The 55558-nt window shown below is 63.9% G+C and carries 58 protein-coding genes (2 of these 58 only partly in view); 34 read left to right on the top strand and 24 right to left on the bottom strand.

What is annotated here, in order from left to right:
• Nucleotides 1-159 carry the 5' portion of a GNAT family N-acetyltransferase gene (locus tag AC1D05_RS14830; RefSeq protein WP_477441559.1) on the bottom strand. The gene continues 363 nt to the left of window position 1, outside the view, so the window shows 159 of its 522 coding nt (coding positions 1-159); its start codon is at nucleotides 157-159; the stop codon falls past the left edge of the window.
• Complete coding sequence (gene hslV, locus AC1D05_RS14825; protein ID WP_477441558.1) at nucleotides 149-700, bottom strand: ATP-dependent protease subunit HslV; 552 nt, start codon at nucleotides 698-700, stop codon at nucleotides 149-151. Before hslV ends, AC1D05_RS14830 begins: the two co-directional genes overlap by 11 nt.
• 225 nt (nucleotides 701-925) lie before the next feature.
• Between hslV and hisB the strand changes: the two genes are divergently transcribed.
• The 10 genes from hisB (at nucleotide 926) to AC1D05_RS14775 (ending at nucleotide 8371) form a co-directional block, all read left to right on the top strand.
• Nucleotides 926-1525: an imidazoleglycerol-phosphate dehydratase HisB gene (gene hisB / locus AC1D05_RS14820; protein ID WP_477441556.1), complete on the top strand. Its 600-nt coding sequence runs from the start codon at nucleotides 926-928 to the stop codon at nucleotides 1523-1525.
• 4 nt (nucleotides 1526-1529) lie between these two features.
• Nucleotides 1530-2006, top strand: coding sequence for a DUF2628 domain-containing protein (locus AC1D05_RS14815; protein ID WP_477441554.1), 477 nt, complete (start codon nucleotides 1530-1532; stop codon nucleotides 2004-2006).
• Between the two features lies 1 nt (nucleotide 2007).
• Nucleotides 2008-2658, top strand: coding sequence for an imidazole glycerol phosphate synthase subunit HisH (hisH, locus tag AC1D05_RS14810; protein ID WP_477441552.1), 651 nt, complete (start codon nucleotides 2008-2010; stop codon nucleotides 2656-2658).
• 3 nt (nucleotides 2659-2661) lie between these two features.
• Complete coding sequence (locus AC1D05_RS14805; RefSeq protein WP_477441550.1) at nucleotides 2662-2952, top strand: DUF1330 domain-containing protein; 291 nt, start codon at nucleotides 2662-2664, stop codon at nucleotides 2950-2952.
• A 3-nt stretch (nucleotides 2953-2955) separates the two neighbouring features.
• Complete coding sequence (gene hisA / locus AC1D05_RS14800) at nucleotides 2956-3705, top strand: 1-(5-phosphoribosyl)-5-[(5-phosphoribosylamino)methylideneamino]imidazole-4-carboxamide isomerase (RefSeq protein ID WP_477441549.1); 750 nt, start codon at nucleotides 2956-2958, stop codon at nucleotides 3703-3705.
• Nucleotides 3702-4538, top strand: a complete 837-nt coding sequence (locus AC1D05_RS14795) for an arginase family protein (RefSeq protein ID WP_477441547.1) — start codon at nucleotides 3702-3704, stop codon at nucleotides 4536-4538. The genes hisA and AC1D05_RS14795 overlap by 4 nt, the downstream gene beginning before the upstream one ends.
• Complete coding sequence (gene hisF, locus AC1D05_RS14790; RefSeq protein ID WP_477441638.1) at nucleotides 4535-5329, top strand: imidazole glycerol phosphate synthase subunit HisF; 795 nt, start codon at nucleotides 4535-4537, stop codon at nucleotides 5327-5329. Before AC1D05_RS14795 ends, hisF begins: the two co-directional genes overlap by 4 nt.
• Before the next feature lie 35 nt (nucleotides 5330-5364).
• Nucleotides 5365-5688, top strand: coding sequence for a phosphoribosyl-ATP diphosphatase (locus tag AC1D05_RS14785; RefSeq protein WP_477441545.1), 324 nt, complete (start codon nucleotides 5365-5367; stop codon nucleotides 5686-5688).
• A 24-nt stretch (nucleotides 5689-5712) separates the two neighbouring features.
• Nucleotides 5713-6672, top strand: a complete 960-nt coding sequence (gene coaA / locus AC1D05_RS14780; protein ID WP_477441543.1) for a type I pantothenate kinase — start codon at nucleotides 5713-5715, stop codon at nucleotides 6670-6672.
• A gap of 97 nt (nucleotides 6673-6769) precedes the next feature.
• Nucleotides 6770-8371 carry a hypothetical protein gene (locus tag AC1D05_RS14775; protein WP_477441541.1) on the top strand — a complete coding sequence of 534 codons (1602 nt, stop codon included), beginning with the start codon at nucleotides 6770-6772 and terminating at the stop codon, nucleotides 8369-8371.
• A 77-nt stretch (nucleotides 8372-8448) separates the two neighbouring features.
• Here AC1D05_RS14775 and AC1D05_RS14770 read toward each other — a convergent pair whose 3' ends face one another.
• From AC1D05_RS14770 to AC1D05_RS14755, 4 genes are all read right to left on the bottom strand, one after another.
• Nucleotides 8449-9990 carry a DegQ family serine endoprotease gene (locus AC1D05_RS14770; protein ID WP_477441539.1) on the bottom strand — a complete coding sequence of 514 codons (1542 nt, stop codon included), beginning with the start codon at nucleotides 9988-9990 and terminating at the stop codon, nucleotides 8449-8451.
• Between the two features lie 255 nt (nucleotides 9991-10245).
• On the bottom strand, nucleotides 10246-10965 hold the full coding sequence (locus AC1D05_RS14765) for an MBL fold metallo-hydrolase (protein WP_477441537.1): 720 nt from the start codon (nucleotides 10963-10965) through the stop codon (nucleotides 10246-10248).
• Nucleotides 10966-10981: 16 nt separating this feature from the next.
• A complete protein-coding gene (locus AC1D05_RS14760; RefSeq protein WP_477441536.1) occupies nucleotides 10982-12148 on the bottom strand; it encodes a diphosphate--fructose-6-phosphate 1-phosphotransferase in 1167 nt (388 codons plus the stop codon).
• Between the two features lie 87 nt (nucleotides 12149-12235).
• The gene (locus AC1D05_RS14755; RefSeq protein WP_477441534.1) at nucleotides 12236-13006 is read right to left on the bottom strand and encodes a L,D-transpeptidase; all 771 of its coding nucleotides are present in this window, start codon (nucleotides 13004-13006) and stop codon (nucleotides 12236-12238) included.
• Between the two features lie 238 nt (nucleotides 13007-13244).
• On the opposite strand from AC1D05_RS14755, the gene AC1D05_RS14750 reads away from it, so the two are divergent.
• Both AC1D05_RS14750 and AC1D05_RS14745 read left to right on the top strand, forming a co-directional pair.
• A complete protein-coding gene (locus tag AC1D05_RS14750; RefSeq protein WP_477441532.1) occupies nucleotides 13245-13367 on the top strand; it encodes a hypothetical protein in 123 nt (40 codons plus the stop codon).
• A 157-nt stretch (nucleotides 13368-13524) separates the two neighbouring features.
• Nucleotides 13525-14148 carry a LysE family translocator gene (locus AC1D05_RS14745; protein WP_477441531.1) on the top strand — a complete coding sequence of 208 codons (624 nt, stop codon included), beginning with the start codon at nucleotides 13525-13527 and terminating at the stop codon, nucleotides 14146-14148.
• Between the two features lie 57 nt (nucleotides 14149-14205).
• Here the strand turns inward: AC1D05_RS14745 and AC1D05_RS14740 are convergent, their stop codons facing one another.
• Nucleotides 14206-17052 carry an autotransporter family protein gene (locus AC1D05_RS14740; RefSeq protein WP_477441529.1) on the bottom strand — a complete coding sequence of 949 codons (2847 nt, stop codon included), beginning with the start codon at nucleotides 17050-17052 and terminating at the stop codon, nucleotides 14206-14208.
• 227 nt (nucleotides 17053-17279) lie between these two features.
• Between AC1D05_RS14740 and AC1D05_RS14735 the strand changes: the two genes are divergently transcribed.
• Both AC1D05_RS14735 and xylB read left to right on the top strand, forming a co-directional pair.
• Nucleotides 17280-18602 (top strand): tetratricopeptide repeat protein, encoded by a 1323-nt coding sequence (locus AC1D05_RS14735; RefSeq protein WP_477441527.1) that lies wholly within the window; start codon nucleotides 17280-17282, stop codon nucleotides 18600-18602.
• Between the two features lie 81 nt (nucleotides 18603-18683).
• Nucleotides 18684-20138, top strand: coding sequence for a xylulokinase (gene xylB / locus AC1D05_RS14730; RefSeq protein WP_477441525.1), 1455 nt, complete (start codon nucleotides 18684-18686; stop codon nucleotides 20136-20138).
• A gap of 32 nt (nucleotides 20139-20170) precedes the next feature.
• On the opposite strand, the gene AC1D05_RS14725 is transcribed toward xylB, so the two are convergent.
• Complete coding sequence (locus AC1D05_RS14725; protein ID WP_477441523.1) at nucleotides 20171-20533, bottom strand: nuclear transport factor 2 family protein; 363 nt, start codon at nucleotides 20531-20533, stop codon at nucleotides 20171-20173.
• 113 nt (nucleotides 20534-20646) lie between these two features.
• Here AC1D05_RS14725 and xylA point away from each other — a divergent pair, with 113 nt between their 5' ends.
• Both xylA and AC1D05_RS14715 read left to right on the top strand, forming a co-directional pair.
• Nucleotides 20647-21972: a xylose isomerase gene (gene xylA, locus AC1D05_RS14720; RefSeq protein WP_095203127.1), complete on the top strand. Its 1326-nt coding sequence runs from the start codon at nucleotides 20647-20649 to the stop codon at nucleotides 21970-21972.
• 203 nt (nucleotides 21973-22175) lie between these two features.
• A complete protein-coding gene (locus tag AC1D05_RS14715; protein ID WP_477441521.1) occupies nucleotides 22176-22379 on the top strand; it encodes a hypothetical protein in 204 nt (67 codons plus the stop codon).
• 14 nt (nucleotides 22380-22393) lie between these two features.
• Here AC1D05_RS14715 and AC1D05_RS14710 read toward each other — a convergent pair whose 3' ends face one another.
• A complete protein-coding gene (locus AC1D05_RS14710; protein ID WP_477441519.1) occupies nucleotides 22394-23374 on the bottom strand; it encodes a GlxA family transcriptional regulator in 981 nt (326 codons plus the stop codon).
• A 79-nt stretch (nucleotides 23375-23453) separates the two neighbouring features.
• Between AC1D05_RS14710 and bcoG the strand changes: the two genes are divergently transcribed.
• From bcoG to AC1D05_RS14675, 7 genes are all read left to right on the top strand, one after another.
• The gene (gene bcoG / locus AC1D05_RS14705; RefSeq protein ID WP_477441518.1) at nucleotides 23454-24377 is read left to right on the top strand and encodes a 3-dehydrocarnitine:acetyl-CoA trimethylamine transferase BcoG; all 924 of its coding nucleotides are present in this window, start codon (nucleotides 23454-23456) and stop codon (nucleotides 24375-24377) included.
• Between the two features lie 14 nt (nucleotides 24378-24391).
• Nucleotides 24392-25021 carry an HD domain-containing protein gene (locus tag AC1D05_RS14700; protein WP_477441516.1) on the top strand — a complete coding sequence of 210 codons (630 nt, stop codon included), beginning with the start codon at nucleotides 24392-24394 and terminating at the stop codon, nucleotides 25019-25021.
• Nucleotides 25018-26112 carry a carnitine 3-dehydrogenase gene (locus tag AC1D05_RS14695; RefSeq protein ID WP_477441514.1) on the top strand — a complete coding sequence of 365 codons (1095 nt, stop codon included), beginning with the start codon at nucleotides 25018-25020 and terminating at the stop codon, nucleotides 26110-26112. The genes AC1D05_RS14700 and AC1D05_RS14695 overlap by 4 nt, the downstream gene beginning before the upstream one ends.
• A 4-nt stretch (nucleotides 26113-26116) precedes the next feature.
• Nucleotides 26117-27280, top strand: a complete 1164-nt coding sequence (locus AC1D05_RS14690) for an acyl-CoA dehydrogenase family protein (RefSeq protein ID WP_477441513.1) — start codon at nucleotides 26117-26119, stop codon at nucleotides 27278-27280.
• A gap of 86 nt (nucleotides 27281-27366) precedes the next feature.
• On the top strand, nucleotides 27367-29445 hold the full coding sequence (locus AC1D05_RS14685; RefSeq protein ID WP_477441511.1) for an acetate--CoA ligase family protein: 2079 nt from the start codon (nucleotides 27367-27369) through the stop codon (nucleotides 29443-29445).
• Complete coding sequence (locus AC1D05_RS14680) at nucleotides 29438-30220, top strand: carnitinyl-CoA dehydratase (protein WP_477441509.1); 783 nt, start codon at nucleotides 29438-29440, stop codon at nucleotides 30218-30220. The genes AC1D05_RS14685 and AC1D05_RS14680 overlap by 8 nt, the downstream gene beginning before the upstream one ends.
• A 124-nt stretch (nucleotides 30221-30344) precedes the next feature.
• Nucleotides 30345-31283, top strand: coding sequence for an alpha/beta hydrolase (locus AC1D05_RS14675; RefSeq protein WP_477441507.1), 939 nt, complete (start codon nucleotides 30345-30347; stop codon nucleotides 31281-31283).
• 149 nt (nucleotides 31284-31432) lie between these two features.
• Here AC1D05_RS14675 and AC1D05_RS14670 read toward each other — a convergent pair whose 3' ends face one another.
• The 3 genes from AC1D05_RS14670 to AC1D05_RS14660 all read right to left on the bottom strand — a co-directional run bounded on the left by AC1D05_RS14670 (nucleotide 31433) and on the right by AC1D05_RS14660 (nucleotide 35122).
• Nucleotides 31433-33091 (bottom strand): FAD-binding dehydrogenase, encoded by a 1659-nt coding sequence (locus AC1D05_RS14670; protein ID WP_477441505.1) that lies wholly within the window; start codon nucleotides 33089-33091, stop codon nucleotides 31433-31435.
• 41 nt (nucleotides 33092-33132) lie between these two features.
• Entirely contained in the window at nucleotides 33133-34119 is a 987-nt protein-coding gene (locus AC1D05_RS14665) for a Gfo/Idh/MocA family protein (RefSeq protein WP_477441503.1), read from the bottom strand.
• Nucleotides 34120-34231: 112 nt separating this feature from the next.
• Entirely contained in the window at nucleotides 34232-35122 is an 891-nt protein-coding gene (locus AC1D05_RS14660; RefSeq protein ID WP_477441502.1) for a LysR family transcriptional regulator, read from the bottom strand.
• A gap of 96 nt (nucleotides 35123-35218) precedes the next feature.
• On the opposite strand from AC1D05_RS14660, the gene AC1D05_RS14655 reads away from it, so the two are divergent.
• Entirely contained in the window at nucleotides 35219-36214 is a 996-nt protein-coding gene (locus AC1D05_RS14655; RefSeq protein ID WP_477441500.1) for an aldo/keto reductase, read from the top strand.
• Between the two features lie 266 nt (nucleotides 36215-36480).
• Here AC1D05_RS14655 and AC1D05_RS14650 read toward each other — a convergent pair whose 3' ends face one another.
• The 8 genes from AC1D05_RS14650 to infC all read right to left on the bottom strand — a co-directional run bounded on the left by AC1D05_RS14650 (nucleotide 36481) and on the right by infC (nucleotide 43340).
• Entirely contained in the window at nucleotides 36481-37083 is a 603-nt protein-coding gene (locus AC1D05_RS14650; RefSeq protein ID WP_477441498.1) for a nucleotidyltransferase family protein, read from the bottom strand.
• A 38-nt stretch (nucleotides 37084-37121) separates the two neighbouring features.
• On the bottom strand, nucleotides 37122-39530 hold the full coding sequence (pheT, locus tag AC1D05_RS14645) for a phenylalanine--tRNA ligase subunit beta (RefSeq protein WP_477441496.1): 2409 nt from the start codon (nucleotides 39528-39530) through the stop codon (nucleotides 37122-37124).
• Nucleotides 39527-39949 carry a GFA family protein gene (locus tag AC1D05_RS14640; protein WP_477441494.1) on the bottom strand — a complete coding sequence of 141 codons (423 nt, stop codon included), beginning with the start codon at nucleotides 39947-39949 and terminating at the stop codon, nucleotides 39527-39529. Before AC1D05_RS14640 ends, pheT begins: the two co-directional genes overlap by 4 nt.
• A complete protein-coding gene (gene pheS / locus AC1D05_RS14635; RefSeq protein WP_477441493.1) occupies nucleotides 39946-41043 on the bottom strand; it encodes a phenylalanine--tRNA ligase subunit alpha in 1098 nt (365 codons plus the stop codon). The genes AC1D05_RS14640 and pheS overlap by 4 nt, the downstream gene beginning before the upstream one ends.
• A 142-nt stretch (nucleotides 41044-41185) precedes the next feature.
• A complete protein-coding gene (gene rplT, locus AC1D05_RS14630; protein WP_023672281.1) occupies nucleotides 41186-41587 on the bottom strand; it encodes a 50S ribosomal protein L20 in 402 nt (133 codons plus the stop codon).
• 38 nt (nucleotides 41588-41625) lie between these two features.
• Nucleotides 41626-41829 (bottom strand): 50S ribosomal protein L35, encoded by a 204-nt coding sequence (gene rpmI, locus AC1D05_RS14625; protein ID WP_006201248.1) that lies wholly within the window; start codon nucleotides 41827-41829, stop codon nucleotides 41626-41628.
• Nucleotides 41830-42011: 182 nt separating this feature from the next.
• Entirely contained in the window at nucleotides 42012-42638 is a 627-nt protein-coding gene (locus AC1D05_RS14620; RefSeq protein ID WP_477441492.1) for a methyltransferase family protein, read from the bottom strand.
• A 165-nt stretch (nucleotides 42639-42803) separates the two neighbouring features.
• Nucleotides 42804-43340, bottom strand: coding sequence for a translation initiation factor IF-3 (gene infC, locus AC1D05_RS14615; RefSeq protein WP_010912915.1), 537 nt, complete (start codon nucleotides 43338-43340; stop codon nucleotides 42804-42806).
• Between the two features lie 220 nt (nucleotides 43341-43560).
• Between infC and AC1D05_RS14610 the strand changes: the two genes are divergently transcribed.
• The 4 genes from AC1D05_RS14610 to AC1D05_RS14595 all read left to right on the top strand — a co-directional run bounded on the left by AC1D05_RS14610 (nucleotide 43561) and on the right by AC1D05_RS14595 (nucleotide 46933).
• On the top strand, nucleotides 43561-44331 hold the full coding sequence (locus AC1D05_RS14610; RefSeq protein ID WP_477441490.1) for an alpha/beta hydrolase: 771 nt from the start codon (nucleotides 43561-43563) through the stop codon (nucleotides 44329-44331).
• A 2-nt stretch (nucleotides 44332-44333) separates the two neighbouring features.
• Entirely contained in the window at nucleotides 44334-45476 is a 1143-nt protein-coding gene (locus tag AC1D05_RS14605) for a benzoate/H(+) symporter BenE family transporter (protein ID WP_477441488.1), read from the top strand.
• 117 nt (nucleotides 45477-45593) lie between these two features.
• The gene (locus AC1D05_RS14600; RefSeq protein ID WP_477441486.1) at nucleotides 45594-46076 is read left to right on the top strand and encodes a DUF2852 domain-containing protein; all 483 of its coding nucleotides are present in this window, start codon (nucleotides 45594-45596) and stop codon (nucleotides 46074-46076) included.
• 98 nt (nucleotides 46077-46174) lie between these two features.
• Nucleotides 46175-46933 (top strand): M48 family metallopeptidase, encoded by a 759-nt coding sequence (locus AC1D05_RS14595; RefSeq protein ID WP_477441484.1) that lies wholly within the window; start codon nucleotides 46175-46177, stop codon nucleotides 46931-46933.
• Here AC1D05_RS14595 and AC1D05_RS14590 read toward each other — a convergent pair whose 3' ends face one another.
• Nucleotides 46934-47152, bottom strand: a complete 219-nt coding sequence (locus tag AC1D05_RS14590) for a hypothetical protein (protein WP_477441482.1) — start codon at nucleotides 47150-47152, stop codon at nucleotides 46934-46936.
• 112 nt (nucleotides 47153-47264) lie between these two features.
• Here AC1D05_RS14590 and AC1D05_RS14585 point away from each other — a divergent pair, with 112 nt between their 5' ends.
• The 6 genes from AC1D05_RS14585 to AC1D05_RS14560 all read left to right on the top strand — a co-directional run bounded on the left by AC1D05_RS14585 (nucleotide 47265) and on the right by AC1D05_RS14560 (nucleotide 52973).
• Nucleotides 47265-47924, top strand: coding sequence for a phosphoribosylanthranilate isomerase (locus tag AC1D05_RS14585; protein ID WP_477441481.1), 660 nt, complete (start codon nucleotides 47265-47267; stop codon nucleotides 47922-47924).
• A gap of 28 nt (nucleotides 47925-47952) precedes the next feature.
• A complete protein-coding gene (gene trpB / locus AC1D05_RS14580) occupies nucleotides 47953-49203 on the top strand; it encodes a tryptophan synthase subunit beta (protein WP_477441479.1) in 1251 nt (416 codons plus the stop codon).
• Nucleotides 49204-49265: 62 nt separating this feature from the next.
• The gene (gene trpA, locus AC1D05_RS14575) at nucleotides 49266-50105 is read left to right on the top strand and encodes a tryptophan synthase subunit alpha (protein ID WP_477441477.1); all 840 of its coding nucleotides are present in this window, start codon (nucleotides 49266-49268) and stop codon (nucleotides 50103-50105) included.
• Nucleotides 50106-50153: 48 nt separating this feature from the next.
• The gene (accD, locus tag AC1D05_RS14570; protein ID WP_477441475.1) at nucleotides 50154-51080 is read left to right on the top strand and encodes an acetyl-CoA carboxylase, carboxyltransferase subunit beta; all 927 of its coding nucleotides are present in this window, start codon (nucleotides 50154-50156) and stop codon (nucleotides 51078-51080) included.
• 119 nt (nucleotides 51081-51199) lie between these two features.
• Entirely contained in the window at nucleotides 51200-52525 is a 1326-nt protein-coding gene (locus AC1D05_RS14565; protein WP_477441474.1) for a bifunctional folylpolyglutamate synthase/dihydrofolate synthase, read from the top strand.
• A gap of 28 nt (nucleotides 52526-52553) precedes the next feature.
• A complete protein-coding gene (locus tag AC1D05_RS14560) occupies nucleotides 52554-52973 on the top strand; it encodes a VOC family protein (protein ID WP_477441472.1) in 420 nt (139 codons plus the stop codon).
• A gap of 21 nt (nucleotides 52974-52994) precedes the next feature.
• Here the strand turns inward: AC1D05_RS14560 and AC1D05_RS14555 are convergent, their stop codons facing one another.
• The 3 genes from AC1D05_RS14555 to addA all read right to left on the bottom strand — a co-directional run.
• A complete protein-coding gene (locus tag AC1D05_RS14555) occupies nucleotides 52995-53276 on the bottom strand; it encodes a cupin domain-containing protein (protein WP_477441470.1) in 282 nt (93 codons plus the stop codon).
• Between the two features lie 134 nt (nucleotides 53277-53410).
• Nucleotides 53411-53737: a thioredoxin gene (trxA, locus tag AC1D05_RS14550; protein ID WP_172220777.1), complete on the bottom strand. Its 327-nt coding sequence runs from the start codon at nucleotides 53735-53737 to the stop codon at nucleotides 53411-53413.
• A gap of 75 nt (nucleotides 53738-53812) precedes the next feature.
• Nucleotides 53813-55558, bottom strand: partial view of a double-strand break repair helicase AddA gene (gene addA / locus AC1D05_RS14545; protein WP_477441468.1) — the end only. Its footprint extends 1767 nt past the window's final position; 1746 of the gene's 3513 nt are visible here — the last part of the coding sequence; its start codon lies beyond the right edge, outside the window; it ends in the stop codon at nucleotides 53813-53815.

The following is a 55558-nucleotide window of genomic DNA, read 5'->3' as shown; positions in this document are numbered from 1 at the left end:
CGAAATCGAGTCGATATGATCGCGAATCTCGGCGATTTCCGTCTCCGGATCGTCCCACCACTCGGCGACATGCGGCTGGGCGAGCCAGCCGGCGATCATAGGCAGGTCTTTTTCAGTGACCGGCCGAAAATCGTAGAGCGCCACTTTCTCAAGCGGCATCGAGCGTTTCGATGACGAAATTGTTGTTGGTGTAGACACAGATATCGGACGCGATCTGCATCGCCTTGCGGGCGATCTCCTCGGCATCCTTGTCGGTGTCCATGAGCGCGCGGGCGGCCGCCAGCGCGTAATTGCCGCCCGAACCGATAGCCATGACGCCAAATTCGGGCTCGAGCACGTCGCCCGTGCCAGTCAGCGCCAGCGAGACCGACTTGTCGGCGACCAGCATCATCGCCTCCAGCCGGCGCAGATAGCGGTCGGTGCGCCAGTCCTTGGCGAGTTCGACGCAGGCGCGCGTCAGCTGGTCGGGATATTGTTCGAGCTTGGCTTCCAGCCGCTCCAGCAGCGTGAAAGCGTCGGCGGTGGCGCCGGCGAAACCGGCAATCACATTGCCGCCCTTGCCGATGCGGCGGACCTTGCGGGCATTGCCCTTCATGATGGTCTGGCCAAGGCTGACCTGACCGTCGCCGGCGATCACCACCTTGTTGCCCTTGCGCACCGTCACGATGGTCGTGGCGTGCATGGTCAGTTCATTTGACATTCCTGGCTCCGATTCGCGCGATCCCAAGGAGGCGATTGGCGCGGTACGAGTAACTTCGATCGGCCATATGTATGCACGGGACCAATGATTGCAAACCGCTCGATAGCGGCCGGGATGGCAACTGGCAATCGCCGGATCATGCTGCTAGAAGGCTTTCGTTTTCAAGCCGGTGAATGCTCGAAGCTCGTCGCTCGAGCTTTGAAACCCTGAGACAAGGACAAGGTCATGGCGCCCCGTTCCGCCGAAGCCAGCCGCAAGACCAAGGAAACCGACATCTCGGTGTCGGTCCATGTCGACGGTTCGGGCAAATCCGATATCGCCACGGGCGTCGGCTTCTTCGACCACATGCTGGACCAGTTGTCGCGCCATTCCCTGATCGACATGACGGTCAGGGCCAAGGGCGACCTGCACATAGACGCCCATCACACGGTCGAGGACACCGGCATCGCGCTCGGCCAGGCCTTGACCAAGGCGCTGGGTGAGCGGCGCGGCATCATGCGCTATGCCTCGATCGACCTTGCCATGGACGAGACGCTGACGCGCGCGGCGATCGATGTGTCCGGCCGGCCATTCCTGGTCTGGAACGTGTCCTTCTCGTCGCCCAAGATCGGCACCTTCGACACCGAACTGGTGCGGGAATTCTTCCAGGCGCTGGCGCAGAACGCCGGCATCACGCTGCATGTCACCAACCATTATGGCGCCAACAACCACCATATCGCCGAGACCTGCTTCAAGGCGGTGGCGCGCGCGCTGCGAGCGGCACTCGAGCACGACCCGCGCCAGCCGGACGCGGTTCCTTCCACCAAGGGATCGTTGAAGGGATAGCGCCATGGCCGCCTATGTCGTGATGGAACCACCCGGCCGCAGCGAAAAGGTCGACACAACAACTTTTGTCCGCGATGGCTTCACCTGGATCGGTCTGCTGGTGCCGCCGCTATGGCTCGCCTGGCAGCGGTTGTGGATCGAAGCCGGGATTGCCTTCGTCGTCATGAGTCTGCTTTCGATGCTTGGCGAAACGCTTGGTCTGGGGCTGGCCAGTTCGCTGCTGTCGTTGCTCGTCTCGCTCTATGTTGGCCTGGAAGGGCAGGGATTGCGCATCGCGGCGCTTCGCCGGCGCGGCTGGCACGAATGGGGCGTGGTTCAGGCCGGCACGCTTGACGACGCCGACATTCGGTATGCCCACGAGGTCGAGGGGCAGGCCGAGGAAGCGCCGCCCGCGCCCCGCATCGTCCCCGATGCAGCCCTGGCCCGTCCGGCGCAGCCTGGCATGGCGCTGGGCCTGACCCACATCCCGGGACGGACCTGACATGCGGGTAGCAATTATCGACTACGGCTCGGGCAATCTGCGCTCGGCCACCAAGGCCTTCGAGCGCGCCGCGCGCGAAGCCGGCATCGAGGCGCAGATCGACCTGACGGCCGATGCCGACCGGGTGCACACGGCCGACCGCATCGTCCTGCCCGGCGTCGGCGCCTATGCCGACTGCGTTGCCGGCTTGCGTGCCGTCGACGGCATGTGGGACGCGGTCGAGGATGTGGCCATTGCCAAGGGTCGGCCGTTCCTCGGCATTTGCGTCGGCATGCAGCTGATGTCGCAGCGCGGCCTGGAAAAGACCATCACCAACGGCTTTGGCTGGATATCGGGCGACGTCAAGGAGATCACGCCCACCGATCCGGCGCTGAAAATCCCGCAGATCGGCTGGAACACGATCGAGCTTCGGCGCCAGCACCCGCTGTTTGCCGGCATCCCGACCGGCGCAGCGGGGCTGCACGCCTATTTCGTCCATTCCTATCATCTCGACGCGAGGGAGCCGGACGAGGTTCTGGCGGTCGCTGACTATGGCGGTCCGGTGACGGCCACCGTCGCCCGCGACAATCTCGTCGGCACGCAGTTCCATCCGGAGAAGAGCCAGGCTCTAGGCCTGGCGCTGATCACTAATTTCCTGAAGTGGAGGCCCTAGACCATGAGCAAGAAGGGCTACTGGATGGCGATGATCGATGTCCGCGATCCCGAAGTGTACAAGCACTATATCGAGGCCAATGCTGTTGCCTTTGCCAAATACGGCGCCAATTTCATCGTGCGGGCCGGCCGCTACGAGAATCCGGAACAGCCGACGGGCAATCGCCATGTCGTGGTTGAGTTCGAATCCTACGACAAGGCGGTGGAATGCTATCATTCGTCAGAATATCAGCATGCCTCGAAATTCAGGCTGGCCGGATCGACGGGCCATTTCGTCATCGTTGAGGGCGCCTGAATCGTGATCCTGTTTCCTGCCATCGACCTCAAGGACGGCAAATGCGTGCGCCTGAAGCACGGCGACATGGCGACCGCGACCATCTACAACGATGACCCTGCCGCGCAGGCTAAAGCCTTCGAGGACCAGGGCTTCGAATGGCTGCACGTCGTCGACCTCAACGGCGCTTTCAAGGGCCAGAGCGTCAACAGCGCGGCGGTCGGCGCCATCCTCAAGGCGACGAAGAACCCGGTGCAGCTCGGCGGCGGCATCCGCACGCTGGAGCAGATCGAGGACTGGCTCGACCGCGGCCTCGCCCGCGTCATCCTCGGCACGGTGGCGGTGCGCGATCCCGATCTGGTCAGGCAGGCCTGCAAGGCTTTCCCAGGCAAGGTGGCCGTCGGCATCGACGCCAAGGGCGGCAAGGTCGCCGTCGAGGGCTGGGCCGAGGCGTCGAGCCTCGGCGTCATCGAACTGGCGAAGAAATTCGAGGGCGCCGGCGTTGCGGCCATCATCTACACCGACATCGATCGCGACGGCGTGCTGACCGGCATCAACTGGGATGCCACCATCGACCTCGCCGACGCCGTATCGATCCCGGTCGTCGCTTCGGGCGGCCTCGCCTCGATCGCCGACATCGTGCGCATGACCATGCCCGACGCACAAAAGCTCGAAGGCGCCATCTCGGGCCGCGCGCTCTATGACGGCCGCATCGATCCGGCCGAGGCGCTGGCGATCCTGCAGGGCCGGCCGGTGGCGGAGGCGAAATCGTGAAAATCACCATCATCCTCGCCTCTTATGACAGCGGCCACTATCACGGCGGCATGGGCCAGGGCCCGGATGCGCTGATTGCGGGCGGTCTCGTCGATGCCCTGACCATGGCTGGCCACGACGTCGCCGTCGAGGATATCGGCAGGGTCGGCCCCGACCAGGAGCGCGAGATCGCCACCGGCTTTGCTGTCTGCAACGCCGTCTCGGGCGAAGTCCGCATTGCCATCGACAGAGGGCGGTTCCCCATCGTGCTGGCCGGAAACTGCCTGACATCAGCCGGTGCGGTCGCCGGCGAGGGCGCCGATGCGATCATCTGGGCCGACCAGCATGGCGACCTCAATACGCCCGAGACATCGGTATATGGCTTTCTCGACGGCATGGCGCTGGCGACCGTGCTCGGCCAGTGCTGGCGCCCGATGGCAGGGACCATTCCAGGCTTCAAGCCGATCGATCCGTCACGCTGCGTGCTCATCAATGCCCGCGATCTCGATCCGGCGGAGGAACAGCTTCTCAAGACCTTGCCGATCATCCGCACGGAATGTCCTGGTGTGGGATCAGCAACCGAGAAGCTGAAAGCCGTAGGCGCCAAAAGCGTGCACATGCATCTCGATCTCGACGTGCACGACCCCAAGGAGTTGCAGGCCAACCGCTATGTCACGTCAGGCGGGCCGAGCCCCGAACAATTGCGCGACGCGGCCTGTGCCATGGCGCTAGCGGTGCCGGTCGTCGGCATCACCGTCTCCGCCTACGATCCGGCTTTCGACGCCCAGTCCGATGTTCCACCGCTGGTCGGCCAGCTGCTCAACGATCTCATCGCCACGATAGAGGGCCGCTGATGCTGAAAGCCCGCGTCATCCCCTGTCTCGACGTCAAGGACGGCCGTGTCGTCAAGGGCGTCAACTTCGTCGACCTCATCGACGCCGGCGATCCGGTCGAGGCAGCCAAGGCCTATGACGCCGCCGGCGCCGACGAGCTTTGCTTCCTCGACATCACGGCTTCGTCCGACAACCGTGAAACCATCTTCGATGTCATTGCTCGCACCGCCGAACAATGTTTCATGCCGCTGACCGTCGGCGGCGGCGTGCGTCAGGTCGCCGACATCAGGAAGCTGCTTCTGGCCGGCGCCGACAAGGTGTCGATCAACACGGCGGCGGTGAAGAACCCGGATTTCGTCGCCGAGGCCGCCGACAAGTTCGGCAACCAGTGCATCGTCGTCGCCATCGACGCCAAGAAGGTCTCCGGCACCGGCGAGGCCGACCGCTGGGAGATCTTCACCCATGGCGGGCGCGAGAAGACCGGCATCGACGCGGTCGAATTCGCGCGTCAAATGGTCGATCGCGGCGCCGGCGAGATCCTGTTGACCTCGATGGACCGCGACGGCACCAAGGCCGGCTACGACATCGCGCTCACCCGCGCGATCGCAGACGCGGTGCGCGCGCCGGTCATCGCTTCCGGCGGCGTCGGCACGCTCGATCACCTGGTCGAAGGCATTCGCGATGGCCATGCCGGCGCGGTGCTGGCCGCCTCGATCTTCCATTTCGGCACCTACACCATAGCGCAGGCCAAGGCGCATATGGCTGAGGCCGGCCTGCCGATGCGGCTGGACTCCCCAGGTGATCGGCCCTAGAGGCTGTCCGGCTAAGAAAAAGGCTCTCAGGCGCCATGGCTGAATTTTCGCTGTCCGATCTGGAAAAAATCGTCCACGAGCGCGCCCATTCCGGTGATCCCGACTCTTGGACAGCGAAACTGTTCGCGCGCGGCATCGACAAGGCGGCGCAAAAACTTGGCGAAGAAGCCGTCGAGACGGTGATTGCCGCCGTCAAGGGCGACACACAGGGCCTCGTTTCCGAAAGTGCCGATCTTATATATCATTGGCTCGTCGTTCTCGGCCTCTCGGGTGTGCCGTTGAGCGACGTGCTCAAGGAGCTCGAAAGCCGCACCGGGCGTTCGGGCATTGCCGAGAAGGCGTCACGGCCCAAGGGCTGACCGCGAGGGAGGGCAGGTATCTCGATGGATCAGCTCGCGACAACCGAGAAATATTCCCCCTTTCGTTTCTTTTCGGCCGAGCAATGGTCGCGATTCCGCGCCGACACGCCGCTGACGTTGAGCGATGACGAATTCCGCCGCCTGCGGTCCCTCAATGACCCGGTCGACCTCGCAGAGGTCTCGCGCATCTACCTGTCGCTGTCGCGGCTTCTGTCCGCTCATGTCGAGGCGAGCCAGCTTCTGTTCCGGCAGCGCCAGGCCTTCTTCAACGCCGTCGATATCGTCAAGACGCCGTTCATCATCGGCATCGCCGGTTCCGTAGCGGTCGGCAAATCGACCACGGCGCGCGTGCTGAAGGAACTTCTGGCGCGCTGGCCGTCGAGCCCCAAGGTCGATCTCATCACCACCGACGGTTTCCTGCTGCCCAACGAGGTGCTGCGCCGTGAAAACCTGATGGAACGCAAGGGCTTTCCCGACAGCTACGATGTCGGCGCGCTGCTGCGTTTCCTGTCAGGCATCAAGTCGGCACTGCCCGATGTCCGCGCGCCGGTCTACTCGCATCTCACCTATGACGTCATTCCCGGCGAGTTCGTCACCATCGACCGGCCCGATATCCTGATCTTCGAAGGCATCAATGTCCTGCAGCCGGGCAAGCTGCCGCAGGACGGCAAGATCGTGCCTTTCCTGTCCGACTTCTTCGACTTCGCCATCTATATCGATGCCGACGAGAAGCTGATCCACGAATGGTATATCTCGCGCTTCATGCGGCTGCGCGAGACCGCCTTCCGCAATCCGGACTCCTTCTTCCACCGCTATTCGCAGCTGTCGGAGGATTCGGCGCGCGCCATAGCCGAAGGCCTGTGGACCAACATCAACCTGAAGAATTTGCGCGAGAACATCCTGCCGACGCGCGCCCGCGCCGACTTGATCCTGCGCAAGGGCGCCGACCACCTGATCGAGGAAGTAGCACTGCGCAAGCTCTGAGGCTCAGGCCACGCTCAACGGTCAGTTAGAACGCCCTTAACTGCCTGTTTGCTAGATATCCTGCTCGACTGCTGCTTTGGTGGTGAGGTTAGCTGGCATGGGCGCGCCATTGGTTGCTTCCGACGAACCGGCCGGGTTGCGTTCCGTCACGGCCGCAAATGCCGTTCGGCTCGGCTGGCCTGTGGCCGCGACACTGCTGATCGCCGCCTATGCCATCATTGTCTCGTTGCTGGTCATGCCCGGCAATGTCGACGTGTCCTGGCTGCTGACGATCGGCGAACGCGTGCTCGACGGCGAGCGCCTCTCGGTCGACATCATCGAGGTCAATCCGGCCTTTTCCGCCTGGCTCTATTTGCCTTTCGTGCTGCTCGAGCGGCTGACCGGGCTTTCGGCGGAATTCTGGGTGAGCATCGGCGTGACCGCGTTGGCGATTGCGTCGGTCTGGTTTTCAGCCCGCATTGCCGCGCGGGCGGACGAAACGCTGAGACGGCATCTCTGGATGGCGCCGGCCGCGGTATTCTTCGTGCTTTTCCTGTTTCCGATCGATTTCGGCCAGCGTGAACAGATAGCCGTCATCGTCCTGCTGCCGTGGCTGGCCCTGTTTACCGCACGCGACAGGACCATCGATTTTCGCGCCGGCAGCGTCACCGAGCGGATCATCGCCGGCGTCGGCGCCGGTATCTTCGTCATGATCAAACCGCCCTACAGCGTGCTCGCCCTGGCGGTGCCGGCCCTGGTCATCGCGCTGCAACGGCGCTCGCTGCATCCGCTTTTGACGACGGAGAATATGATCGGCGCCACGCTCACCGTCGTCTATTTGATTGCGCTCGCCATCTTCATGCAGCCTTTCTTCACCGACATCATGCCCTTGCTGCGCCAGGTCTATCTGCCGATGCGCATGCCCGTGATTGACGTGCTGATGCTGTGGCAGGTCACGATGTTCGTGGCCATGGCGGTCGCCACGCTGGCGATGTCCTCTCCCGCCCGGCCCGATCGCGACGCGAGCACGATGCTTTTGGCCGGGGCCGCCTATGTTCCGGCTTTCGTCATCATGGGCAAGGGCTGGACCTATCAGGCACTACCCTTCCTGACGCTCGGCGTCCTGGCATTGATGCTGCAATATGTCAGGCTGAAACCGTTGCGAAGCCAGCCGCTGCCGGTCAAGGCCGGTGCGGCGCTCGGCCTGTTTTCGATCGTGCTTTTGACGGCGTTGCAGCAAGGCATGGCTTTCGCCCAGTCGCGCCGCGACCTGGATGCCGCGACAGCTGCCGTCGTGCGCGCCGTCGATCATCCGACCATGATGTCGATCGCCTCGCAATTGCAGTTCAGCAACCCGCTCGCCCGCATGACCGGCGCCCGCTTCGTGGCACGCCAGCAATCGGGCTGGATGGTCAATGACGCGGGCATATTGATGGGGCTGGAACAGGATCCCGCAAGACGCCAGGATTTGGCCGCCCTCAGGGAAAGATACACGGCGTCGATCGCGGGCGAGCTTGCCTCGAAACGACCTGACATCATCGTCGATGATGGCACATCAGGATCGCGCGCGCCGGTGTTGCTGAACATAGAGAACCAGCACCCCATGCCGCCGCTACACGATGCGCCTGCCATTGCCGAGGCGCTGCGCAGCTACCGCGTTTTGCATCAGGACGCTTCGGTGACGATACTCATCCGCGCCGATATCGCCGCCCGCGAATAGATCGGTTCCGGACCGGCCGGTCCGTCACCCCCTGGCAACAGACCGACCGCATCCGCATGTCATGTCCGCGCGGCGTCTCAGCCGTTGGCGAACGGCACCGCGACATAGATCTGGCTGCCGTCGCGTTCAACCAGCAGCAGCACCGATTTGCGGCCCGACTTGCTGGCCTGGGCGATCGCTTGCGTGACCTGCTTGGCGCTCTTCACCGGAACCTGGTTGACGGCGGCGATGATATCGCCCGGCTGGATGCCGGCAGCGGCCGCCGCCTTGTCGGGATTGACGCGCGCAACCACCGCGCCATGCTCATCGTCGGCGAGGTTCATCTGCTGGCGAATGTCTGATGTGATATCCATCAGGCCGAGACCGATCGCCGGTGCGCGCGAGCCCTGTTCGGCGCTCGGCGCGCTGGAGTCATCCGTCGATGCGGTCTTCACATCGTCGCTGTTTTGCCCGACATCGACGGAAATCTGCATGGCCTTGCCCTTGCGCCAGACATCAAGCGGCTCCTTGGCGCCGGGCGCCACATCGGCGACAGCCCGCGACAGGTCCTTGGGGTCCTTCACGTCCTGTCCGGCGAAGCCGGTGATGACGTCACCGGTCTCGACGCCGGCGCTGGCCGCGGGCGAGCTGTCATTGACCTTCGAAACCAGCGCGCCGCCGGCATGATCGAGCCCAATGGCGCTCGCCACATCCGGCGTCACCGGCTGGATCTCGACACCGAGATAGCCGTATTGGATCGAGCCGTCCTTCTCGAGCTTGGCGACGACCTTCTGGGCCTGGTCGGACGGGATGGCGAAGCCGACACCGACACTGCCGCCATTGGGCGAATAGATCGCCGCGTTGATGCCGACGACATTGCCATTCACGTCGACCAGCGGGCCGCCCGAATTGCCGTGGTTGATCGGCGCATCGATCTGGATGAAATCGTCGAACGGTCCGCTATGCAGGTCGCGGCCGCGTGCCGAAACGATGCCGGCGGTGACGGTGGTGCCGATGCCGAACGGATTGCCGATCGCCAGCACCTGGTCGCCGGTCATCAACTTGTCGGAGTCGCCCCATTTGACCGTCGGCAAGGGCTTGTCGGCTTTGATCTTGAGCACGGCAAGGTCGTTCTTGGCGTCGCGGCCGACGAGTTTGGCGGGAAGTTCGGTGCCGTCATCGAGCGTCACCTTGATCGAGGAAGCGCCGTCGACAACGTGGTTGTTGGTGACGATGGTGCCGTCGGCATCGACGATGAAGCCGGAACCGAGTGCCTCGGCGCGTTGCGCCTGTTGCGGTGGTGTCTGCGGAGCGGGCATGCCCTGGTCACCGAAGAACTGACGGAAATATTGGTCGAACGGCGAGTTGCCGAGAGGCATCCCGTCATCGGCGTTTGCCGACTGTGCTTTCATGACGGTGGTAATCGTCACCACAGCAGGCTTGTCGGCGGCTACGATCGGCGCAAAGGAGCCGTTGGGGGCGGTGATACCGGCGACAGGGGTCTGGGTCGTCGCGACAACGTTGCTCACGCCTGTGTTGCCGGCACTTTGAGCAAATGAAACGACGAAGGGGCTGACGATGAGGGCGGCGCCCAGCAATGCGGCGACGCGATGTCTGCGAAGAATGTTTTGGGGTGACATGGTCGTTTTCCGTGCGAGACATTGGGTTCGGCGCCGTGGCCTTGGGAGGGGAGCGGCCATTCGGCGTACCGGCCGTCGCGGCTGCCTGTCTCGCTTCATGCGGCGGCCGTTCAGGTCGATGAAACCGGAATCTAGGGTGCGGATGCGGGCGAATTAGGTTTTTTCGGTTATATTACAAAGATTTAATTCTTTGTGAGCCGGTGAGCATCCAACCGTCTTGCGATCATTCTTGCCAGTGCACGGTCTTCGCGAAGCTTAGATATCGCCGGTCTGTCTGATGTAAGCCGTTGCAATCTCACGCATACGCTTGCCGTCGAAGCTTGGTCCGTGGCCGCCATGGCCGACGCGGATCGGCAGGTCGAGCAGGCGCTGCATGGTATTGATATAGGCGGCGCGGTCGGAATCCGGCAGGCTGTCGATCAGCGTGTCGTCGTAAATGGCATCGCCGCTGAAAAACAGGCCGTCGGCCTCGTCGAACAGCGCGATCGAATCCGGTGAATGCCCGGGCAGATGCAGGACGCGGAATTGCCGGTCGCCGAGATCGACCACGTCGCCCTCATCGAGGGTCCGTGTCAGCGGTGCCGGCGGGATCTTGTAATCCGCCGACTTCCACCCCGGCATTGGCAATTTCGACACGGCGCCTTCGAGATCATGGAACATGGAGGCGTAGGTCGCCGCCTCATCCATGCTCTCGAACTGTGCCGCACTCATCCTCGGCCCGGCCCGCCAGGGAAATTCATGCAGCGAGCCGACATGGTCGAGATGGATATGGGTGGCGACGACCAGCAGCGGCTTGCCATGAGGGGTCGCGATATGCGGCGCCAGCGGACAGATGCCCATGCCGGTGTCGACCAACAGGTCGGCGTCGCGGCCGCGCAGATGCCAGATGTTGGCGCGCACATACTCATGCACGAACGGCTCGGTCAGCATCGTCGTCTTGTCGTCGACGATGCTCTTGCTGAACCAGCCCCGCATTATGGCCGAGCCCGCATCAGACGAACGGCTTCCCGACCTTGTACTTTTCCGGCACCAGCCGCTTGAGATAGGCCATGCCGGCCTCGGACAGCTGGTTGACGTCGGGCTTCATGAAATCGTCAGGCATGTGGCGGGTCTTGCCGGCGACATTCTTCAGCGGCACCTTCTTCAGCACGGTCTTTGAGCCATCATATTGCAGCGCCACCGAGCCGCCGCCCTGTTCGGCGACAGAGACGGCGAAGGCGCCGGCATCGAAGGCCTCCTGTGCGTCGACCGCGCTGATGGCGCCGATATAGCCGCGCGGCATGTAGCCCAGCGCATCGACACGCGCCCGCTTGCCCGGCAGGCCCTCGGCCAATGCGCGCTCGAGCGCGGCCGGCAGGTCGCTGCCCGACAATTTGACGTTGCCATGCGCGTCGCGCTCGAGCTTGTCCGGCGGCACCAGGCTTTCGACCAGCGCCTTGCCGTCGGCGGTGCTCACCCCTTCCGATACGGCGACAATGCAGCGCTTGTGACGGTCGAGCGTGGCGCGGACGTCGTCGATGAAGCCGGCGGCCGAGAATGGCCGCTCCGGCACATAGACAAGGTGCGGGCCGCTGTCGGGATCGAGCTGCCAGGCTGCTGCCGCCGCGGTCAGGAAGCCGGCATGCCGGCCCATGACAATGCCGACATAGATGCCGGGCAAAGCGCGAAAATCGAGATCGACCGAGAGAAAGGCACCGGCGACGAACTCAGCCGCCGAAATGAAGCCCGGCGTATGGTCGTTCTCCTCCAGATCATTGTCGATGGTTTTTGGCGCATGAACGAAAGCGATGCTGCCGCCGGCGGCATCGGTCAGGATCTGCTGCGTGCCCGACGTGTCGTTGCCACCGATATAGATGAAAGCATCGGCGCCGGCCTTCTTCAGGCCGTTGAGGATGACATCGCAATAGGCGGCATCCGGCTTGTCGCGCGTCGAGCCGAGTGCTGCACTGGGCGTTCCGGCAATGAGCCGCAGCCGCTCCTCGGGTATGGCGGAAAGGTCGACATAATTGCCGTCACGGATGCCGCGCACGCCATGGATGGAGCCCAGCACCTTGGCGCCGGGATGCCGCTTGCGGATTTCAAGCGTGGCCCCGACCACGGTCTGGTTGATGACGGCGGTCGGGCCGCCGCCCTGCGCGATGACAAAAGTTCCAGCCATTCCTGACGTCTCCCGAGGCGATGGTTTTCAAGGCACCTTGGCCTGTCTTGCCGCATCGCGCAACGGGAGAAACGGGAGGATAAACGATCACATGACGACGACCGGGTTTTTCTTCGAGACGCGGCTGTAGAGGTCGATGATATCCTGGTTGATCAGGCGCACGCAGCCCGACGACATCGCCTGGCCAATGCTCCACCATTCGGGCGAGCCATGGATGCGGTAGCCGGTGTCCTTGCCGTCCTGGTAGATGTAGAGCGCGCGCGCGCCGAGCGGGTTGGTGAGGCCACCGGGCTGGCCGCCCTGCCACTTCACCAGTTCGGGCTTGCGCTGGATCATTTCCGGCGGCGGCGTCCAGGTCGGCCATTCCCTGCCATACTGGATGTTGGCGCGCCCGGACCAGCGGAAGCCGTCCTTGCCGATGCCGACGCCGTAGCGGATGGCATCGCCACCCGGCTGGACGAGATAGAGCATGCGCTCCTTGAGATGGACGACGATGGTGCCGGGCGCCTCGCCGGTGGGGTCGACGACGATCTGGCGGCGGAATTCCGGCTTGACCTTGAGATAGGGCACTTCCGGCACGTTGAAGCCGTTGTCGGTCAAAGCGGCATACATGACATCGGCGCTGGTGATGTTCTTGTCGACGCTGATCGCGGGCCGCATCGGCGGCACCGAACCGGTGACCGTATTGTCGAGCTCGAGCATAGGCATGCCGCCGTCGCCCGAGGTCGAACAGCCGGCGGCGCTGAGCAGAGCCAGCGCGCCTGCTCCGGACAGGATGGCGCGGCGGGAAAGATGATGATCGGTTTCGATTGCGTCGCCGTTTCGTGGCGGCGTCAGACCTTGCGGCAACTCACGCATATACCCAAACCCTACGCTGTCGGCGGGAAGCACGGTCCGGCCGGATAGCGGGCATTTTCATCATTCATGGTTGATAAAGCGTGAATGCCTTGCGCTGCCTGCATTTGCGCGGTTCCTGGCGGCATCAGGCCGTGCTGGCTGACCGTCAACCCAGCGCTCCGGCACAAAAAGACCTAGCTCGGGTCATAATCCCGGCACCGGCCTCTCCTATCCAGCAGGCGATCAGCGAGGGGCTTCCATGTGCAAGACGTTAAAAACCGACATCAAGCTTTTCGGCGCTGCCATTGTCGCTGCCGCATTGGTTCTCGGTGCCGATGTCAGCCTGGCCGATATCGTGAGCACGCTGAGCGGCGCGAACTGACGCCGACCTGCCTTTGGCGCAATTGATAGCGCGGCAATTCCAGGAAGAAGTGCGTGGCGGTTTTCCACCCGCAATTGCGTAAAAACGAAAATCAAACCTCTTTACATTCTCCCGGGGTTCAGGATTTATCCTTTTCCTTAACCCAAGGGAGACAGACATGTCCTTCGAAAACTGGGCCGCTTTCGCCGCCGCGTCGACCATCCTCCTCGTCATTCCGGGGCCAACGATCCTGCTGGTCGTGTCCTATGCGCTGGGCCAGGGCTGGCGCACCGCCTTGCCGATGGCGGTTGGCGTGGCGCTCGGCGACTTCACCGCCATGACCTTGTCGATGCTGGGCATCGGCGCGCTGCTCGCCGCTTCGGCTGGTGTCTTCACCGTCCTGAAGCTGATCGGCGCCGGCTATCTGATCTATCTCGGCGTCAAGCTGTTCCGCGCCGGCGGCGCGCTGAAGGCCGAGCCCCGCACCGACGCGGTGTCGTCCGCCAAGATGATGGCGCATGCCTGGCTGGTCACCGCGCTCAATCCGAAAAGCATCACCTTCTTCGTCGCCTTCCTGCCGCAGTTCCTCGACCGGCATGCCGATTTCTGGACGCAGATGCTGATCTTCGAGACGACCTTCCTGGCGCTCGCCTTCGCCAATGCCTTCGGCTATGCGCTGATCGCGGCGCGCGCCCGCAATGTCGTGCGCAACCCCAAGGCGATCCGCATCTTCAACCGCACAGGCGGCACGCTGCTGGTCGGCGCCGGCATCGCCACGGTGGCGATGCGTTCGGGCAATTAGGCGGCCTGTTCTATTCGATCATCTGAAAACTGGCTTCCGGTTTTCAGATGGTCTGAATCACCACTTCACGCTGAAACCCAGATTGCCTTCGAGGATGCGGCGCTTGTCGCCGCCGAGATTGGTGGTGTAGTCGCCGGTGGCGAAGATGCTGACCTTGTCCGTCACCTTGGCGACCACGCCGCCGCCGAATTCGAACGAGGTCGACCGACCCTCGGTCGAGATGTCGGTGGTGTCGAAGCGGACAGTGTCGGTGCCGCCGAAATCATGCCAGATGTTGGCCTTGAGGTAGGGCTGCAGCGCCATGCCGTTGATCGTTGTCTCGCCCTGCAGCCGCACACCCAGCCGGCCGCTGACGCTGTCGTCGGTGCCGAAGGAGACCGACGAGAAGCGGTCATTGGTGTTGTCCAGCGACAGGTGCCGCCAGACCAGTTGCGCCTGCGGTTCGAGCGTCCAGTCCTGCGCCAGCGCTATGGGATAGCCGCCTTCCAGCGAAGCGGTGACACCGGTTCCGCCGACATCGATGCCGATATTGCGCGATGATGTTGCGTTGCCGCCGAAGAAGGTGGCCATGAGGACACCGTCAAGGTACCAGCCGCCTTGGCCGATGCGGGTCCAGTAGCCGCCAACGCTGGTGCCGCTGACGTCGAGGCTGCCAACGGACAGATCGTTCCATCCCAGCGCCTGGCCGCGCACATCGCCCTTCATGCTGGCATAGGCGACGAACAGGCCGGCGCGATCGATTCCGCCCGAGGCGGTCTCGCGGCCGAACAAATCGAAGCCTGCCTGAAGGCCGAACAGGGTGCCGTCGAAGGAAGGCGACACCGTTCCCGACCAACCCATCTCGGCGTCCTGGCCAAAAATGCGGCCCCAGACCGGCGACAGCTCCGGGTCGGACAACAGGCTCTGCTCGCCACGCCGTTCGTGGAAAGTGCCAAGCGTCGTCATCGCCAGGTGCTCGGCGACCGGCGGCAAGGCCGAATAGACGGGCACCTCGATGCGGTAGAGCGGGATCACGGCTGCCTGCACCGCGGTCGCCCCAGGTGTCGGCGGTGTCGGCTGGACCGGCGGTGGACCCGGCAGCGTCGGCACCGGAAGCACCGGCGCTTCGGTCGGCACCACTGGCGGTGGTGGTGGCGGATCCGCAGGTGGCGCCGGCGGTGGTGGCGGCGGCGGCTCGGGTTCCGGGTCGCTGGCCTGCACCGGCGGTGTCGGATCGACCGGCGGGGTGTTGATATCGCCCTCGGTCGGCGGCGGTGTCGGCGGCAGCTCGGAGGCCGGCGGCGGCGGTGGTTCGGCCGCTGGCGGCTCAGGTTCCGGCGGCGGTGTGGGTTCGAGCGCCGGCGGGGCTGGCGCCGGCGGTGCCGGCGTGGTCAGCGTCGAGCGCAGGTACCAGTTTTCGTCGCTGCCGGCGCTGACGCCGCCCTTGAACAGATAATATTCGAAAGCGCCGGCGGCGACCGGGGCGTCGAGCGCGAAGGTCGAGGTGCCCGAAGTGGCGCCGTTGACCGCCTGGACGACCATGATGCCGTCCTGCGTGGTTGAAGCACCCGCGCCGCCGACATTGACCACGGAAATGCCGGTTGAGCCGGAAGCCGTGCCGCCCGAAAGCACCAGCCTGTCGGATGCGGAGGTGTCGTCACCGAGTTCGGTCTGGACAAGCAGCAGGCCGCCGGCGCCGACATAATTGCCTGAAATCGTGAGCCTGTCGGTGGCGCCCGTGCTGCCGTTGGTCAGGTCGATGCGCCCGGCATTGGTGACCTGTGCCAGCTGGCCCGCCGTGAAGGCCTGAATTGCCGAATTGAAGCCGCCGCCATAGAGCGTGCTCGAAGCATCGACGCTGAGCGAACCCGTGCCGGTGCCGCTGTCGCCGAGCTTGAGCGTGCCATCCAGCATCAGTTCAGTGTCGTTGGTGGCGTCGATTGTCTCCCAGTTCTGGACCCGGCTGATCCCGTCCAGCTTGACGTTGTCGAAGGTCAGCGCGTCGGTGCCGAGGCCGCCATTCAGGGCATCCGTGGCGCCGAGATTGGCGTTGGTGAGATTGCTGAGCTTGGCGGTATCGTTGTCGCCGCCAAGATCGACGGCGCCATAGATGATGCCGCCGCCATTCCAGACGAAACTGTCGGCGCCGAAGCTCATCAGCACATCGCCGCCAACCGTGCCGCCGGTGATGGTGACGCTGTCATTGCCGCCGCTGACGCTGATGTTGCCGCCAATCGTGCCGCCCGAAAGGATGATGGTGTCCTGGTCGAAGCCGGTGACGAGGTTGCGGTCGATGGTGCCGCCGGACATGTTGAAATAGTTCTTGTCGAGTTTCATGTTGACGCGGCCGATGCGGCCGCCGGTCATCACCGCATGATCGCCATCGTCGAAGAAATCGACGATGCGTCCGCCCGTCATGGTGAAGGTGTCGAGCCCGTCGCCCTGGTTGAGCGATCCGATCTGGCCGCCGCTCATGTTGAAATCGTCGATGCCGGCGCCTTGCTGGACATTGCCGGCGACCGTGCCGCCGCCGATGGTGAAGAAATCCGTGCCGTCGCCCTGGTCGACCGTGCCGGTGATGGTGCCGGACTGCATGTTGATGCGGTCCGCGCCGACGCCGAAGGCGACGCTGCCGCTTATCTGGCCGGTGCCGCCGGCGGGAAAATTCAGCGTGTTGTCGCCGCTGGTATCGGTGAGGCTGCCGCCCGAATCGCCGCTGTCGCAGGTGAAGTTGGTATTCCCCGCCGACGGAACCAGCACGCAGGCCGCCAAGGCCGCGGAATTTGGCAGCAACACAAGCGCTGTAGTTGCAAGTAAGCTAATAAACCATGGATGAATTTGCCGCGGCTTTCGCCACGACAAAGAAATCGCCTCGGCAACGTATTCCGAACGGCTGTTCGGACGCTGTATTTCAAAATGCCGCATCGCGTCCCCTCTCAGATCGCGATTACAAGCCCTCCGCCGCGCCGCAATGAAGCCACAATTCGTTCGATTTTACAAAGCCTAATCTGCATTCCATGGTTGATGAACTGCAAAGGATACTGGCAATAGACCTTGTATAGTGCCTGGTTGGCACCTCCGTGGCCCATGCTTTAAGATCGTTTTGGCCCGAAGGTCTGGGGGCTGTCTCAGATCGATCAGAGGAGGTTGCATTGGGAATCAGGGACGCATTCGGCCTGACATTTTCTGGCGCCACCGAAGCGGGGTTCACGCCCTACGGCCAGGCGGTGTGGGAATTACAGTGCTTCGTCGGCGATCCCGTGGCCTCCGTCGACCGCGCCATCGCGGAAGATCCCGGTTTCGTCATGGCGCATGTCTTCAAGGGCTATCTCTTCGGCCTCGCCACCGAGCGCGACGCAACGGCGGTGGCCAGGGCTTGCCATGAGGCGGCCCTGCCGCTTGCCGCGACGACGCGCGAGCAGGCGCATGTCTTGGCCCTCGGCCACCTCGCCGGCGGGCGCTGGCATGACGCCGCCAGGATTCTCGAGGACATCGCTATCGAGAGCCCGCTCGACGCGGTGGCGCTGCAGGTCGGGCACCAGATCGATTTCTTCACCGGCAATGCCCGCATGCTGCGCGACCGCATCGCCCGCGCCCTGCCGTCATGGCAGAACGACATGCCGGGTTACCACGCCATGCTCGGCATGCAGGCATTCGGGCTGGAGGAGATGGGCGAGTACGCATTGGCCGAAAAACTCGGCCGCACGGCGGTCGGAATCGAGCCGCGCGACGGCTGGGCCCAGCATGCCGTGGCGCATGTCATGGAAATGCAAAGCCGGCAAAGGGATGGCATCGCCTGGATGCGCGCCGACCCCGAGGCGTGGACGAAGGACAGTTTCCTGCAGGTGCACAATTGGTGGCACCTGGCGCTGTTTCACTACGATCTTGGCGAGACCGATCAGGTGCTGGCGCTTTATGACGGGCCGATCTATGGCACGCCATCAACGATGGCGCTGAACATGGTCGATGCCTCGGCGATCCTGTGGCGGCTTTATCTCGGCGGCGTCGATGTCGGTGACCGCTGGACAGCGCTCGCCGCCAATTGGCCCAAGGTTGGCGCCGGCAATTATGCCTTCAACGATGCGCATGCGATGATGGCCTTTGTCGGCGCCGGGCTCGACGCTCCGGCCCGCAGCTTGCTCGAGGCGCAGCGCGAGGCCATGCGCGGCAATGACGACAATGCCGCTTTCACCCGCGATGTCGGCCATCCCTTGACGCTGGCGATCAAGGCGTTTGGCGAGGGCAACTACAGCGAGGCCATGCGCCTGATCCAACCGATCCGGGCAATCGCCCATCGTTTCGGCGGCAGCCACGCACAGCGCGATATCATCGATTTGACGCTGATCGAAGCCGCCTTGCGAGCCGGTGGCGGCGCGCTCGCCAGGACGCTCACCGCCGAGCGTTCGATGGCGCGGCCGGACAGCCCGCTGTCGGCGCTGTTCTCACGACGCGCCGCCGATTTGTCAGAGAATTGACCGCAAGCCGATCTTGCCTTAAAAACTGGCTCGGCCATATTTTTTCGAGATCCGAAAAAAATAAGGACGTGGGAGGAAAACATGTATCTCGGCCTCGACCTAGGCACGTCGGGCGTCAAGGCGCTGCTGATCGATGCCGGACAGACCGTCGTCGGCTCCGGCCATGGCGCGCTTGATGTCTCGCGGCCACATCCCGGTTGGTCCGAACAGGACCCATCCCACTGGATACGCGCCTGCGAAGACGCGATCGCCGAACTCAAGGCTTCTCATCCCAAGCAGTTCGCGGCGGTGAAAGGCATCGGCCTGTCGGGCCAGATGCATGGCGCCACCTTGCTCGATGCGGCCGATCATGTGCTGCGCCCCTGCATCCTTTGGAACGACACGCGCAGCCATGTCGAGGCGGCCGCACTCGACGCCGATCCGCGCTTTCGCGCGCTGACCGGCAACATCGTCTTTCCCGGCTTCACCGCGCCAAAGCTCGCCTGGGTGAAGAACAACGAGCCCGCTGTCTTCGCCAAAGTGGCGAAGGTGCTGCTGCCGAAGGACTTTTTGCGGCTTTGGCTGACCGGCGAGCACATTTCGGAAATGTCCGATTCGGCCGGCACGTCCTGGCTCGATGTCGGCAAGCGCCGCTGGTCGCCGGACCTGCTCGCCGCCACCTCCCTTGACGAGAAGCAGATGCCGTCGCTGGTCGAGGGCACTGAGAAGGCCGGCGGTTTGCGCGGCGAACTGGCGTCGAAATGGGGCGTCGAGGCCGGCATACCGGTCGCCGGCGGCGCCGGCGACAACGCGGCCTCGGCCTGCGGCATGGGCACGGTCGGCGCCGGCCATGCCTTTGTCTCGCTCGGCACGTCGGGCGTGCTGTTTGCCGCCAACGCGTCCTACCTGCCCAACCCGGCAAGTGCGGTCCACACCTTCTGCCATGCGCTGCCCAACACCTGGCACCAGATGGGCGTCATCCTGTCGGCGACCGATTCGCTCAACTGGCTGTCGGAGATCACAGGCAAAGGCGCAGGCGAGCTGACATCGGAACTCGGTGACACGCTGAAGGCGCCGACCGGCGTGTCCTTCCTGCCCTATCTCTCGGGCGAGCGCACGCCGCACAATGATTCCGCCATTCGCGGATCCTTCACCGGGCTCGCGCATGAATCGAGCCGCGCAGTGCTGACGCAGGCGGTGCTCGAAGGCGTCGCCTTCGCCTTCCGCGACAGCCTCGAAGCCCTGAAGACAGCCGGCACCACATTGGCGCGCGTGACCGCGATCGGTGGCGGCTCACGCTCGCGCTACTGGCTGAAATCGATCGCCACCGCGCTGCAGGTGCCGGTGGATATTCCCGCCGACGGCGATTTCGGCGCTGCCTTCGGGGCGGCCAGGCTCGGCCTGATTGCGGCGACCGGTGCCGATCCGCTGGCCGTGTGCTCCGCACCCAGGACGGATGCCACGATCGAACCGGATGCAAAGCTCGGCGGCGCCTATGCGGACGCCTATCACCGCTACCGGGCGCTCTATCCGGCGATCAAGGGCGCCACGGCGTGAACGATTTCTCGCTCACGCCGCAACTTCTCGGTTCATTGCGCCGGGATCTTGTCGAGGAAGCCGGTGACACTCTTCAGGCGGCCGTTCTCGATGATGCCGATATCGGTGCCTTCGATGACCGAAGGGACACCTTCCGGGCCGAGATTCCAGGAGAAGCGGATCTTGTCGGCAAAGCCGTCCGGCGTGCCCTTCAGCGAGAAGCGGAAGCCGGCAAAACGCTGCTGCACGCCATCGATCAGCGCGGCGACGCCTTCATGGCCGTCGCCCTGCATCAGCGGATCGCGATAGCTGACGTCTTCGGTGAAGGTTGCCTTGAGCAATTCGGCGCGACGGGCGGCATCGCTTTCGTTCCAGGCGGTGATGTAGCCCTCGGCGATTGTGTTGAGGTCGGTCATGGTCTGTCTCCTTTGTTTGACGGCTTTGACATCCGCCTTTTCGACCAGCCTAGGACCGAAACCAATTACGCCTGAGGTAATCAGGGCGAACTATTCGAGAGAGGACAGAAATCATGAGCAGCGGATTTTTCGGCGACATCCAGAAGATCAAATATGAGGGGCCGGATTCGACCAATCCGCTGGCCTACCGGTTCTACAATCCCGACGAGGTGGTGGCCGGCAAGCGGCTGGAGGACCATCTGCGCTTCGCCGTCGCCTACTGGCATTCCTTCGCCTGGCCGGGCGGCGATCCCTTCGGTGGCCAGACCTTCGACCGCCCCTGGTTCCCCAAGGCCGGCGGCATCGACACGATGGAACTGGCGAAACTCAAGGCCGATGTCGCCTTCGAGATGTTCTCGCTGCTTGGCGCACCCTATTTCTGCTTCCACGACGCCGATGTGCGGCCGGAGGGCAAGGATTTCTCCGAAAGTGCCGCCCGTCTCGACGAGATCGCCGATTACTTTGCCGGCAAGATGAAGCAGACCGGCGTCAAGCTGCTCTGGGGCACGGCGAACCTGTTCTCCAATCGCCGCTTCATGTCGGGCGCCGCCACCAACCCCGATCCGGACGTCTTTGCCTATGCGGCGGCGACGGTGAAGAGCTGCATTGACGTCACCAAGCGGCTGAAGGGCGAGAACTACGTGCTGTGGGGTGGGCGCGAGGGCTATGAGACGCTGCTCAACACCGATCTTGCCCGCGAGCAGGAACAGGCCGGCCGCTTCCTCAGCCTCGTCGTCGACTACAAGCACAAGATCGGCTTCAAGGGCACCATCCTGATCGAACCGAAGCCGCAGGAGCCGACAAAGCACCAGTACGACTATGATGTCGCCACCGTTTACGGCTTCCTCAAGCGCTTCGGCCTGGAGAAGGAAGTAAAACTCAACATCGAACAGGGCCATGCCATCCTGGCCGGCCATTCCTTCGAGCATGAGCTGGCGCTGGCCAACGCGCTCGGCGTCTTCGGCTCGATCGACATGAACCGCAACGACTACCAGTCCGGCTGGGACACCGACCAATTCCCCAACAACGTGCCGGAAATGGCGCTCGCCTACTATCAGGTCCTGCAGGCCGGTGGCTTCAAGACCGGCGGCACCAATTTCGACGCCAAGCTGCGCCGCCAGTCGCTCGATCCGCAGGACCTGCTGATCGGCCATATCGGCGGCATGGACTCTTGCGCACGTGGCTTGAAGGCTGCGGCTCGCATGGTCGAGGACAAGGCTCTGTCCGCGCCGCTCGCCGAGCGCTATGCCGGCTGGAACAGCGCCGAGGCCAAGGCTATGCTGTCCGGCAAGCGCACGCTGGAGGACATCGCCGAACGCGTGGTCAAGAAGAAGATCGAGCCGCAGCCGCGCTCCGGCCGCCAGGAACTGCTGGAAAACATCGTCAACCGCTACGTCTAGGCGGAAGGCCGATTCGTATGCCCGAGGGGCGGCTGGATAACACTCCTGCCGCCCTGGAACGGCTTTGCGCCAAAGCGCGCATCCGGCGACATGGTTTTGCCCCTGGCCGCCCCTCAATGACCTCGCTCTTGCCTTCAAACTGCCGTCACGTATCTCGTATAAGAGGGACCTGTGGCGGGTGAAAAGGAAGGAGGCGAACCGATATGCAGCACGAACGCGAAATCGACGCCCTACTGTCATCCGGCGAGACCGGATCGATCATCGACCGGCTGATGGCGCTGCCGCGGCCGACCGACACTGTGAAGAACGAATGGGATCGCGCTGTCAGCAGCCGATTTGAAGTCCGTCTGGCGAGGCAGATGCGCTCGCAGATGGACGCCGGCAGCGATCGACAGAACGCCGCGTAATCCCCTGGATAGGACTATCCTCGGCGCAGCCTGACCGGAGCTTCGCCAAAAGCTCTTGAAAACGCTCTGGAAAATGCCGCGGCGGATGAGAACCCTGTCCGCCCGGCAATATCCGCCATGGCTACACGCGTGTCGACCACCAGCCGGCGCGCGGCACCCAGGCGCAGCCTGAGATAATAGGCGCCTGGCGTCTCGCCGATCGACTTGCGAAAGATGCTTTCCAGTGTCCGCGCCGTCACGCCGGCACGCTTTGCGATGGCTTCTATGGTTAGCGGCTGGTCGACATGCGCTTCCATCAGCCGGATGGCCTGCGCCAGGCGTGGGTCATAGCCATCGAGCCGGCCGAGCGAGACCAGCGGCTGCGCATCGGTCGCCACGCGCGCCTGATCGTAGATGAACGCGCTTGCCACATCCAGCGCAACGGCCATGCCGAGCCGGGTGCGGATCAGGTGCAACATCAGGTCCAGGGTTGGCGACGCGCCGCCCGTGGTGAACACCGGCCCATCGATGATGTAGCGATCGGGGCGCACGTCGACGCCGGGAAAGGCCGACGAAAAATCCTCCATGTCCTCCCAATGGGTGGTGGCGCTGCGCCCTTCCAGCAAGCCGGCGCGCGCCACCAGCCATGTGCCGGCCTCGACGCCGCCGCAGGCGCGGGCCGAGCGCGCCGCGCGGCGCAGGCCGGCGAGCAGAGCAGACGTGGCATAGTTCTGCGTGCCGAAGCCCGCGACCACGACAAGGACATCGGTCGGTTCCGTCGCATCGAACCGGCCGCTGACCGCTATGGGCAGGCCGCATGTCGTGACCGGCGCCTCGCCGGTCACCGAAACCAGCTTGAAGTCGAACAGGGTTTCGCCGGCGATGCGGTTGGCGGCACGCAGCGGATCGACGGCGCATGCCACGCACATGATGGATGCTCCGGAAAACACCAGCATCGTAACCTTGAGCGGTGACTGCTCGGCGCAAAAGATTGTCGGTTTTTCGCTTTTTATCATGCTACCTTCGTAAAACGCAAAACAGTTCCCGGCAAGTCGCGCAATGTTGTGCCTCTGTTTCGACTAGGAGGAGAATTCCATGCCGCTTGCGATGAACCGTGAGGTCTTCATTACCTGTGCCGTGACCGGATCCGGCGGCTCGCAGGATCGCTCTCCGCATGTACCGCGCTCGCCCAAGCAGATCGCCGATTCGGCCATCGACGCGGCCAAGGCCGGTGCTGCCATCGTCCACTGCCATGTGCGCGACCCGGAGACCGGCAAACCGCGCCGCGATGTGCAGCTCTACCGTGAAGTGACCGAGCGCATCCGTGACGCGAACGTTGATGTCATCCTGAACCTCACCGCCGGCATGGGTGGCGACATGGTGTTCGGCTCGCCGGAAGCGCCGCTGCCGCTCAACGAAAAGGGCACCGACATGGGCGGCGCCACCAACCGCATGGAACATGTCCGCCAGTGCCTGCCCGAAATCTGCACGCTCGACTGCGGCACCATGAACTTTGCCGAAGCCGACTACGTCATGACCAACACGCCCGGCATGCTGCGCGCCATGGGCGGCATGATGACGGCGCTCGGCGTCAAGCCCGAAATCGAGGCCTTCGACACCGGCCATCTCTGGTTCGCCAAGCAGCTGGTCGAGGAAAAAGTGCTGAACCCCGACGCGCTGGTGCAGCTCTGCATGGGCGTGCCATGGGGCGCGCCTGACGATCTCAACACCTTCATGGCCATGGTCAACAACGTGCCGTCGACCTGGAACTGGTCGGCCTTCGCCATCGGCCGCAACCAGATGGCCTATGCAGCCGCCGCCGTTCTGGCCGGCGGCAATGTCCGCGTCGGTCTCGAAGACAATCTTTGGCTCGACAAGGGCGTGCTGGCCACCAACGCGCAACTGGTCGAGCGCGCCGCCAGCATCGTCACCAATCTCGGCGCCAGGATTTTGGGGCCGGAGGAAGTGCGCAAGAAGCTCAACCTTACCAAGCGGGCGCCGATCGCAGCTGCGGCGTAAAGCGGGAGCGGATCATGGCTACCGTCAAATTCACCGCGATGAAGGATGGCGACAAGGACGACTACGAGTTCCTGACAGCCCATGAACTCGACTACGCAGCCAGGACCGGCGAGCGGCTGCTCGATGCCCTCGTGCAGCTCGACGAGGGCCTGTCCGGCTACAAGATCACCCGGCTCGGCCATTCGCTGCAGGCGGCGACGCGTGCCTGGCGCGACGGCGCCGACACCGACTGGATCGCCTGCGCGCTGCTGCATGATATCGGCGACATCTATGCGCCTTACAATCACGACGAATACGCCGCTTCGATCCTGAAACCCTTCGTGCGCGAGCAATGCACCTGGGTGGTCGAAAAGCACGGCGACTTCCAGCGGCTCTATTACGCCCATCATCTTGGCGGCAACCGCCATGCCCGCGACCGCTTTGCCGGTCACGCCTATTTCGACGATTGCGACCAGTTTTGCGAGCGCTGGGACCAGTCGAGCTTCGACCCCGATTACGAGACGCTGCCGATCGACTTCTTCCGGCCCTTCGTGCTCGAGGTCTTTGCCCGCAAGGCCTACGACCCCGCGGTGATCCGCGCCGGCGAGCGCGTGCCTCTCATCGATCCCGAAACAGCCAGGACAAGAACCGGAGCCTCCGCATGAGCATCATCAACAAGGCGGCCGCCATTGGCGGCGGTGTCATCGGCGCCGGCTGGGTGGCGCGGCTGCTGCTCAACGGCATCGACGTGTCGATCTTCGATCCCGACCCGGAAGCCTCGCGCAAGGTCTCGGAAGTGATGAAGGGCGCGCGCCGTGCCTACAAGCAGATGGTTCCCGGCGGCTTGCCGAAAGAGGGCAAGCTGACCTTCGCCAAGACCATCGCCGAGGCGGTGGCCGATGCCGACTTCATCCAGGAAAGCGTGCCGGAACGGCTCGACCTCAAGCACAAGGTGTTGGCCGAGATCGATGCCCATGCGCCGGCCAACGCCATTGTCGGCTCCTCGACCTCCGGCATCAAGCCGACCGACATGCAGGTGGCGATGAAGAATCACCCCGAACGGCTGGTCGTCGGCCACCCGTTCAACCCGGTCTATCTCTTGCCGCTGGTCGAAATCGTTGGCGGCGATCAGACCTTTCCCGAGGCGATCGAAGTCGCCAAGGAGATCTACGCTTCGATCGGCATGAAGCCTGTCGTCATCCGCAAGGAGATCGAGGCCTTCGTCGGCGATCGCCTGCTGGAGGCGGCATGGCGCGAGGCGCTGTGGCTGATCAAGGACGGCATCTGCACGGTCGAGGAACTCGACGATATCATGCGCTACGGCTTCGGCCTGCGCTGGGCGCAGATGGGCATGTTCCAGGTCTATCGCGTCGCCGGCGGCGAGGCCGGCATGCGCCACTTCATGGCGCAGTTCGGCCCCTGCCTGAAATGGCCGTGGACCAAGCTGATGGATGTTCCGGAGTTCAATGACGAACTGGTCGACCTGATCGCCACCCAGTCGGACGACCAGGCGCATGGCCTGTCGATCCGCGAGCTGGAAAAGATCCGCGACGACAATCTGGTCGCGATCATGGATGCGCTGTCGAAGCAGAACAAGGGCAAGGGCTGGGGCGCCGGCGCGTTGCACAAGGACTATACCAAGCAGCTCGCCAAGCTAGCGGCAAAGAAGCCGGCGGCTTCAAAGGCGGCCGAGAAGGCCAAGGCCTCCAAGCCGGTGAAGAAGGCGGAAAAGCCGAAGAAAAAGAAGAAGGGGTGACCCCATGGATTTTGGTCTGTCCGAGGAACAAAAACTCATCGTCGAGACGACGCGTGCGTTCGTCGAGAACGAGCTTTACCCGCATGAACGCGAGGTCGAACGCACCGGCGTGCTGCGCCGCGAGCTGATCGAGGAGATCAAGGCCAAGGCGATCGACGCCGGACTCTACGCCGCCAACATGCCGGCCGATGTCGGCGGCGCGGGCCTGGATACGGTGACCTGGCTGCTCTACGAAAAGGAGCTCGGCCGCGCCAATTATGCGTTGCACTGGACCTGCGTGGCGCGCCCCTCCAACATCCTGTTGGCCGGCACGCCGGAGCAGCGCGAAAAATACCTGTTCCCTTGCATCCGTGGGGAGAAATGGGACTGCCTGGCGATGACCGAGCCGGGCGCCGGATCCGACCTGCGCGGCATGAAGGCGACCGCGGTGCGGGATGGCGACGATTGGGTGCTGAACGGCACCAAGCATTTTATCAGCCACGCCGATCTCGCCGATTTCGCCATCGTCTTCATGGCGTCGGGCGAAGAGGATTCGCCGCGCGGAAAACGCAAGAAGATCACCGCCTTCTTCGTCGACAAGGGCACCAAGGGCTTTACGGTGCGCGACGGCTACCGCAACGTCTCGCATCGCGGCTACACCAACGCCATCCTCGAATTCGACGACTGCCGGCTGCCTGCAAGCCAGGTGCTCGGCGAAGTGCACAAGGGCTTCGACGTCGCCAATTCCTGGCTTGGCGCCACGCGGCTGCAGGTTGGCGCCACCTGCCTCGGCCGCGCCGAGCGGGCGCTGGGCCACGCCGTCGAATATGCCGCGCAGCGCCAGCAGTTCGGCCAGCAGATCGGCAAGTTCCAGGGCGTGTCGTTCAAGCTCGCCGACATGGCGACCGAACTCAAGGCCGCCGACCTGATGGTGTTCGAAGCCGGCTGGAAGTACGATCAGGGCACCGTCACCGACCAGGACATGGCCATGGCCAAGCTGAAGGCTACCGAGATGCTCGCTTTTGTCGCCGATGAAGCTATACAGGTCCACGGCGGCATGGGGCTGATGGACGACCTGCCGCTGGAGCGTATCTGGCGCGACGCCCGCGTCGAGCGCATCTGGGAAGGCACTTCGGAGATTCAGCGACATATTATTTCGCGGGCGCTGCTGCGTCCGTTCGGCGCTTAGAGCATGATCGCCCAAAGTCGGGGTTCGGCTTTGTCGGACAAACGAGATCGTTTGTCCTGGGATGATGCTCAAACGAAAAGATGACCATGCATAAACTCGAACGTCTCCTGCGCCCGAAATCGATCGCCGTCTTCGGTGGCGTGCAGGCCGCCGCCGTCGTCGCGCAGTCGATCAAGATGGGTTTTGCCGGCGAAATCTGGCCGGTACACCCGACCAAGGACGAGGTTGCCGGACGCAAGGCCTATCGGTCGGTCGCCGATCTGCCCGGCGCGCCGGATGCCGCCTTCGTCGGCGTCAACCGGCACCTGACGATCGAAGTGATCAAGGCGCTGGCCGAGCGCGGCGCCGGCGGCGCCGTCTGCTTTGCCGCCGGCTTCCTTGAGACCGAGGCCTATGACGACGATGGCGAACGGCTGCAGGCCGAACTGGTCGCTGCGGCCGGCGAGATGCCGATCATCGGCCCGAATTGCTACGGCCTGATCAACTATGCCGACGGCGCCCTTCTGTGGCCCGACCAGCATGGCGGCATCAGGCTGGACGAGGGCGGCAAAGGCGTCGCCATCATCACCCAGTCGTCCAACATCGCCATCAACATGACGATGCAGAGGCGCGGCCTGCCGATCGCCTTCCTGATGACCGCCGGCAACCAGGCGCAGACCGGCCTGTCCGAAATGGCGCTCGGCCTGATCGAGGACGATCGGGTGACATCGCTCGGCCTGCACATCGAAGCCTTTGACTCCGTAGCCGGCTTCGAACGGTTGGCCGCCAGGGCGCGCGAACTGAAGAAGCCGATCATTGCGATGAAGGTCGGCCGTTCCGAACAGGCCAGGCAAGCAACCGTCTCGCATACCGCCTCGCTCGCCGGTTCGGATGCGGCCTCGGGCGCCTTCCTGAGGCGGCTCGGCATTGCGCGCGTCGATTCCATTCCCGCCTTCATCGAGGCGTTGAAACTTCTGCACATCACTGGTCCGCTGCCCGGCTATCGGCTGTCGTCGATGAGCTGTTCGGGCGGCGAAGCGTCCGTCATGGCCGACAGCGCTGAAGGGCGTTGGGTCAATTTCCCGGTCCTGACGGAACAGCACCGCGTCCATGTCAAATCGACGCTCGGGCCGCTGGTCGCGGTCGCCAACCCGCTCGACTACCACACTTTCATCTGGAACAACGAGCCGGCGATGACGGCCACCTTCACCGCCATGGTGTCGGGCGGTTTCGACCTCAACATGCTGGTGCTCGACTTCCCGCGCCCGGACCGCTGCTCGGTCACCGACTGGTGGGCGACGCTGCGCGCCTTCGAATCGGCGCTGAAGACCAACAAGGCGCATGGCGCGATCGTCTCCTCGCTACCAGAAAACCTGCCGGAGGAATACACCGCCGAATTGATGGCGCGGGGCATGGTGCCGCTGTTCGGCATTTCCGAGGCGATGGATGCCGCAGGCGCAGCGGCCTTCATCGGCTGGGCGTGGGCCGAACCGCAGGCGCAGCCGATCGACACGTCTGCTTCCGGCGCTGCCGGCGGCGACCATGTCACGCCTGATGAAGCTGAAGCCAAGGCTAGGCTGATCAAGGCCGGGCTTCCCGTGCCGAAGGGCGAGCGTGCCGGCAATGCGGTTGAGGCTGTCATCTCGTCGATGGCACTCGGCTTTCCCGTCGCCCTGAAGGCGCTGGGTGTCGCCCACAAATCCGAGGTCGGCGCTGTCAGGCTCAACCTCAAGGATGCAGAATCCGTCAGCACGGCGGCGCATGATCTGCTGCCGCTCGGCACCGGGCTCTATGTCGAGCGCATGGTGCGCGATGGCGTCGCCGAACTGATCGTCGGCTTCACCAGGGATCCGATGTTCGGCGCGGTGATGACGCTCGGCACCGGCGGCGTGCTGGTCGAATTGCTGCGCGATAGTGTGACACTGATGCTGCCGGCGACGCGCGACGACATCGAGGCCGCGCTGCGCGGCCTCAAACTGTTCCCGCTGCTCGAAGGCTATCGCGGTCGGCCAAAGGCCGACGTCGCGGCCGCCATCGACGCCATCGCGGGCATTGCTGCCTTCGTGCAGAAGAATGCCGGCGAGATCGAGGAACTCGACATCAACCCGCTGATCGTCTGCGTCGAAGGCAAGGGTGCCTGGATCGCCGACGCGCTGCTGGTGCTGGGAGAGAACAAGAATGTCTGACGTCATTTCGACCCGCCGCGAAGGCTCGATCCTCGAGGTCACGCTCGACCGACCCAAGGCCAACGCCATCGACCTCAAGACCTCGCGGTTGATGGGCGAGACCTTCAAGGCGTTCCGAGACGATCCGGAATTGCGCGTCGCCATCGTCAAGACCGCCGGCGACAAGTTCTTCTGCGCCGGCTGGGATCTGAAGGCGGCCGCCGGCGGCGACGCGGTCGACGGCGACTATGGCGTCGGCGGCTTCGCCGGCCTGCAGGAATTGCGTGATTTGAACAAGCCGGTCATTGCTTGCGTCAACGGCATGGCGGTCGGCGGCGGCTTCGAACTGGCGCTGTCCTGCGACCTCATCTACGCCGCCGATCATTCCTCCTTCGCGCTGCCCGAAATCCGCGCCGGCACGCTGGCCGATGCGGCAACGATCAAGCTGCCGAAGCGCATCCCCTATCATGTCGCCATGGACCTTTTGCTCACCGGCCGCTGGATGGATGTCGCCGAGGCGCATCGCTGGGGCCTGGTCAACGAGGTGCTGCCCAAGGAAAAGCTCGAGGACCGCGTCTGGGAGATCGCCCGCCTGCTCGCCAGCGGCCCGCCGCTGGTCTTCGCCGCGATCAAGGAGACGGCGCGGGTGGCCGAGGCGCTGACCTTCCAGGACGCCATGAACCGGGTGACGCGCCGCCAGTTGGCGACGGTCGATGCGCTGTATGGTTCGGAGGATAATATGGAAGGGTTTCGAGCCTTCGCGGAGAAGCGCAATCCGGTGTGGAAGGGGCGATGAGCCACTTTACCCTCCCCTTGATGGGGAGGGTCGGACCGAAGGTCCGGGGTGGGGTGAAGCGCCGCCACCCCCACCCGCCGCTCCGCGGCGACCTCCCCCATCAAGGGGGAGGTAAAGGAGTTCCATGACCGACTACACCAAACTCATCGACGCCGAGACCTGGGCCTTCATCGAGCGGACCAATTCTTATTATCCGCCCGACACGATCGACTACACGATCACCCAGCAGCGCGAGATCTATGACCGCATGTGCCGGGAGTTCTTTGCCGGCTATCCCCAGGGCGTCGCGGTCGAAACCTCAGCCACAGCGACGCCGACGCACAAGATCCCGATCCGCATCTACCGAAGCGCCCCGCAACCGGCGGCGACAGTGCTCTACATCCATGGCGGCGGCTTTATCCTCGGCGGGCTGGACAGCCATGACGATGTCTGCGCCGAACTCTGCGCGCGCACCGGCTACGAGGTGGTCTCGGTCGATTACCGGCTGGCGCCGGAGCACTTGCATCCGGCCGCTTTCGACGATGCGATGAGTGCCTTCGCATGGGCTGCGTCCACCCGCGATCGCCCCATCCTGCTCTGCGGCGACAGCGCGGGCGGCAATCTCTGCGCCGCCGTTGCGCACGCCACGCGCGGCCTCGGGAAACGGCCGGTCGGCCAGGTGCTGATCTATCCCGGCCTTGGCGGCGACCGCTCGAAGGGTTCCTATCTCACGCATGCCGAAGCGCCGATGCTGACCATGCGCGACGTCGAATTCTACAAGCATATCCGCACCGGCGGCGTGGACTGCACCGGCGACATCACACTGTACCCGCTCGCCGATGCTGATTTCGCCAAACTGCCGCCAACGGTGCTGATCACCGCCGAATGCGACCCGCTGTCGTCAGACGGTGAGACCTATAGCGACCGCGTCATCGCGGCGGGCGGGCGGGCTGCCTGGTTCGAGGAGCCCGGTCTGGTGCACGGCTATCTCAGGGCCCGCCACACGGTCGGCCGCGCCCTCGAAAGTTTCACGCGGATCGTCGACGCGGTCGCCGCGCTCGGACGGGGCGCCTGGCTCTGGTAAGCGGGGCTGGCTTCGCTACAGCGCTGCCCTTGCCTGACCCCGCCGCAGCGGAACCACATTGCCAGGCGGGCGAAATCTGAAAAATATAAAAAAGTCATATGTTTATCGCCGGGGCGTATAGGAGACCACGCGACGCTGGTAACGTCGTTTCACGCCACCGAGGCGGCCGCCGCCCGGCCCGCGCTGCGGCCGGAAAAGATGCAGCCGCCGAGGAACGTACCTTCCAGCGCCGCATAACCATGCACGCCGCCGCCGCCGAAGCCGGCGGCTTCGCCGACGGCATAGAGCCCGGGCACCGGCTGGCCGTCGCCGCCCAGCACGCGGCTGTCGAGATCGGTCTGCAGGCCGCCCAGCGTCTTGCGGGTCAGGATGTTGAGCCGCACCGCGATCAGCGGCCCGTTTGCCGGGTCGAGCATCTTGTGCGGCTTGGCGGTGCGGATCAACTTGTCGCCGAGATAGGCGCGGGCGCCGCGCAGGGCCGTGATCTGCATGTCCTTGGAGAACGGATTGTCGAGTTGCCTGTCGCGGGCGCGGATCTCGCGTTCCACCTGGGCGAGATCGAGCAGCGGCTCGCCGCCGGCCAGTGCATTCATGCGGGCAACCAGCTTCGAAAGGTCGGCCTCGACGATGAAATCTTCGCCCTTCTCCATGAAGGCCTTGACCGGGCCGGGAATGCCAGATGTCGCGCGGCCGAGCACCTGGCGCCAGCTCTTGCCGGTCAGGTCGGGGTTCTGTTCGGAGCCCGACAGCGCGAATTCCTTCTGGATGATCTTCTTGGTCAGGATGAACCAGGAATAATCGAAGCCGGTGCTCATGATGTGGCTGAGCGTGCCCAGCGTATCGAAGCCGGGATAGAGCGGCACCGGCAGGCGTTTTCCCCGGGCATCGAGCCAGAGCGAGGACGGGCCGGGCAGGATGCGGATCGCATGCTCGGTCCAGATCGGCGCCCAGTTCTTGATGCCTTCGACATAGTGCCACATGCGGTCACGGTTGATGATCGAGCCGCCGGCGGCCTCGGTGATCGCCAGCATGCGGCCGTCGACATGATCGGGCACGCCGGTGATCATGCGCTTCGGCGCCGTGCCCAGCCGCTTGGGCCAGTTTTCCCGAACAAGCTGATGGTTGGCGCCAATGCCGCCGGAGGCGACGATCACCGCTTGCGCATGCAGTTCGAAATCGCCTGCGACATCGCGCGAGCTCTTGCGGCCGCGCTCGACCGTGCTCGGCTGCAGGATATCGCCGCGCACGCCGGTTACGGCTGCGCCCGTCCGCGTCAGTTCATTGACGCGGTGACGGAATTTGAAGCTGACCAATCCACGCTTCTGCGCCTCGCGTACGCGCAGCACAAAAGGCTCGAGCACGCCGGGTCCGGTTCCCCAAGTGATATGGAATCTGGGCACCGAATTGCCGTGGCCAATGGCATTGCCGCCGCCGCGCTCGGCCCAGCCGACGACGGGGAAGAATTTCAGGCCGCGCTGCACGAGCCAGGAGCGTTTCTCGCCGGCGGCGAAGCCGACATAGGCCTCCGCCCATTTGCGCGGCCAGAAATCTTCCGGCCGGTCGAAGGCCGCGGTGCCCATCCAGTCCTCGAGCGCCATGTCATGCGAGTCGCGGATGCGCATGCGCCGCTGCTCCGGTGAATCGACGAGGAAAAGCCCGCCGAACGACCAGAATGCCTGGCCGCCCAGCGACTGCTCCGGCTCCTGGTCGACGATGATGATCTTCTTGCCGGCCTCGGCAAGCTCGGCGGCGGCAACCAGCCCGGCAAGGCCGGCGCCGACAATGATCACGTCCGCGTCGTCAGCCATTTTTCCTCCCAGAAATTAGCCGGCTATTTTATCGCAGAGAATTAGACAGCCTCCCAGCCGTCCTTGCCGCCGGCGCGGAAGATGGCGTCGATGACCTTCTGGTTGAGCACGGACTCCTCCAGCGTGAACACCCGCTCCTTGCCGCCTTGCGCCGCGCGCGCAAAAGTCTCGACCTCCAGCCGGTATTGCTGCGTGCCGGGGAAGCGGAACACTTGCGCTTCGGTGTGGTTCTGGTTGTGCAGTTCGACGCGGTGATGGTCGTAGAGCCCGGCATTGAAGGGCGAAAAGACCTCGATGAAACCCTTCTCGCCGTGGAACACCATCACCTGCCGCGCCGCCATCTGCGTCGACAGATAGAAGGACAGTTCGAAGTCGCCGAAATCGGCGCGAATCGAGGAATAGATGTCGGTGCCGAATTTCTTGTCGCGCTCGATCGTCGCCTGGACGCGGCTAGGCTCCTTGCCGGTCGAAAACCGCGTCGACACCGTCGGATAGACGCCGATATCGGGCAGCGCGCCGCCGCCGAGATCGAGCTGGTTGCGCATGTTGTTGGGGTCGACATTGTAGTAGGAGAACGCACCCTGCACATGGCGCAGCCGGCCAATGGCGCCGCTGGCGATGAGGTCACGCACCTTGATCCATTGCGGGTGGTAGATGACCATGAAGGCTTCGCAGACCAGCACTTTCTTGGCGTCGCGCAGCTTGATCAGCGGCGCGATGTCCTTGGCGTCGAGCGCGAGAGGCTTTTCGACCAGCACATGTTTTCCCGCTTCGATGGCCTTCGCCGTCCATTCGACATGCTGCGATGTCGGCAGCGGGATATAGACGCCGTCGACTTCTTTGGAAGCGAGCAGTTCCTCATAGGATCCGAAGGCGTGGCGCGCGCCAAAACGCTCACCCAATGCCTTGGCCTTCGACAGGTCGCGGCTGGCGATCGCCGACAGCACGCCGTTCTCCGCCTCGACGATTGCCGGCAACAACTGCTCGCGGCCGATTTTGGCCGTCGACAGAACACCCCATCGGAACATCACGCATCTCCATGTCGATTATATCAGACGAGGTTTGCCCGAAATCGATGGAAAAGCCAATGACCGAAGGCTGACCGCGAGCCGAGACTCCCCACAGGGGGAGGGTCGGCCCTCATCCGCTCATCTTGAAGAAATCGACAAACGCCCTGAGCGCTGGCCGCATCTGGCGGTGGCTGGGATAATAAGCGAAGAACCCGTCGAAGGGGGGGCACCAGTCCTCCAGCACGCGGATAAGCCTGCCGTCGGCGAGCGGGGCGCGGACATAGGGCTCGAAGACGAAGGCGAGCCCGGCGCCGTCGACCACAGCTTGGGCGATCAGATGGTCCTCATCGAGGATCAGCGGCCCCTGCGCCGCGATCTCGATTTCCTCGCCGTCCTTTTCAAATTCCCAACGATAAAGGATACCGCTGGAGAAGCGGAAGCGGATGCAGCGATGGTCGGCAAGATCGCGCGGGTGGTGCGGCTTGGGATTCGCTTCGAAATAAGATGGCGCGCCGACCACCGCGCCGCGAAGGTCCGACCCGATGCGCACCGCGATCATGTCGCGCTGCAGGCTCTCGCCGAGCCGCACGCCGGCATCGAAACCGCCCTCGACGACATCGGTGAAGCGGTCCTCGATGACGATCTCCAGCACGATGTCGGGATAGGCCCGGGCAAAGGCGCCGAGCCGCGGCGTCAGCACCAGATGCGCTGCCGTGCGCGGCACGCTGAGCCTGAGATTCCCGGCCGGCCGGTCGCGCGCCTCGACCGCTGTCTCCAGCGCCAGGTCGATCTCGGAAAGCGCCGGCCGCAATCGCTCCAGCAACTGCGCGCCTTCCTCGGTCGGCGCAACGCTGCGCGTGCTGCGTGCCAAGAGCCGGACGCCAAGCCGCGCCTCCAGGCTCGACACCGCATGGCTGACCGCCGACGGCGCGATGGCCAATTCCCTGGCCGCGCCGCGGAAGCTGCCGCACTGGGCAACGGTTGCCAGCACCGCCAGTTGCGAAAGATGTGCTCGATTCATTGATCTATTTCTTAGAACGGCCCGTGCGCAGATGAGCCGATTATCGAACATATGGCAAGACGCTATCTCCTAGGCATCACAACAAGGAGACGCGTGATGCAAACCCGCAAGCTAGGAACTGAACTGAACGTCTATCCCGTCGGCCTCGGCTGCATGGGCATGAGCTTCGCCTATGGCGGCCAGCCGGAGGCCGAGGCGATCGCCACGCTGCACCGCGCCGTCGAGATCGGCGTCAACTTTTTCGACACGGCGGAAGTCTATGGTCCTTACGAGAACGAGATCCTGCTCGGCAAGGCGCTGAAGTCGGTTCGTGACAAGGTGACCATCGCCACCAAATTCGGCTTCAAGATCCTGGAGGAGGGCACGGGCCTCGACCGCATGGCCGGCGTCGACAGCCGCCCCGAGCACGTCAAGGCGGTCGCCGAAGCCTCGCTGAAGCGGTTGGGCACCGATGTCATCGACCTCTACTACCAGCACCGCGTCGACCCCAACGTGCCGATCGAGGACACGGTCGGCGCCATGGCCGAGCTGGTGCGCGAGGGCAAGGTGCGCGCGCTCGGCCTCTCGGAGGCCAGTGCCGCAACCATCCGCCGGGCGCATGCCGTGCATCCGATCGCAGCCGTGCAGAGCGAATACTCGCTGTGGACCCGCGATCCCGAAGACGACGTGTTCGCCGTCTGCCGCGAACTCGGCATCGGCTTCGTTCCCTACAGCCCGCTCGGCCGTGGCCTTTTGACCGGCACCATCGCCAAGCCCGAAACGCTTGACGATGGCGACTGGCGCCGCACCTTGCCGCGCTTCCAGGCCGAGGCCATGGAAGCCAATGCCAAGGTTATCGCGACGCTGGGAAAGCTGGCTGCCGAAAAGGGTGTGACCTCGGCGCAACTGGCGCTGGCCTGGGTGCTGCACCAGGGCGATTTCATCGTGCCGATCCCCGGCGCACGAAAAATCAGCCATCTCGAGCAGAACACGGCGGCGGCCGGGATTGTGCTGAGTGCTGCCGAGGTTGCAGCGATCGGCGATGCGCTGTCGCCGGATAAGGTCATGGGCAAGCGCTATACGGAGGAGCTGCTGGCGCTGGTGAATGGGTGAGCCGGATCGCGGCTGAACAATCGAAAGGGGCGCTTCGGTGCCCTTTTTTTGCCTCGGCGGCTTACAGGGTTTCGAGAGGTCGGCGGGACAGCGCCCCCCTCTGTCCTGCCGGACATCTCCCCCACGAGGGGGGAGATTGGATGCCGCCTCGGCTTTCGCTAATCGCCGACGTTGGAGAAATGGGCGGGGCGCCGAAGCTGCTGATCTCCCCCCCAAGTGGGGGAGATGCCCGGCAGGGCAGAGGGGGGCGCCTCGCGCCAGCGTCCCTACCAAGGCACCACGCAAATCTCTGGCCAGCACTCCTGCGCCCGCTTGCCTTTCGTCTCATGCGTGCGCTGGTTGTCCATCACCCGGTTCGGAGTGATGCGAAACGAAAATATATCGTCGAGCCCAAACGGCGCCACGAGCTCCAACCGCCCGTCAGCGTCGTAGCGCACCCCGACCGCATGCGTCTTCGAGGCGAAATAGCTGATGGATTGGCTTGAACTGGTGTAGCGCGGGCAAGGCTGCCCGAACTTCTGCGGATACCACAGATGCACCCGCGCCTGGTTGCGCACCTCGACGGGCAGCGCCTGGCCCTCGAAATGCCGGGCTGCCCGGCGAATGACAGCATCCTCGGCCTCATAGGACAGATCGCTGTCGTCGAAATAGAACAGGTCGACATCTTTGATGCCGTAGCCCGACGGCTTCCCGGTCAGATGGTTCCAGACGGAATTGTAGAGCGCGCCAGAAACCATCAGCCAGCCCGGAAGGTCCAGCGTACAGGCATGCGCCAGCGCCTCGCTGACGAGCGCATCGCTCGACACGATGTCGAGAAACGCCGCACGTTGCGCTTCAAACGAGAGCCCGGAATAGCGGAGATGGTCCATCGCCCTTTGGAGGGCGATTCGCCATCTGCCGCAATCCCTTACGTCCTGAGGGAACCACCCGTCTGCTTGCCGACATTTTCGACAATGCGCTTGGCCAGCGCCTCGAAATCCTCGTCGGTGAGCGTCTTCTCGACCGGCTGGATCGACACTTCGATGGCTATCGATTTCTTGTCAGCGCCAAGCGAGGCGCCCTCGAAGATGTCGAACACCGAAACCGCAGTGATCAGCTTCTTGTCGGCGGCAAGTGCCGCGCGCACCAGCGTGCCGGCCTCGACGGACTTGTCGACGACGAAGGCGAAGTCGCGCTTCACCGCCTGGAAGGCGGATAGCTCCAGTTTCGGCTTGGTTTTCGTCGGCTTGGCCTTCGGCTCGGGCACGGCATCGACGAACACTTCGAAGCCGCACAGCGGTCCGGAAACATCTAGCCCTTCCATCGTCTTGGGATGGAACTCGCCGAACGTGCCGAGCACGGTCTTCGGCCCGAGCTTGATCGTGCCGGAACGGCCGGGATGATACCAGGCCGGGCCGCCCGCCTCGATCTGCAGCCGGTCGACCGGCGCACCGCAGGCCTCCAGTGCGGCGATGGCATCGGCCTTGGCGTCGAACACGCCGACCGGACCCGAATTGCCGGCCCAGTTGCGGCCGGAGCCGTCGAGCTTGGCGGTGCCGCGGCGCACGCCGGCGGCCACGCGCCGCTGCTCGTCGGCGCCGTCGCCCTCATAGGTGCCGGACACCTCGAACAGCGCCACGTCGCCAATGCCCTTGTCGGCATTGCGCTGCGCGGCGGCGATCAGCCCCGGCAGCAGCGACGGCCGCATGTCGGACATGTCGGCGGCGATCGGGTTGGCGAGTTTCAGCGCCGTCTGCCCACCGCCGAACAGTTCGGCGTGCTTGGCTGGAATGAACGACCAGGTGACGGCCTCCATCATGCCGCGCACGGCAAGCGCCCGCTTGGCCGTGCGGGTGCGCACCTGCAGCGTCGTCAGGATCTTGGAGTTGACCGCATCATGCGCACCGAGCGGCTGTGGCGCGATGTTGTCGACGCCGTGAATACGCATCACCTCTTCGACCAGATCGGCCTTGCCGTCGACGTCGGGCCGCCAGGACGGCACCGCCACATCGACGACATCGCCCGAACCCTTCGGCTTGAAGCCGAGGCGCGACAGGATGTCGAGGCTTTCCGCCTTCGGAACCGCGATGCCGGTCAGCCGCGTCACTTCCGACAGCGGGAAGGAAACGATCTTGGGCTTGTGGCCGGCATAGCCGGCCACCTCGATTTCCGTCGGCGTGCCGCCGCAGAAGTCGAGCACCAGTCGGGTCGCGAGCTCGATTCCCGGCACCATGAATTCGGGGTCGACACCGCGCTCGAAACGGTAGCGTGCATCGGTGATGATGCCGAGCGCACGCCCTGTGCGGGCCGTGGTGATCGGATCCCAAAGCGCCGATTCGATCAGCACGTCGGTGGTGTTCTCGTCGCAGCCCGAATGTTCGCCGCCCATGATGCCGGCGATCGATTCGACGCCATTGTCATCAGCGATGACGCACATCTCTGGCGTCAGCGTGTATTCGCGGCCGTCGAGCGCGTGCACCTTTTCACCGTCGCGCGCGCGGCGCACGACGAGATTGCCGGCGACCTTGCCGGCATCGAACACATGCAGCGGCCGGCCGCGGTCGAAGGTCACGTAGTTGGTGATGTCGACCAGCGCGCTGATTGGCCTCAGACCAATGGCGATCAGCCGCTGCTGCAGCCATTTCGGCGACGGGCCGTTCTTCACGCCCTTGACCAGATTGAGCGCGAAGCCGGGGCAGAGTTCCGGCGCCTCGATCGTCACCTTGACCGGGCACATCCCATTGCCGACATGCGGCATGATAGCTCCGCCGACGAGGCGGCCGAGCCCGCTTGCCGCCAGATCCCTGGCGATGCCGTAGACGCTGGTGGCATCAGGCCGGTTCGGCGTCAGATTGATCTCGATGACCGGATCGTCGAGATGTGCATAGGACGCAAAGCTGGTGCCGACCGGCGCATCCTCAGGCAGGTCGATGATGCCGTTGTGCTCGTCGGACAGTTCCAACTCGCGCTCGGAACACATCATGCCATGGCTTTCGACGCCACGGATCTTGCCGACCGTCAGTGTCACGTCGATGCCGGGCACATAGGCGCCAGGCGCGGCAAAGGCGCCGATCAGGCCAGCGCGAGCATTGGGTGCGCCGCAGACGACCTGGACAGGGGGCTTGCCATCGCCGGTATCGACGGTCAGCACGCGCAGCCTGTCGGCATCGGGGTGCTGCACCGCCGTCAGCACCTTGGCGATGACGAAGGGTTTCAGGCTCGACTTGTCGTCGACATGCTCGACCTCGAGGCCGATCGAGGTCAGCCGCTCAACGATCTCGTTGAGCGAGGCGTCGGTCTCGAGATGATCCTTGAGCCAGGAGAGGGTGAATTTCATGGGACTGTTCCGTCTGGTCTTTTGACGCTTGATTTCAGGTGTCTCGGCAGGTCGTCGGACATCTGCAGGAAAGGAAGCTGCTCGCTGACATAGGCATGATGCGTCGGCCTGAAATCGGCCGGCACGTCCATGGCGCCGAGCATGAAGTAGATGTCGTCCTCCAGCCGCTCATCGACATAGGCGATGGGCGAGCCGCAGACGCCGCAAAAGGAGCGCGTCACCGGGCCGTTCTCGTACATCTTCAACGCCTTGCCGGTGAACGCCACTTGGTCGACCAGGAAGCCGACAAAGGCCGAGACCGGCGCGCCGCTCGCCCGCCGGCAATCGCCGCAATGGCAATAGCTGACATGATGCGGTTCAGCCAAAGCCTCAAACCGCACGGCGCCGCAGCGGCAGCCGCCAATGTGGGGCGCTGTCATGCGCTCAGACCCCCGAACAGCGTCGGCATGTCGAGCGGCCGGAAGCCGTAATGCGACAGCCAGCGGACATCCGCGTCGAAGAAGGCGCGCAGGTCCGGCATGCCGTATTTCAGCATGGCGATGCGGTCGATGCCCATGCCCCAGGCAAAGCCCTGATATTCATCGGGGTCGAGCCCGCCGGCGCGCAGCACGTTGGGATGCACCATGCCGCAGCCGAGGATCTCCATCCAGTCGGAGCCTTCGCCGAAGCGCACTTCGCCAGGCCGCGAGCGGTCGCACTGGATATCGACCTCGAGGCTTGGCTCGGTGAACGGGAAGAAGGACGGCCGGAAGCGCATCTTGACCGAAGGCACTTCGAAGAACGCCTTGCAGAATTCTTCCAGCACCCACTTCATGTTGGCGACATTGGCCGTCTTGTCGATCACCAGCCCCTCGACCTGATGGAACATCGGGGAGTGGGTGGCGTCCGAATCCTGCCGGTAGGTCTTGCCCGGAATGACGATGCGGATCGGCGGCTTCTGCTTCTCCATGGTGCGGATCTGCACGGGCGAGGTGTGGGTGCGCAAAAGCTTGCGCTCGCCCTTCTCGTCCGGCTGGAAGAAGAAGGTGTCGTGCATTTCGCGCGCCGGATGGCCTTCCGGGAAATTCAGCGCGGTGAAATTGTAGTAGTCGGTCTCGATATCCGGCCCCTCGGCGATGGCGAAACCGAGATCGCCGAAAATCGCCGCGATCTCGTCAATGACCTGGCTGATCGGGTGGATGCGGCCGCGTTCGGCCGGTGACTGCCGCACTGGCAAGGTCACGTCGACCTTTTCGGCGGCGAGGCGTACGGCGATCGCGACGTCCTTCAATTCGGCCTTGCGGGCCGTCAGCGCCTCGGTGACGCGGTTCTTCAGGCCGTTGATGACAGGGCCCTTGAGCTGACGCTCCTCGGCGGTCATGGCGCCGAGCGTCTTCAGCATCTCGGACACGGTGCCCTTCTTGCCGAAGGCAGCGATGCGCACGGCTTCGATGGCCGGCTCGTCGGCGGCCGATGCGATGTCGGCCAGAAGGGAGCTTTCAAGCGTATCCAGGCCGGTGGTTGCGTCGTTCACGGTCAAACTCGCTACGTTGGAAATCTGCGCTAACGTGAAAGTCACGTTCAAGTTGGGTATTCAGGCATAAGAAAAACCCGCGCCAGCCGTGCCAGCGCGGGTTCCCCAAATCAGAATTGCGAATGCTTGGGAAGCGCTGGTCTTAGGCGACAGCGCTTTCAAAAGCGTTCGGCGTGGTGTTCTTCAGATATTCGAGCGCCACCTTGGCCTTGGCGACCAGGGCTGCGAAAGCCTGCGGCTCATGGATGGCCATGTCAGACAGGATCTTGCGATCGATCTCGATGCCCGACTTGTTGAGGCCGTCGATGAAGCGGCCATAGGTCAGGCCATGCTCGTGCGTCGCGGCGTTGATGCGCTGGATCCACAGCGCGCGGAACGAGCGCTTGCGGTTCTTGCGGTCGCGATACGCGTACTGCATCGACTTTTCCACCGCCTGCTTGGCGATGCGGATGGTGTTCTTGCGACGGCCGTAGAAGCCTTTGGCGGCTTTCAGGACCTTCTTGTGTTTGGCGTGCGAGGTGACGCCTCTCTTTACGCGTGCCATGTCATGATCTCCTTAAAACGCTGTCCAGACCGAATGCCTTAGAGGCCGTTCGGCAGAAAATTCTTGATGACCTTCTTGCCATCCGGTTCAGCCAGAACCATCGTGCCGCGGGCATTTCGAATGAACTTGTTGGAACGCTTGATCATGCCGTGACGCTTGCCGGCCGCAGCCGACAGGACTTTACCCGTACCTGTGATCTTGAACCGCTTTTTGGCGGCGGACTTGGTCTTCATCTTGGGCATTTTGCTACTCCGTCTCGTTGGCGCACTATCGCGCTTCTTGTTCGCTTCGGGCTGACCAAAGCCCGAAAAGCAAATGAAACCGCCACGGCATGCCCTGCCGGGCGGTTTTCTTGAACGGCGGTCCTATACGTCAAAGACGGCTTGTACGCAACACCTCAGACCGTGCGACGCACTGTCCCCGGTCAGGGCAGAGTGAACCACACCGGCAGCATGCCCGACTGCTGCGCGCCGTCGATCAGTTCGAAGGCCGGCAGCGCGATCAGGAACACCAACCCGTCGAGCAGCGTGGTGAGCAGCAGGCGCGGCCTGAAGCTGCCGGTATCGCCTTCCTCATAGAGCGAAAGGTTCGGGAAAAAGCGCGGCACCTTGTCCAGATAGGCCTGGTAGGGTGCGCCGAGTGCTTCCTTGAGGAATTTCTCCTCGCGCAAGATGACGATGTGGAAGGCGCCGGCGCACAGCAGCGCGAACAGGATGATGCCCGAGAACGAGCCGATCTGCGCGCCAACGCCGGCCGCGGCCACGGTCGAGAACACATAGAGCGGGTTGCGGGTGATCGAGTAGGGTCCGCCCGTCACCACCTCGGAGGATTTCCGCCCGCCTATATAGAGCGTCGCCCAGAGGCGACCGACGATGCCGAGGAAGATCAGCAGCACGCCGAACATCTCGATCGTCTCATGCACTGGCGTGTCGGGTGGGAAGGTCGATTGGCCGAACAGCAGCGCCAAAAACAGCACCACCACGAGCACGGCAAGCACCAGCCGGCGCATCTGCTGGTAGTTACCAAGCCCGTATTTGAGTTCGTTGTCCAAGAGAAATCCGATCGTCGAAGAGCTTAGCCGGCGATCGCAGCTTTCGCCAAAAACAGGCGTCCCGCCAATCGTCGGGACGGCCTGTAACACAATTCAGGCAGATTTAGCGTGATGGCCACGCCTAACCTTATCGTGACCACGCCGTGATGTCGCTGACGGCGCGCCTTAGCGCGGCGCCAACACCATCATCATCTGGCGGCCTTCGAGCTTCGGCTCCGCCTCTACCTTGGCTATGGTAGCCACTTCCTCACGCACCTTGTTCAGAAGCTGCATGCCGAGTTCCATATGCGCCATTTCGCGACCGCGGAAGCGCAGCGTCAGCTTGACCTTGTCGCCTTCCTCGAAGAAGCGGCGAACCGCCTTCATCTTGGTCTCGTAGTCATGGCTGTCGATGTTCGGGCGCATCTTGATCTCCTTGATCTCGATGACCTTCTGATTCTTGCGCGCCTCGGCTGCCTTCTTCTGGTTGGCGTATTTCAATTTGCCGAGATCGAGGATCTTTACGACGGGGGGCACCGCATTGGGCGATATCTCGACGAGATCGAGCCCGGCCTCTTCGGCGAGCAGCAATGCGTCGTTGATGGAAACATCGCCGCGGTTCTGGCCTTCGGCGTCGATAAGCTGGACCCGGGGAACCCGGATGTCACGGTTGGAGCGCGGCCCATCCTTGGTCGGCGCCGCTGCTTTGAAAGGTCTGCGAATGGTCGTGGTCTCCTTGGCCGTTTCGTTCAGGATTTGTCAGTCTGATGCGTGGACGCGCCAATGTGGTGAGCGCGCGGGCGGAGTCAATAGCACAGCATTGACAGAAAATCACCCTGATCACTGCCTGCACCAAACAAAGAAACAGCGCGAGCACTTTTCGCCACGCCCGTGGCTGTGCCACAAGAACCCCGAGCCAAAAAGAGGGGCCTGAGGAAAAGCCATGACCGTCACGCCCCCCACCTTTCTCAATGTTGATGGATCGCGCATCGCCGTGCGCCACACGGCAGGCCCGACGCCCGGCATTGTCTGGCTGGGCGGCTACAAGTCGGACATGCTGGGCACGAAGGCGCAGACGTTGTCGGACTGGGCGGCTAAAGAGGGCCACGCCTTCCTGCGCCATGACTATTCCGGCCACGGCGAATCCGGCGGCGCCTTTGCCGACGGCACGATTTCGACATGGCTTTCGCAAAGCCTTGCCGTGTTCCGCCATTTCACCAAGGGCGATCAGATCCTGGTCGGCTCCTCGATGGGCGCCTGGATCGCGCTGCGCATGGTGCAGGAATTGCGCAAGGCGGGTGACACCAATGTTGTCGGCCTGGTGTTGCTGGCGCCGGCGCCGGATTTTACCAGCGAACTGGTCGAACCGATGCTGACCGAAGCGCAGAAGCGCGACCTTACGGAGAAAGGCTTCTTCGCCGAGCCGTCGGATTACTCCGCGGAGCCCTACATCTACACCCGCGCGCTGATCGAGGACGGGCGCGACAACCGGGTGATGACCGGCCCGATCGACACGCATTGTCCGGTGCACATCCTGCAGGGTCTCGCCGATCCGGACGTGCCGTCGAGCCATGCGCTGAAACTGGTCAGCCTGCTGCCGGCCGACGATGTCACGCTGTCGCTCATTCCCGATGGCGATCATCGCCTGTCGCGGCCGCAGGATCTCGACATGCTGCTGCGGGCGGTCGGCGACATGGCCCGACGTGGCAAGTGACGATGCGGCTTTCCATCCCGATCTCGGCTTTTGTCGCCGCCATCGTCGGCTTCGGCGGCACGTTGGCCATCGTCATTGCCGCCGCCCACGCGGTCGGCGCGACGCAAATTCAGACGGCGAGCTGGGTGACGACCATTTGTCTGGGCATGGCGATCGAAAGCCTGTGGCTGTCCTGGCGCACGAAAATGCCCGTCATCACCGCCTGGTCGACGCCGGGCCTGGCGCTGATGGCGGCATCGAGTGGGTTTTCGATCAATGAGGCGGTTGCTGCCTTCATCGTCACCGCCATCCTGTTGATCGCCACCGGCCTGTTTCGGCCGCTGACGCAGCTGATCTCCAGGATACCGCCCTCGGTCGCCTCCGGCATGCTGGCCGGCATCGTCGTCACCTTCGCCCTCAATGCGGTCAAGACAATCCCCGTCGACCCCTGGCTGATCCTGCCGCTGATCGCGGTCTTCTTCGTGATCCGCCTGTTCAACCCGGCGCTGTCGGTGCTGGCGGTGCTGATCGGCGGCGGTCTCGCCGCGTTTCTCACCGGCCGCGTCGGCGGCCTGCCGACACCCGAACTGTCGACGCTGACGCTGATTGCGCCCGATTTCACCGCCAAGGCGATGATTGGCCTGGCGCTGCCGCTTTATCTCGTCACCATGGCCTCGCAGAACCTCTCGGGTCTCGCCGTGCTGCGCGCCGCCGGCTACCACCCGGAGCCCGGCCCGCTGATCGGCGTTACCGGCCTGTTTTCCCTGCTATCGGCGCCGTTTGGTGGCTCGACCACCAATCTGGCGGCGATCTCGGCGGCCATCTGCACCGGGCCGGACGTCCATCCCGACCCCGCCGAGCGCTGGAAGACCGGCCCGTTCTATGGGCTCGCCTATCTCGTCTTCGCGATCTTCGGCGCCTCGCTGGTGGCTATCTTCGCCGTCTTGCCGCAGAGCCTGATCGTGCTGGTGGCGGGTCTGGCGCTGATGGCGTCGCTCGCCAATGCGCTGGCGATCGCGCTGAAGGATGAGGGTGACCGCATGGCCGCCACCGTCACCTTTGTCGTCACCGCCTCCGGACTGACGCTCTTCGGCGTCGGCGCCGCCTTCTGGGGCCTGATCGCCGGGCTGGTCGTGCTTTTCCTCGACAGGCTCAAAAAGCGATAATCATTTCAGAAGCTTGTCCGGTTTTGGCGGACATTGTCTTGAATCGCCGTTTTTGCCTTCCCATTTCGATTCCACGCAGCCGTTCCTGGCTGTCTCCAACCGAAGGAATGGGAGAAAATGAACACATCTGCATTGATCCGTCCGGCCTGGACGCCGGCAACCATCGCGTTGATGGTGATCGGCTTCATGGTGTTCTGGCCGCTCGGCTTCGCCATGCTCGCCTACATCATCTGGGGCGACCGGCTCGACGGCTTCAAGCGTGACGTCAACCGCGCCACAGACGGCATCTTCGCCGGCTGCCGCCGCGGGTCCGACAAGGCCTCACGCTGGGGCAATGGCTCTGCCCGCACCGGCAACGTCGCTTTCGACGACTGGCGCGAAAAGGAGCTTGAGCGTCTGAACGAAGAGCGCCGCAAGCTCGACGAGATGCTGACGCAGTTCGACGAATACGCTCGCGAATTGCGCCGCGCCAAGGATCAGGACGAGTTCGATCGCTTCATGGCGAACCGCAACAAGTCGACCGCGCCTGCGAAGACCGATCCGAGCACCGGAACGACCCCCACCAAGCGTGGCAAAAGCTCGAACCTGCTTGACGACTAAGGCCCGGCGACAGGCCAAGGTATGAGGACGGCGTCGCGTGAGCGGCGCCGTTTCTTTTTTGTTCTATTCGTTTTTCTCGAATCGCGTATCGTCCGGTCATGACCCTCGGATTCTTTCGCAATCTGACGAAGCCCAAGCCCACGCCCGTCGTGGAGCGAGAATATTGCGTCGCCGGCCGCACGCTGCCGCTCAAGATCGTCGAGAGCGCCCGGGCGCGGCGCCTGACGCTGCGCATCGATTCCGGCGGCCAGGGCCTGCGCATCACCGTGCCGCCGGGCTTGCGCCGGGGCGAGGTGGACAGGTTCCTCGACCGCCACCAGGACTGGCTGGAACAGCGGCTGGCCAAGGTGCCGACGCGACCTCAGGTGCGGCCGGGCATCAAGATCCCGGTGCGCGGCGTGCCGCATCGCATCGTTCACGAGCCGTCAAAGCGCGGCACCGTCACCATATCGCGAGACGAGCGCGGCCCGCTGTTGGTCGTGCATGGCGACCGCATACATCTGCCACGCCGCATCGCCGATTTCCTCAAGCGCGAAGCCAAGAAAGAGATCGAGAAGCTGGTGATCAAACACACCGAGGCGCTCGGCAAGCGCGCCAAGGCGATCCGCTACAAGGACACGTCCAGCCGCTGGGGCTCCTGCACCTCGGAGGGAAACCTGTCCTTCTCCTGGCGCATCATGATGGCGCCGCAGCCGGTGATAAACTACCTCGTCGCGCACGAGGTGGCGCATCTCAAGGAGATGAACCACGGCCCGAAATTCTGGAAATTGTGCGAAAAACTCTGCCCCGACACCGACCGCTGCAAGGACTGGCTGAAGCGCAATGGCGGCGCGCTGCAAGCGATCGTGTTCGAGTAGTCAATCGTCATTCGCCGCATTAAGCTCATCCGGCCGCAGCCCTTCGTCGCCATGATGCGGCCACGGCAAAAAATTGCCGTCGAATTCATCGCCGCCGAAATAATCGAGCGCGCGATGCGCTTCGGCGCCGTTGAAGGCGGCCTTGTCCATCAGATGCGCGATGACCTCGCGCGCCTGGGCGATCTTCTGCCTGAGTTCGGCAACGGTTCTGTCGGCCATGATCTTTCTCCCGCCTGGCAAGCTGTCCATCCATAGGTAGCGCCTTTGGCGTTGCCGGCAAACAGCATGCTTTTTCTCGACTCTTGGCGCGTTTCATGCCAATTCCCGCGCCATGGCGCTCGATATAAAAATCTGCGGCTTGAAGACCGACCAGGCAATGGCCGCGGCCCTGGCCGGCGGCGCCAGCCATGTCGGCTTCATTTTCTTTGCCAAGAGCCCGCGCTACGTCGAGCCGGCTGAAGCCGGGCGCCTGCGCGAAGCGGCCCGCGGCAAGGCCTTGGCGGTCGCCGTCACCGTTGACGCCAGCGATGCCTTCCTCGATGAGATCGTCGAAAAGATGCAGCCCGACATGCTGCAGCTGCACGGTTCGGAAACACCTGAGCGCGTGGCCGAGGTCAAGGCCCGCTATGGCCTGCCGGTGATGAAGGCGCTGCCGCTCAGCGAGGCCGCCGATCTCGGCCGGATCAAGCCGTTCATCGGCGTCGCCGACCGCTTCCTGTTCGACGCCAAGCCGCCGAAGGGCTCGCAGTTGCCGGGCGGCAACGGCGTCACCTTCGACTGGCGCATCCTTGCCGGCCTTGACGCCGGCGTCGATTACATGCTTTCCGGTGGGCTCAACGCCGCCAACATCGGCGATGCCCTACGGCTTGCCAACCCGCCCGGAATAGACATTTCCTCAGGCGTGGAAAGTGCGCCGGGCGTCAAGGATCCGGCGCTGATCGAACAGTTTTTCCGGGCCGTCCGGGCCGCGCGCGACGACCGCGCCGCCTGAATAATTCTTTCGAACCAGGAGATCGGCGATGAACAAGCCGGCGACACCCAATTCCTTCCGCACCGGACCCGACGAGCAGGGCATGTTCGGCATTTTCGGCGGTCGTTTCGTCGCCGAAACGCTGATGCCTTTGATCCTCGACCTGGAGCGGCACTGGAACGAGGTCAAGAACGATCCGGACTTCAGGGCTGAGCTGACCGATCTTTCGACCCACTATGCCGGGCGGCCTTCGAAGCTCTATTTCGCCGAGGGCTTGACCAAGCATCTTCGTGAGGTTTCCGCGGCGAAGGGCCTCGGAGGCGGCGCGAAAGTCTATTTCAAGCGCGAGGACCTCAACCACACCGGTTCGCACAAGATCAACAACTGCCTCGGCCAGATCCTGCTGGCCAAGCGCATGGGCAAGAAGCGCATCATCGCCGAGACCGGCGCCGGCCAGCATGGCGTGGCATCCGCCACCGTCGCCGCCCGCTTCGGCTTTCCCTGCGTTGTCTACATGGGCGCGACCGACGTCGCCCGCCAAAGTCCGAACGTCTTCCGCATGAAGCTGCTCGGTGCCGAAGTACGGCCGGTCACTGCCGGCCACGGCACGCTGAAGGACGCAATGAACGAGGCCTTGCGCGATTGGGTGACCAATGTCGAGGACACCTATTACCTGATCGGCACCGCCGCCGGTCCGCATCCCTATCCGGAACTGGTGCGCGACTTCCAGTCGGTCATCGGCATCGAGGCGCGCGCGCAGATCCTCGAACAGGAGGGCCGGCTGCCCGACACCATCATCGCCGCTGTCGGCGGCGGCTCCAACGCCATCGGCCTGTTCCATCCTTTCCTTGACGACAAGGACGTTCGCATCATCGGCATCGAAGCCGGCGGGCGTGGCCTCGACGGCATCGAGCATTGCGCCTCGATGAATGCCGGCGCGCCCGGCGTGCTGCACGGCAACCGCACCTATCTCCTGCAGAATGCCGACGGCCAGATCATGGACGGCCATTCGATTTCGGCCGGTCTCGACTACCCCGGCGTCGGCCCGGAGCATTCCTGGCTGCGCGATTCCGGCCGCGTCGAATATGTGCCGATCCTCGACGACGAAGCGCTGGAAGCCTTCAAGCTGACGACGCGTGTCGAAGGCATCATCCCGGCACTGGAATCCGCGCACGCCATCGCCCATGCGGTAAAGATCGTGCCAGCCATGGACAAGGACCAGATCGTCATCGTCAACCTGTCCGGGCGTGGCGACAAGGACGTGCACACGGTGGCCTCGATGCTGGGCATGGAGATCTAGGCCTTTTGGACAGTTTCGACTTGGGAGTTGATTATGAGCAAAATTTGTCCAAAGGGCCAGACATGACGACGCGCATCGACCGCCGCATGGCGAAGCTGAAGACCGAAGGCCGCCCGGCGCTCGTCACCTATTTCATGAGTGGCGACCCGGACTACGACACAGCTTTGTCGATCATGAAGGCGCTGCCCAAGGCAGGCGCCGACATCATCGAAATGGGCATGCCGTTTTCCGATCCGATGGCCGACGGCCCAGCGATCCAGGCCGCCGGCCTGCGCGCGCTGAAAGGCGGCCAGACGCTGGTCAAGACGCTGAAGATGGCGGCCGAATTCCGGACCAGCGACAACGAAACGCCGATCGTGCTGATGGGCTATTACAACCCGATCTACATCTACGGCGTCGATCGCTTCCTGAAGGATGCCATTGCCAGCGGCATTGATGGGCTGATCGTCGTCGACCTGCCGCCGGAGATGGATGAGGAACTCTGCATTCCGGCACTAAAAGCCGGCATCAACTTCATCCGCCTGGCGACGCCGACCACTGACGACAAGCGGCTGCCCAAGGTACTGCAGAACACGTCGGGCTTCGTTTACTACGTGTCGATGACCGGCATCACCGGCTCGGCGCTGGCCGACACCGGCAAGGTCGCCGCCGCCGTCAAGCGCATCAAGGGCCACACCGATCTGCCTGTTTGCGTCGGCTTCGGCGTCAAGACCGCCGAGCAGGCGCGTGTCATCGGCGCCAATGCCGATGGCGTCGTCGTCGGCACCGCGATCGTCAATGCGGTCGCCAACGTGCTGGGGCCGAAGGGCGAAAAGACCGCCGACCCGGCCGAGGCCGTCGCCACGCTGGTCAGCGGCCTGGCGCAAGGCGTGCGCTCGGCCCGCCTTGCTGCTGCCGAATAGTCTTCCTACGTCTTTACCCAACTCTTCGTCAGGACAGGAGCCGAAGCGATGAACTGGATCACCAATTACGTTCGCCCGAAGATCAATTCGATGCTCGGCCGGCGCACCGACATGCCCGAGAACCTCTGGATCAAGGATCCCGAGACCGGCGAGATGGTGTTCCACAAGGATCTGGAATCCAACCAGTTCGTCATCCCGTCTTCAGGCCATCACATGAAGATCTCGGCCAAGGAGCGGCTGAAATTCTTCTTCGACGACGGCAAGTACGAGACCCTGGACAATCCCAAGGTCGTCCAGGATCCGCTGAAGTTCCGCGATGAAAAGCGCTATGTCGACCGGCTGAAGGACGCCAAGGCCAAGACCGGCCTCGAAGACGCCATCATCAACGCGCTGGGGACCGTCGAGGGCCTGCCGGTGGTGGTGACGGTGCAGGACTTCGCCTTCATGGGCGGCTCGCTAGGCATGGCGGCCGGTGACGCCATCGTGCATGGTTTCGAGGTCGCCTTGCAGCGCAAGCGGCCGCTGATCCTGTTTGCCGCCTCTGGCGGCGCCCGCATGCAGGAAGGTATTTTGTCCCTCATGCAGCTGCCGCGCACCACGGTCGGCGTCGACCGGCTGAAGGAAGCCGGCCTTCCCTACATCGTCGTGCTGACCAACCCGACCACCGGCGGCGTCACTGCCTCCTACGCCATGCTGGGCGACGTGCACATCGCCGAGCCTGGCGCGCTGATCGGTTTTGCCGGGCCGCGCGTCATCGAACAGACCATCCGCGAGAAACTGCCGGACGGCTTCCAGCGCTCCGAATATCTGATGGAGCACGGCATGGTCGACATGGTGGTGTCGCGGCTTGAGATGCGCGAAACGATCGCACGGCTGTTGAAGATGCTGCTCAAGATGCCGGTCGAGCAAAAGCCGCTGGAGCCGGAAATCCTGCCGCCGGCGGTGATTTCTGCCGAAGCCCGGCCGCAGGCCTGACGCGACACCAAGCGCCGCGACCGCGATTGCACGAGGGCGGTCGCGCGCTGTAGCCTTTTGATTGCCATGGCCATTCCGGGATTGATTCTGGTCCTCGGGCCATGCGCCGGGATTCTGCCATGACAACGCTTGCCGCCGACCGCGAAATCGAAGCCCTGATGGCGCTTCACCCGAAAGGCTTCGACCTTTCGCTCGACCGCATCACGCGGCTTCTGGAACGGCTTGGCAATCCGCAGGACTTACTGCCGCCGGTCATCCATATCGCCGGCACCAACGGCAAGGGCTCCTGCGCCGCCTTCTCCAGGGCATTGCTGGAGGCGTCAGGCCGTCTTGTCCACGTCCACACCTCGCCGCACCTGGTCAGCTGGCATGAGCGCTACCGGCTCGCCGCCGAGGGTGGCGGCAGGCTGGTTGACGACGATGTCTTCGCCGAGGCCATCGCCCGCGTCGCCAAGGCCAATGACGGCCAGAAGATCACCGTCTTCGAGATCCTCACCGCCGTCACCTTCATCCTGTTTTCCGAACATCCGGCTGATGCCTCGATCATCGAGGTTGGTCTCGGCGGCCGTCTGGACGCCACCAATGTTATCGCCAGGCCGGCAGTGTCGGTGATCATGCCGGTGTCGCTCGACCATGAAGCCTATCTCGGCGACCGAGTCGAACTGATCGCCGTCGAAAAGGCCGGCATCATGAAGCGCGGCTGTCCAGTGGTGATCGGCGCCCAGGAAAGCGAGACGGCGCTGCAGGCGCTGATCGAAACCGCCGAGCGGCTGGAGTGCCCGACCTTCGTCTACGGCCAGGATTTCCTCGCTTTCGAGGAAAACGGCCGCATGGTCTACCAGGACGAGGACGGCCTGATGGACTTGCCACCGCCGCGCCTGCCCGGGCGCCACCAGTTCGCCAATGCGGCCGCAGCGATCGCAGCCGTGAAGGCTGCCGGCTTCGAGATCAGCCATCGCGCCGCCGAGAAGGCAATGACCAATGTCGCCTGGCCCGGTCGCATGCAGAAGCTGTCACAAGGCAGGCTGGTGGAGCTGGCGCCGAAAGGCGCCGACATCTGGCTCGACGGTGGCCACAATCCGGGCGCCGGCGTGGTTGTTGCCGAGGCGCTGGCCGAGCAGGAGGAAAAGAACCCGCGTCCGCTGTTCCTCATCTCCGGCATGATCAACACCAAGGACCAGAGCGGCTATTTCCGTGCCTTCAAGGGCCTCGTCCGGCATGTCTACACGGTGCCGGTGAGCATGAGCGAGGCCGGCGTGCCGAACGACGAGCTGGCGATCCGCGCGACGGAAGCTGGGCTGACGGCCGAACCGGTAAGCTCCGTCGCCAGCGCGCTGATGCTGTTGCGCGACACCTGGGACGGTCCGCCGCCGCGGATCCTGATCGGCGGATCGCTTTACTTCGTCGGCGCGGTGCTGGCGGAAAACGGCACACCGCCAACCTGAGGTGCGTGACGGCCAACAGGAGCCTGTGATGATCAAGGTAAAGCAGCTCGCCCATGTCTGCATTTTCACGCATGATCTGGAAGCGACGCGAAGCTTCTACCGCGACGTGCTCGGGCTGGACACGCGGTTCAACTTCCTGCGCGACGGCAGGATTTTTGGCTTCTACCTCGATTGCGGCGGCCGCAGCCATGTCGAGGTTTTCCAGAAGGATGCCACCACCTACAGCGAACTCAACCAGATCAACCATTTCTGTCTGGAAGTCGAAGACATCGACGCCGCGATCGCCCATATCAAATCGAAGGGCATCGATGTCACGGCGAAGAAGCATGCCTGCGACGATACCTTTCAGGCCTGGATCCGCGATCCCAACGGCGTGAAGATCGAGCTGTTCGAGTACACCGACAAAAGTGCGCAATTCGTCGGCGGCGACCGTGTCGCCGACTGGTGATCGCGTAGCGGCGCGGCAGGCCTATTTCAGCTCGACTTCGATGAAAGCATATTCGCCGTCATTGGCGCTGATGACGTCGTGTTCGACGCCCTCTTTGCGGAAATAGGGCACGCCTTTTTTCATCTCGGCGAAGGTTTCGCCGTCCTTGGTCACCAGCTTCAGCTTGCCGTCCATCAGCGGCACGACGACATAGTCGTGGCCATGGCGATGCCAGCCGGTGTTGTCGCCCGGCTGGAAGCGGTATTCGGTGACGATGACGCGCTCATTGTCGATGAAGACGGTGGCCTTGGCGGATCCGGTCATGTCGCTCTCCCTGTTTCTGCTTCCCAGCAGAGGACATGGCGTGCCCTGATGTGAGGGCCAGAGCGGGTTAGCCATGACGCCAACAAAAAGCCCGGCGCGAGGCCGGGCTTGATATCAAGAACTTTGGAGGGGGATCAGGCGAGGCTGCCGTTGATCCAGTGCGACAGCGCGGTCTTGGGCGCGGCGCCAACCTTCATGTCGGCCACTTCGCCGCCCTTGAAGATCATCAGAGTCGGGATCGAACGCACGCCGAACTGGGCGGCGAGCTCGGGATTCTCGTCGATGTTGAGCTTGGCGATCTTGACCTTGGCCCCGAGTTCGGTGGCAATGTCCTCAAGCGCCGGCGCGATCATCTTGCACGGGCCGCACCATTCAGCCCAGAAATCCACCACGACCGGTACGTTGGCGTTGAGCACGTCGGCCTGGAAATTGTTCTTGTCGACCTTGACGGTGGCACCCATGCGGAAATCCTTTCGAGAGTTCTTTGTCGCACCAAATGTGGTGGTTGTTACGCCCTTCTTCAAGCAGGCCTTGTGTCACGCTCCTGTGAGTCGGGCAAGGGCGTCATCCATGGCCCTGGCCGGCAGTTCGATCAGCCGTGGCGCTTCGGTAAACAGCAAGGCCGCCTTGACCTCGCGCCCGGGATAAAGCGGCTGCAAGAGGGCGCGATAGAGTGCCAGCTGCAGCAGATAGGCCGATGGAACCTCGGCCAGCGAGGCGGGCGCCGGCCGGTTGGTCTTGTAGTCGACGATCGAAACCGTGTCCGCAGTCACCGCCAGCCGGTCGATCTTGCCGGAAATGGAGCGCTTTTTGCCCCTCACTTCCAGGCTGCCCATGATCGCCACCTCGGCGCGCGACGATGGCGCGAACAATTGGCCGAGGCGAGGGTCGGCAAGGATGGCGATGACCGATGCCAGAGCCTTTTCCCGCTCTGACGGCGGCCACTCGGCACCTGTTCGCGCGAGATAACGCTCGGCTGCGCCTTCGCGTCCGCCCTCGGCAAGGCCGGGCAACATCTGCAGCAGTTTGTGCAAGGCGAGCCCACGCAGCACGGCAAAGCCCGGCTCGGCCTCGGCGTCCAGCACCGGTGAAGCCTTGTCGACCACCGCTTCCTTGCCCTCGTCGATCAGCGCCGAGGCGCCGGATGGCGACAGCGGCCGCGGCAGGTCCTCGAAAGGCGGCAGGGGCCGGAACAGGGTCACCGGCAACGGGCCGAAAGCATTGGCCTGCCGCGCCTGTTCGTCGGTGCCCGGCGCGACGGGCGGCAGCTTGGTGACGTGGAAACGATGCACCGGCTCGCCGCCGGAAGGATGCGGACGCTGTTCGCTCTCGGGCGCACCGATCAGCGCACGGCTGACGATCGAATGCCAGGTGCCGGTGTTCGGTGCCCGCTTGCCATGATAGCCGCAGACGATCAGCCGGTCCTCGGCGCGGGTCATGCCGACATAGAGCAGCCGACGGTATTCGTCGTCTGCGAGTTCCCGTGCCCGTGCCGCTGCCGCCTTCGAAAAGCCGTTGGCGACATCGCTGGCAGAACGCCAGAGATAGCCTTTGCCGTCAAAGTTCCGGCCCGAGCCGTCGAAGGGCATCAGCCGTGGCAGATGCTGGTCGCTGAATGGGGCCGAGCCGCCATCGACCAGGAACACCACCGGCGCCTCCAGCCCTTTGGCGGCGTGCACGGTCATGACGCGAACCTCGTCGCGCGTCTGGTCCATTTCGCGCTTTATCTCGGGGCCGGCATTTTCCAGCGTCGACAGAAAAGCTTCCAGCCCGGGCAGGCCGGTCCGCTCCTCGGCCAGGCAGAAACTCAGGAACTCGTCGAGAATATCGCCGGCTTCCGGCCCGAGCCTGGCGATCATTTTTCGGCGCACGCCATCGCGTGCCAGCAAGCCGGCATAGAATTCGAACACTGGCCTGAAGGCGGCCTCATCAGCCCAGAGATCAAGTTGGGCAACGACCTTTGCCAGGGCTTCGTCGTCGGTGGCGTGCTGGCGCAGCGATGCGGCCAGGGACAGGCCGGGCAGCCTCTGCGCGGCGAGCGTGAACAGTGTCTCCTCCGGCAGGTCGAAAATCGGGCTGCGCAGCACGGCGGCGAGCGACAGATCGTCCTGCGGCTGGATCAGCAGATGGCCGAGCGCGATCAGGTCCTTGACGGCGATATGGCCGGGAAGGCTCAGCCGGTCGGCGCCGGCGACCGGAATGTCGCGGCGTTTCAAGGCGCGGGTCAGTGCATGGACAAAACTGTCGCGCTTGCGCACCAGCACCAGCACATCGCCCGGCCG

The sequence above is a fragment of the Mesorhizobium sp. P2_E9 genome (genome assembly GCF_056403815.1).
Note: the sequence above shows the minus strand (reverse complement) of the source record. Positions and strands in the feature narration are given on the sequence as shown.

Coding starts and splice junctions, on each gene's coding strand:
- AC1D05_RS14600 (WP_477441486.1), top strand. CDS start 45,594: ATGAACACATCTGCATTGATCCGTCCGGCCTGGACGCCGGCAACCATC.
- AC1D05_RS14585 (WP_477441481.1), top strand. CDS start 47,265: ATGGCGCTCGATATAAAAATCTGCGGCTTGAAGACCGACCAGGCAATG.
- AC1D05_RS14770 (WP_477441539.1), bottom strand. CDS start 9,990: ATGTCACCCCAAAACATTCTTCGCAGACATCGCGTCGCCGCATTGCTG.
- xylA (WP_095203127.1), top strand. CDS start 20,647: ATGAGCAGCGGATTTTTCGGCGACATCCAGAAGATCAAATATGAGGGG.
- AC1D05_RS14665 (WP_477441503.1), bottom strand. CDS start 34,119: ATGTTCCGATGGGGTGTTCTGTCGACGGCCAAAATCGGCCGCGAGCAG.
- AC1D05_RS14710 (WP_477441519.1), bottom strand. CDS start 23,374: ATGATAAAAAGCGAAAAACCGACAATCTTTTGCGCCGAGCAGTCACCG.
- bcoG (WP_477441518.1), top strand. CDS start 23,454: ATGCCGCTTGCGATGAACCGTGAGGTCTTCATTACCTGTGCCGTGACC.
- AC1D05_RS14565 (WP_477441474.1), top strand. CDS start 51,200: ATGACAACGCTTGCCGCCGACCGCGAAATCGAAGCCCTGATGGCGCTT.
- AC1D05_RS14655 (WP_477441500.1), top strand. CDS start 35,219: ATGCAAACCCGCAAGCTAGGAACTGAACTGAACGTCTATCCCGTCGGC.
- trpA (WP_477441477.1), top strand. CDS start 49,266: ATGACGACGCGCATCGACCGCCGCATGGCGAAGCTGAAGACCGAAGGC.
- AC1D05_RS14675 (WP_477441507.1), top strand. CDS start 30,345: ATGACCGACTACACCAAACTCATCGACGCCGAGACCTGGGCCTTCATC.
- trpB (WP_477441479.1), top strand. CDS start 47,953: ATGAACAAGCCGGCGACACCCAATTCCTTCCGCACCGGACCCGACGAG.
- AC1D05_RS14750 (WP_477441532.1), top strand. CDS start 13,245: ATGTGCAAGACGTTAAAAACCGACATCAAGCTTTTCGGCGCTGCCATT.
- rpmI (WP_006201248.1), bottom strand. CDS start 41,829: ATGCCCAAGATGAAGACCAAGTCCGCCGCCAAAAAGCGGTTCAAGATC.
- AC1D05_RS14640 (WP_477441494.1), bottom strand. CDS start 39,949: ATGACAGCGCCCCACATTGGCGGCTGCCGCTGCGGCGCCGTGCGGTTT.
- hisB (WP_477441556.1), top strand. CDS start 926: ATGGCGCCCCGTTCCGCCGAAGCCAGCCGCAAGACCAAGGAAACCGAC.
- coaA (WP_477441543.1), top strand. CDS start 5,713: ATGGATCAGCTCGCGACAACCGAGAAATATTCCCCCTTTCGTTTCTTT.
- pheT (WP_477441496.1), bottom strand. CDS start 39,530: ATGAAATTCACCCTCTCCTGGCTCAAGGATCATCTCGAGACCGACGCC.
- AC1D05_RS14695 (WP_477441514.1), top strand. CDS start 25,018: ATGAGCATCATCAACAAGGCGGCCGCCATTGGCGGCGGTGTCATCGGC.
- AC1D05_RS14605 (WP_477441488.1), top strand. CDS start 44,334: ATGCGGCTTTCCATCCCGATCTCGGCTTTTGTCGCCGCCATCGTCGGC.
- AC1D05_RS14785 (WP_477441545.1), top strand. CDS start 5,365: ATGGCTGAATTTTCGCTGTCCGATCTGGAAAAAATCGTCCACGAGCGC.
- AC1D05_RS14715 (WP_477441521.1), top strand. CDS start 22,176: ATGCAGCACGAACGCGAAATCGACGCCCTACTGTCATCCGGCGAGACC.
- rplT (WP_023672281.1), bottom strand. CDS start 41,587: ATGGCACGCGTAAAGAGAGGCGTCACCTCGCACGCCAAACACAAGAAG.
- AC1D05_RS14760 (WP_477441536.1), bottom strand. CDS start 12,148: ATGGCTGGAACTTTTGTCATCGCGCAGGGCGGCGGCCCGACCGCCGTC.
- accD (WP_477441475.1), top strand. CDS start 50,154: ATGAACTGGATCACCAATTACGTTCGCCCGAAGATCAATTCGATGCTC.
- AC1D05_RS14680 (WP_477441509.1), top strand. CDS start 29,438: ATGTCTGACGTCATTTCGACCCGCCGCGAAGGCTCGATCCTCGAGGTC.
- AC1D05_RS14700 (WP_477441516.1), top strand. CDS start 24,392: ATGGCTACCGTCAAATTCACCGCGATGAAGGATGGCGACAAGGACGAC.
- AC1D05_RS14740 (WP_477441529.1), bottom strand. CDS start 17,052: ATGCGGCATTTTGAAATACAGCGTCCGAACAGCCGTTCGGAATACGTT.
- AC1D05_RS14610 (WP_477441490.1), top strand. CDS start 43,561: ATGACCGTCACGCCCCCCACCTTTCTCAATGTTGATGGATCGCGCATC.
- AC1D05_RS14725 (WP_477441523.1), bottom strand. CDS start 20,533: ATGACCGACCTCAACACAATCGCCGAGGGCTACATCACCGCCTGGAAC.
- AC1D05_RS14775 (WP_477441541.1), top strand. CDS start 6,770: ATGGGCGCGCCATTGGTTGCTTCCGACGAACCGGCCGGGTTGCGTTCC.
- AC1D05_RS14815 (WP_477441554.1), top strand. CDS start 1,530: ATGGCCGCCTATGTCGTGATGGAACCACCCGGCCGCAGCGAAAAGGTC.
- AC1D05_RS14690 (WP_477441513.1), top strand. CDS start 26,117: ATGGATTTTGGTCTGTCCGAGGAACAAAAACTCATCGTCGAGACGACG.
- hslV (WP_477441558.1), bottom strand. CDS start 700: ATGTCAAATGAACTGACCATGCACGCCACGACCATCGTGACGGTGCGC.
- AC1D05_RS14765 (WP_477441537.1), bottom strand. CDS start 10,965: ATGCGGGGCTGGTTCAGCAAGAGCATCGTCGACGACAAGACGACGATG.
- AC1D05_RS14590 (WP_477441482.1), bottom strand. CDS start 47,152: ATGGCCGACAGAACCGTTGCCGAACTCAGGCAGAAGATCGCCCAGGCG.
- AC1D05_RS14555 (WP_477441470.1), bottom strand. CDS start 53,276: ATGACCGGATCCGCCAAGGCCACCGTCTTCATCGACAATGAGCGCGTC.
- trxA (WP_172220777.1), bottom strand. CDS start 53,737: ATGGGTGCCACCGTCAAGGTCGACAAGAACAATTTCCAGGCCGACGTG.
- xylB (WP_477441525.1), top strand. CDS start 18,684: ATGTATCTCGGCCTCGACCTAGGCACGTCGGGCGTCAAGGCGCTGCTG.
- AC1D05_RS14745 (WP_477441531.1), top strand. CDS start 13,525: ATGTCCTTCGAAAACTGGGCCGCTTTCGCCGCCGCGTCGACCATCCTC.
- AC1D05_RS14650 (WP_477441498.1), bottom strand. CDS start 37,083: ATGGACCATCTCCGCTATTCCGGGCTCTCGTTTGAAGCGCAACGTGCG.
- AC1D05_RS14685 (WP_477441511.1), top strand. CDS start 27,367: ATGCATAAACTCGAACGTCTCCTGCGCCCGAAATCGATCGCCGTCTTC.
- AC1D05_RS14670 (WP_477441505.1), bottom strand. CDS start 33,091: ATGGCTGACGACGCGGACGTGATCATTGTCGGCGCCGGCCTTGCCGGG.
- AC1D05_RS14755 (WP_477441534.1), bottom strand. CDS start 13,006: ATGCGTGAGTTGCCGCAAGGTCTGACGCCGCCACGAAACGGCGACGCA.
- AC1D05_RS14560 (WP_477441472.1), top strand. CDS start 52,554: ATGATCAAGGTAAAGCAGCTCGCCCATGTCTGCATTTTCACGCATGAT.
- hisH (WP_477441552.1), top strand. CDS start 2,008: ATGCGGGTAGCAATTATCGACTACGGCTCGGGCAATCTGCGCTCGGCC.
- AC1D05_RS14595 (WP_477441484.1), top strand. CDS start 46,175: ATGACCCTCGGATTCTTTCGCAATCTGACGAAGCCCAAGCCCACGCCC.
- AC1D05_RS14660 (WP_477441502.1), bottom strand. CDS start 35,122: ATGAATCGAGCACATCTTTCGCAACTGGCGGTGCTGGCAACCGTTGCC.
- AC1D05_RS14805 (WP_477441550.1), top strand. CDS start 2,662: ATGAGCAAGAAGGGCTACTGGATGGCGATGATCGATGTCCGCGATCCC.